General features: G+C 67.8%; 58 protein-coding genes and 1 pseudogene. 20 read left to right on the forward strand and 39 right to left on the reverse strand.

The genetic code is table 11. The annotated features are described in order from the left end of the window. Nucleotides 1-179: 179 nt before the first annotated feature. On the reverse strand, nt 180-575 hold the full coding sequence (locus QTI17_RS11080; RefSeq protein WP_286533119.1) for a hypothetical protein: 396 nt from the start codon (nt 573-575) through the stop codon (nt 180-182). Nucleotides 576-909: 334 nt separating this feature from the next. Here QTI17_RS11080 and QTI17_RS11085 point away from each other — a divergent pair, with 334 nt between their 5' ends. After that, nucleotides 910-1,446, forward strand: a complete 537-nt coding sequence (locus QTI17_RS11085; RefSeq protein WP_286529387.1) for a helix-turn-helix domain-containing protein — start codon at nt 910-912, stop codon at nt 1,444-1,446. Here QTI17_RS11085 and QTI17_RS11090 read toward each other — a convergent pair. Next, nucleotides 1,443-1,817, reverse strand: coding sequence for a response regulator transcription factor (locus QTI17_RS11090; RefSeq protein ID WP_286533120.1), 375 nt, complete (start codon nt 1,815-1,817; stop codon nt 1,443-1,445). The genes QTI17_RS11085 and QTI17_RS11090 overlap by 4 nt on opposite strands. 220 nt (nt 1,818-2,037) lie before the next feature. On the opposite strand from QTI17_RS11090, the gene QTI17_RS11095 reads away from it, so the two are divergent. Beyond that, nucleotides 2,038-4,029, forward strand: coding sequence for a sensor histidine kinase (locus QTI17_RS11095; RefSeq protein ID WP_286533121.1), 1,992 nt, complete (start codon nt 2,038-2,040; stop codon nt 4,027-4,029). Then, on the forward strand, nt 4,026-4,658 hold the full coding sequence (locus QTI17_RS11100) for a response regulator transcription factor (protein ID WP_286533122.1): 633 nt from the start codon (nt 4,026-4,028) through the stop codon (nt 4,656-4,658). The genes QTI17_RS11095 and QTI17_RS11100 overlap by 4 nt, the downstream gene beginning before the upstream one ends. Before the next feature lie 70 nt (nt 4,659-4,728). On the opposite strand, the gene QTI17_RS11105 is transcribed toward QTI17_RS11100, so the two are convergent. The 4 genes from QTI17_RS11105 to QTI17_RS11120 all read right to left on the reverse strand — a co-directional run bounded on the left by QTI17_RS11105 (nt 4,729) and on the right by QTI17_RS11120 (nt 8,929). Then, nucleotides 4,729-5,688, reverse strand: coding sequence for a SphA family protein (locus QTI17_RS11105; RefSeq protein ID WP_286533123.1), 960 nt, complete (start codon nt 5,686-5,688; stop codon nt 4,729-4,731). Nucleotides 5,689-5,757: 69 nt separating this feature from the next. After that, nucleotides 5,758-6,942: a formylglycine-generating enzyme family protein gene (locus QTI17_RS11110; protein WP_286533124.1), complete on the reverse strand. Its 1,185-nt coding sequence runs from the start codon at nt 6,940-6,942 to the stop codon at nt 5,758-5,760. Nucleotides 6,943-6,984: 42 nt separating this feature from the next. Continuing rightward, nucleotides 6,985-8,535, reverse strand: coding sequence for an arylsulfatase (locus QTI17_RS11115; protein ID WP_286533125.1), 1,551 nt, complete (start codon nt 8,533-8,535; stop codon nt 6,985-6,987). A gap of 25 nt (nt 8,536-8,560) precedes the next feature. Next, nucleotides 8,561-8,929, reverse strand: a complete 369-nt coding sequence (locus QTI17_RS11120; RefSeq protein WP_286533127.1) for a response regulator transcription factor — start codon at nt 8,927-8,929, stop codon at nt 8,561-8,563. Nucleotides 8,930-9,211: 282 nt separating this feature from the next. On the opposite strand from QTI17_RS11120, the gene QTI17_RS11125 reads away from it, so the two are divergent. The 3 genes from QTI17_RS11125 (at nt 9,212) to QTI17_RS11135 (ending at nt 11,224) form a co-directional block, all read left to right on the forward strand. Next, on the forward strand, nt 9,212-9,643 hold the full coding sequence (locus QTI17_RS11125; RefSeq protein ID WP_286533129.1) for a bacteriohemerythrin: 432 nt from the start codon (nt 9,212-9,214) through the stop codon (nt 9,641-9,643). A gap of 191 nt (nt 9,644-9,834) precedes the next feature. Beyond that, nucleotides 9,835-10,251, forward strand: a complete 417-nt coding sequence (locus QTI17_RS11130; RefSeq protein WP_286533130.1) for a carboxypeptidase regulatory-like domain-containing protein — start codon at nt 9,835-9,837, stop codon at nt 10,249-10,251. A 319-nt stretch (nt 10,252-10,570) separates the two neighbouring features. After that, nucleotides 10,571-11,224: an N-acyl homoserine lactonase family protein gene (locus QTI17_RS11135; RefSeq protein WP_286533131.1), complete on the forward strand. Its 654-nt coding sequence runs from the start codon at nt 10,571-10,573 to the stop codon at nt 11,222-11,224. Nucleotides 11,225-11,313: 89 nt separating this feature from the next. On the opposite strand, the gene QTI17_RS11140 is transcribed toward QTI17_RS11135, so the two are convergent. Beyond that, on the reverse strand, nt 11,314-11,709 hold the full coding sequence (locus tag QTI17_RS11140; RefSeq protein ID WP_286533133.1) for a tautomerase family protein: 396 nt from the start codon (nt 11,707-11,709) through the stop codon (nt 11,314-11,316). Nucleotides 11,710-12,046: 337 nt separating this feature from the next. Here QTI17_RS11140 and QTI17_RS11145 point away from each other — a divergent pair, with 337 nt between their 5' ends. Both QTI17_RS11145 and QTI17_RS11150 read left to right on the forward strand, forming a co-directional pair. Next, nucleotides 12,047-13,528 carry an arylsulfatase gene (locus QTI17_RS11145; protein ID WP_286533134.1) on the forward strand — a complete coding sequence of 494 codons (1,482 nt, stop codon included), beginning with the start codon at nt 12,047-12,049 and terminating at the stop codon, nt 13,526-13,528. Beyond that, nucleotides 13,488-14,792, forward strand: a complete 1,305-nt coding sequence (locus tag QTI17_RS11150; RefSeq protein WP_286533136.1) for a class I SAM-dependent methyltransferase — start codon at nt 13,488-13,490, stop codon at nt 14,790-14,792. Before QTI17_RS11145 ends, QTI17_RS11150 begins: the two co-directional genes overlap by 41 nt. On the opposite strand, the gene QTI17_RS11155 is transcribed toward QTI17_RS11150, so the two are convergent. The 3 genes from QTI17_RS11155 to QTI17_RS11165 form a co-directional block, all read right to left on the reverse strand. Then, complete coding sequence (locus tag QTI17_RS11155; RefSeq protein WP_286533137.1) at nt 14,773-15,996, reverse strand: NAD(P)H-dependent flavin oxidoreductase; 1,224 nt, start codon at nt 15,994-15,996, stop codon at nt 14,773-14,775. The genes QTI17_RS11150 and QTI17_RS11155 overlap by 20 nt on opposite strands. A gap of 6 nt (nt 15,997-16,002) precedes the next feature. After that, the gene (locus QTI17_RS11160) at nt 16,003-16,446 is read right to left on the reverse strand and encodes a universal stress protein (protein ID WP_286533138.1); all 444 of its coding nucleotides are present in this window, start codon (nt 16,444-16,446) and stop codon (nt 16,003-16,005) included. Nucleotides 16,447-16,511: 65 nt separating this feature from the next. Further along, complete coding sequence (locus tag QTI17_RS11165; RefSeq protein ID WP_286533139.1) at nt 16,512-17,132, reverse strand: hemerythrin domain-containing protein; 621 nt, start codon at nt 17,130-17,132, stop codon at nt 16,512-16,514. 163 nt (nt 17,133-17,295) lie between these two features. Between QTI17_RS11165 and QTI17_RS11170 the strand changes: the two genes are divergently transcribed. Together QTI17_RS11170 and QTI17_RS11175 are read left to right on the forward strand one after the other, a co-directional pair. Further along, entirely contained in the window at nt 17,296-17,778 is a 483-nt protein-coding gene (locus QTI17_RS11170) for a universal stress protein (RefSeq protein ID WP_286533140.1), read from the forward strand. Between the two features lie 57 nt (nt 17,779-17,835). Next, nucleotides 17,836-20,514 carry a bifunctional acetate--CoA ligase family protein/GNAT family N-acetyltransferase gene (locus QTI17_RS11175; protein ID WP_286533141.1) on the forward strand — a complete coding sequence of 893 codons (2,679 nt, stop codon included), beginning with the start codon at nt 17,836-17,838 and terminating at the stop codon, nt 20,512-20,514. Between the two features lie 18 nt (nt 20,515-20,532). On the opposite strand, the gene QTI17_RS11180 is transcribed toward QTI17_RS11175, so the two are convergent. Further along, nucleotides 20,533-21,243, reverse strand: a complete 711-nt coding sequence (locus QTI17_RS11180) for a sulfite exporter TauE/SafE family protein (protein ID WP_286533142.1) — start codon at nt 21,241-21,243, stop codon at nt 20,533-20,535. Between the two features lie 19 nt (nt 21,244-21,262). Further along, nucleotides 21,263-22,678, reverse strand: coding sequence for an oxygen-independent coproporphyrinogen III oxidase (hemN, locus tag QTI17_RS11185; RefSeq protein WP_286533810.1), 1,416 nt, complete (start codon nt 22,676-22,678; stop codon nt 21,263-21,265). Nucleotides 22,679-22,802: 124 nt separating this feature from the next. On the opposite strand from hemN, the gene fnr reads away from it, so the two are divergent. Then, entirely contained in the window at nt 22,803-23,519 is a 717-nt protein-coding gene (fnr, locus tag QTI17_RS11190) for a fumarate/nitrate reduction transcriptional regulator Fnr (RefSeq protein WP_286533143.1), read from the forward strand. Here fnr and QTI17_RS11195 read toward each other — a convergent pair. From QTI17_RS11195 to QTI17_RS11235, 9 genes are all read right to left on the reverse strand, one after another. After that, on the reverse strand, nt 23,500-23,745 hold the full coding sequence (locus tag QTI17_RS11195; protein WP_286533144.1) for a hypothetical protein: 246 nt from the start codon (nt 23,743-23,745) through the stop codon (nt 23,500-23,502). The genes fnr and QTI17_RS11195 overlap by 20 nt on opposite strands. Nucleotides 23,746-23,747: 2 nt before the next feature. Beyond that, nucleotides 23,748-24,032, reverse strand: coding sequence for a FixH family protein (locus QTI17_RS11200; RefSeq protein ID WP_286529318.1), 285 nt, complete (start codon nt 24,030-24,032; stop codon nt 23,748-23,750). Nucleotides 24,033-24,057: 25 nt separating this feature from the next. Continuing rightward, nucleotides 24,058-25,494, reverse strand: coding sequence for a cytochrome c oxidase accessory protein CcoG (gene ccoG, locus QTI17_RS11205; RefSeq protein WP_286533145.1), 1,437 nt, complete (start codon nt 25,492-25,494; stop codon nt 24,058-24,060). Nucleotides 25,495-25,528: 34 nt separating this feature from the next. Next, nucleotides 25,529-26,452 (reverse strand): cytochrome-c oxidase, cbb3-type subunit III, encoded by a 924-nt coding sequence (ccoP, locus tag QTI17_RS11210; protein WP_286533147.1) that lies wholly within the window; start codon nt 26,450-26,452, stop codon nt 25,529-25,531. Further along, complete coding sequence (locus tag QTI17_RS11215) at nt 26,449-26,595, reverse strand: cbb3-type cytochrome oxidase subunit 3 (protein WP_286529313.1); 147 nt, start codon at nt 26,593-26,595, stop codon at nt 26,449-26,451. Before QTI17_RS11215 ends, ccoP begins: the two co-directional genes overlap by 4 nt. Before the next feature lie 11 nt (nt 26,596-26,606). Then, nucleotides 26,607-27,230: a cytochrome-c oxidase, cbb3-type subunit II gene (ccoO, locus tag QTI17_RS11220; RefSeq protein ID WP_286533148.1), complete on the reverse strand. Its 624-nt coding sequence runs from the start codon at nt 27,228-27,230 to the stop codon at nt 26,607-26,609. A 10-nt stretch (nt 27,231-27,240) separates the two neighbouring features. Next, nucleotides 27,241-28,680 (reverse strand): cytochrome-c oxidase, cbb3-type subunit I, encoded by a 1,440-nt coding sequence (gene ccoN, locus QTI17_RS11225; RefSeq protein ID WP_286533149.1) that lies wholly within the window; start codon nt 28,678-28,680, stop codon nt 27,241-27,243. A 67-nt stretch (nt 28,681-28,747) separates the two neighbouring features. Further along, complete coding sequence (gene ccoS, locus QTI17_RS11230; protein WP_286529309.1) at nt 28,748-28,885, reverse strand: cbb3-type cytochrome oxidase assembly protein CcoS; 138 nt, start codon at nt 28,883-28,885, stop codon at nt 28,748-28,750. Next, on the reverse strand, nt 28,885-31,194 hold the full coding sequence (locus QTI17_RS11235; protein ID WP_286533150.1) for a heavy metal translocating P-type ATPase: 2,310 nt from the start codon (nt 31,192-31,194) through the stop codon (nt 28,885-28,887). Before QTI17_RS11235 ends, ccoS begins: the two co-directional genes overlap by 1 nt. A gap of 160 nt (nt 31,195-31,354) precedes the next feature. Between QTI17_RS11235 and azu the strand changes: the two genes are divergently transcribed. The 3 genes from azu (at nt 31,355) to QTI17_RS11250 (ending at nt 32,733) form a co-directional block, all read left to right on the forward strand. Next, complete coding sequence (gene azu / locus QTI17_RS11240) at nt 31,355-31,807, forward strand: azurin (RefSeq protein ID WP_286533151.1); 453 nt, start codon at nt 31,355-31,357, stop codon at nt 31,805-31,807. Nucleotides 31,808-31,881: 74 nt separating this feature from the next. Continuing rightward, complete coding sequence (locus QTI17_RS11245) at nt 31,882-32,373, forward strand: phasin family protein (RefSeq protein WP_286533153.1); 492 nt, start codon at nt 31,882-31,884, stop codon at nt 32,371-32,373. Nucleotides 32,374-32,490: 117 nt separating this feature from the next. Next, nucleotides 32,491-32,733 carry a hypothetical protein gene (locus QTI17_RS11250; protein ID WP_286529301.1) on the forward strand — a complete coding sequence of 81 codons (243 nt, stop codon included), beginning with the start codon at nt 32,491-32,493 and terminating at the stop codon, nt 32,731-32,733. Nucleotides 32,734-32,739: 6 nt separating this feature from the next. Here the strand turns inward: QTI17_RS11250 and QTI17_RS11255 are convergent, their stop codons facing one another. The 3 genes from QTI17_RS11255 to QTI17_RS11265 all read right to left on the reverse strand — a co-directional run bounded on the left by QTI17_RS11255 (nt 32,740) and on the right by QTI17_RS11265 (nt 34,207). After that, complete coding sequence (locus tag QTI17_RS11255) at nt 32,740-33,180, reverse strand: RcnB family protein (RefSeq protein WP_286533154.1); 441 nt, start codon at nt 33,178-33,180, stop codon at nt 32,740-32,742. A 109-nt stretch (nt 33,181-33,289) separates the two neighbouring features. Next, the gene (locus tag QTI17_RS11260; RefSeq protein ID WP_286533155.1) at nt 33,290-33,604 is read right to left on the reverse strand and encodes a hypothetical protein; all 315 of its coding nucleotides are present in this window, start codon (nt 33,602-33,604) and stop codon (nt 33,290-33,292) included. A gap of 27 nt (nt 33,605-33,631) precedes the next feature. Further along, nucleotides 33,632-34,207 (reverse strand): cob(I)yrinic acid a,c-diamide adenosyltransferase, encoded by a 576-nt coding sequence (locus QTI17_RS11265; protein WP_286533156.1) that lies wholly within the window; start codon nt 34,205-34,207, stop codon nt 33,632-33,634. 69 nt (nt 34,208-34,276) lie between these two features. Here QTI17_RS11265 and QTI17_RS11270 point away from each other — a divergent pair, with 69 nt between their 5' ends. Continuing rightward, a complete protein-coding gene (locus QTI17_RS11270; protein WP_286533157.1) occupies nt 34,277-35,701 on the forward strand; it encodes an FAD-binding oxidoreductase in 1,425 nt (474 codons plus the stop codon). Between the two features lie 163 nt (nt 35,702-35,864). Here the strand turns inward: QTI17_RS11270 and QTI17_RS11275 are convergent, their stop codons facing one another. The 10 genes and pseudogenes from QTI17_RS11275 to QTI17_RS35040 form a co-directional block, all read right to left on the reverse strand. Continuing rightward, the gene (locus tag QTI17_RS11275) at nt 35,865-36,767 is read right to left on the reverse strand and encodes a CsgG/HfaB family protein (protein ID WP_286533158.1); all 903 of its coding nucleotides are present in this window, start codon (nt 36,765-36,767) and stop codon (nt 35,865-35,867) included. 106 nt (nt 36,768-36,873) lie between these two features. Further along, a complete protein-coding gene (locus tag QTI17_RS11280; RefSeq protein ID WP_286529290.1) occupies nt 36,874-37,815 on the reverse strand; it encodes a ParB/RepB/Spo0J family partition protein in 942 nt (313 codons plus the stop codon). A 5-nt stretch (nt 37,816-37,820) separates the two neighbouring features. Next, the gene (locus tag QTI17_RS11285; RefSeq protein ID WP_286533159.1) at nt 37,821-38,363 is read right to left on the reverse strand and encodes an RBBP9/YdeN family alpha/beta hydrolase; all 543 of its coding nucleotides are present in this window, start codon (nt 38,361-38,363) and stop codon (nt 37,821-37,823) included. Further along, nucleotides 38,360-39,217, reverse strand: a complete 858-nt coding sequence (locus QTI17_RS11290; RefSeq protein WP_286533160.1) for a ParA family protein — start codon at nt 39,215-39,217, stop codon at nt 38,360-38,362. Before QTI17_RS11290 ends, QTI17_RS11285 begins: the two co-directional genes overlap by 4 nt. A 1-nt stretch (nt 39,218) precedes the next feature. Further along, nucleotides 39,219-39,833, reverse strand: coding sequence for a LysE family transporter (locus QTI17_RS11295; RefSeq protein WP_286529284.1), 615 nt, complete (start codon nt 39,831-39,833; stop codon nt 39,219-39,221). Between the two features lie 60 nt (nt 39,834-39,893). Next, nucleotides 39,894-40,532: a 16S rRNA (guanine(527)-N(7))-methyltransferase RsmG gene (rsmG, locus tag QTI17_RS11300; protein ID WP_286533161.1), complete on the reverse strand. Its 639-nt coding sequence runs from the start codon at nt 40,530-40,532 to the stop codon at nt 39,894-39,896. Beyond that, complete coding sequence (mnmG, locus tag QTI17_RS11305; RefSeq protein WP_286533162.1) at nt 40,529-42,478, reverse strand: tRNA uridine-5-carboxymethylaminomethyl(34) synthesis enzyme MnmG; 1,950 nt, start codon at nt 42,476-42,478, stop codon at nt 40,529-40,531. Before mnmG ends, rsmG begins: the two co-directional genes overlap by 4 nt. Before the next feature lie 160 nt (nt 42,479-42,638). Next, a complete protein-coding gene (locus tag QTI17_RS11310; RefSeq protein WP_286533163.1) occupies nt 42,639-43,547 on the reverse strand; it encodes a transglutaminase-like domain-containing protein in 909 nt (302 codons plus the stop codon). Between the two features lie 10 nt (nt 43,548-43,557). Further along, nucleotides 43,558-43,743 (reverse strand): DUF1328 family protein, encoded by a 186-nt coding sequence (locus QTI17_RS11315; RefSeq protein ID WP_286510477.1) that lies wholly within the window; start codon nt 43,741-43,743, stop codon nt 43,558-43,560. A 45-nt stretch (nt 43,744-43,788) separates the two neighbouring features. Next, nucleotides 43,789-43,860: pseudogene (locus QTI17_RS35040) on the reverse strand (twin-arginine translocation signal domain-containing protein); the annotation flags it as partial. A 75-nt stretch (nt 43,861-43,935) separates the two neighbouring features. Between QTI17_RS35040 and gstA the strand changes: the two are divergent. Then, complete coding sequence (gstA, locus tag QTI17_RS11320; protein WP_286533164.1) at nt 43,936-44,544, forward strand: glutathione transferase GstA; 609 nt, start codon at nt 43,936-43,938, stop codon at nt 44,542-44,544. A 12-nt stretch (nt 44,545-44,556) separates the two neighbouring features. Here the strand turns inward: gstA and QTI17_RS11325 are convergent, their stop codons facing one another. Beyond that, entirely contained in the window at nt 44,557-45,768 is a 1,212-nt protein-coding gene (locus QTI17_RS11325) for a YbfB/YjiJ family MFS transporter (protein WP_286533165.1), read from the reverse strand. Between the two features lie 125 nt (nt 45,769-45,893). Here QTI17_RS11325 and QTI17_RS11330 point away from each other — a divergent pair, with 125 nt between their 5' ends. Then, nucleotides 45,894-46,997 (forward strand): alkene reductase, encoded by a 1,104-nt coding sequence (locus tag QTI17_RS11330; protein WP_286533166.1) that lies wholly within the window; start codon nt 45,894-45,896, stop codon nt 46,995-46,997. Here the strand turns inward: QTI17_RS11330 and QTI17_RS11335 are convergent. Both QTI17_RS11335 and QTI17_RS11340 read right to left on the reverse strand, forming a co-directional pair. Then, nucleotides 46,979-48,370: a sensor histidine kinase gene (locus QTI17_RS11335; RefSeq protein ID WP_286533167.1), complete on the reverse strand. Its 1,392-nt coding sequence runs from the start codon at nt 48,368-48,370 to the stop codon at nt 46,979-46,981. The genes QTI17_RS11330 and QTI17_RS11335 overlap by 19 nt on opposite strands. Further along, nucleotides 48,367-49,056 (reverse strand): response regulator transcription factor, encoded by a 690-nt coding sequence (locus QTI17_RS11340; protein ID WP_286533168.1) that lies wholly within the window; start codon nt 49,054-49,056, stop codon nt 48,367-48,369. The genes QTI17_RS11335 and QTI17_RS11340 overlap by 4 nt, the downstream gene beginning before the upstream one ends. 120 nt (nt 49,057-49,176) lie before the next feature. Here QTI17_RS11340 and QTI17_RS11345 point away from each other — a divergent pair, with 120 nt between their 5' ends. Further along, entirely contained in the window at nt 49,177-49,371 is a 195-nt protein-coding gene (locus tag QTI17_RS11345) for a heavy-metal-associated domain-containing protein (RefSeq protein WP_286510471.1), read from the forward strand. A 28-nt stretch (nt 49,372-49,399) separates the two neighbouring features. Here QTI17_RS11345 and QTI17_RS11350 read toward each other — a convergent pair whose 3' ends face one another. Continuing rightward, the gene (locus QTI17_RS11350; RefSeq protein ID WP_286533169.1) at nt 49,400-50,410 is read right to left on the reverse strand and encodes a cupin-like domain-containing protein; all 1,011 of its coding nucleotides are present in this window, start codon (nt 50,408-50,410) and stop codon (nt 49,400-49,402) included. 153 nt (nt 50,411-50,563) lie between these two features. Here QTI17_RS11350 and creB point away from each other — a divergent pair, with 153 nt between their 5' ends. Both creB and creC read left to right on the forward strand, forming a co-directional pair. Continuing rightward, complete coding sequence (gene creB, locus QTI17_RS11355) at nt 50,564-51,313, forward strand: two-component system response regulator CreB (protein WP_286533170.1); 750 nt, start codon at nt 50,564-50,566, stop codon at nt 51,311-51,313. A gap of 94 nt (nt 51,314-51,407) precedes the next feature. Then, complete coding sequence (gene creC / locus QTI17_RS11360; RefSeq protein WP_286533176.1) at nt 51,408-52,847, forward strand: two-component system sensor histidine kinase CreC; 1,440 nt, start codon at nt 51,408-51,410, stop codon at nt 52,845-52,847. Here the strand turns inward: creC and QTI17_RS11365 are convergent. Further along, nucleotides 52,841-53,446, reverse strand: coding sequence for a hypothetical protein (locus tag QTI17_RS11365; RefSeq protein ID WP_286533178.1), 606 nt, complete (start codon nt 53,444-53,446; stop codon nt 52,841-52,843). The genes creC and QTI17_RS11365 overlap by 7 nt on opposite strands. Nucleotides 53,447-53,658: the final 212 nt, after the last annotated feature.

A 53,658-nucleotide genomic window follows, 5' to 3' on the forward strand; every position in this document is an offset into this window, starting at 1 on the left:
GGCCGTCTCCTGGCGCCGTAGCGCTGTCCAAGTGGTAGTCATCTCCATGCTCCTTAAAAGAGAACTGGAGCCGCTGTTTTACGCTTTCCTCCAGCCCTCCATAGCATCTGCTCAGCAGAAGTCCGAGGCAACGAGTCCGTCGGCCAACGCCTCTCGACACCCCACGCACGCGCCGCAGTTCACCTGAGCTTCCCACGCTCAAACTCATACAACAACGCCAACATGATCCGCCGCTGTTCCGCCGTCAGCGCATGAAACCGCTCAGCAAACGCCTTCCCACTGATCTCCCCATCCAACGTCTTGAGACTCTTTCGTTCGACCTGCGGATCTGGCCCATGCTGGAGCCAATGCGGCGACACATCGAGGAGCTTCGCGATCAATGCGATGCGATCCGCTCGCGGGACTGACTTCCCCGATGCCCAGTTGTGCGTGGTCTGTACGCTGAGCCCTGACGGGAAAGCCGGGGTCAGCGCCTCCGCGAGCGCCGTCGCGCCAAATTCCTTGAAGCCGCGCCTGGCCATTGCGACACGCAAGCGCTCGGAAAAGGATTCTGCTTCTTTGACTCGGGATCGCACCGAATGATTGTCACGAGCAGTTGATTTTTATCATTCCCACGTGAATAGTAACTTTCTCATGTATATGGTAAGGTGAGTTTGAATCCGTTGACGCTCAAGCAAACATCCGTGTGTTGGCGGACCGTCGAAGAGACTTGCCGATAGTGCTAATGGGAGGACATCAAATGCCTTGCAACCACAAGGCTCGGACAAGAACGCCCGAGCCATGAAAACCCCACAAGTCCCCTCCCCCTTCCCGACCGCGCGCCCCCGCAGGCTGTCGCCGTCGCTCTACCTGACGACGCCCAAGGCCAAGCCCACGCGCAGCGCACCTGCCGCCCTTGTCGGAACCCAGGTGAACCGCCTGCGCCGGGCTGCCGGCGTTTCGGCCCTGGAGCTCACAATGCGCTCCGGCGTCTCCCGCTCCATGCTCTCGCGCATCGAGAACGGCCAGGTATCGCCCTCCGTCGAGATGTTGGACCGGCTGGCAAACGGACTGGGCATTCCGCTTTCTCGCCTCTTCGCGGACCACCGCTGGCACGCCGACTTCAGCCATGTGCCCTCAGGCAAGGGCCTTCGGGTCGAACGCCTGGGCACCGTCGCGGACTACCGCTACGAGTTGCTCGGCCATGTGCTCTCGGGCAACCTGTTCGTCGAGCCCTACCTGGTCATGCTCGAAGCCGACGCCCAACCCCATGTGACCTTTCAGCATCCGGGCTTGAAGTTTCTCTATCTTCTGTCGGGCGACGTCACCTATCGCTATGGGCCGAGGCGCGTGAAGATGCGCGTCGGTGATTCGCTGCTCTTCGACGCCACCGCCATGCACGGTATCGAAGACCTCGGCACGCAGCCGGTGTCGTACCTCTCCGTCGTCTTCACCTTGCGCGGCTAGGAGGCGATCCGGCGAAGTGCCTCGTAGATGGCATCCAGCAGCTTGTTCGCCGGATAGGGCTTCTGCAAGAAGTCTACGGCGCCATCTCTGATGGCTTGGCCCGCCGTCGGAATGTCGACGCTACCGCTCATGAACACGATCGGCATATGGATGCCCATCTCGTGCAGCCGTTCCTGCAAAGCGCGACCATTCATTTGGCGCATGTACAGATCGAGCACCAGGCAACCACGCCAGGTAGAGTCGAAGGCGGTCAGGAATTCGACCGCAGAACTGAAGACCACGGCCACGAGCCCGGCCGCGCTGACGAGTTCATGAACAGAGTCGCGACAAGCAGCGTCGTCGTCGATGACAAACACGATGGGCTGATTCACTTCTTCCCCCTCAAAGGCCATGCTTCGACGACGCAGGCCTGGGCGCGCCGGTACCAGCCTCCCGGAGCATCATCCGCGCTGTGTGAGGCGCGACAATCCGGCCCTGGTGCAGGTGGCGACCTGTACCACGGTACAGGTCGCCACCCTCGTTCTGGCACTGCAGCGCGCGGCTTGGACGCCAAGGCGTTCCATTAATGGCCGCGCGCACTAACATCGTCGGATGCGTGAGATGGCTGGCTCCGGGGTGCGGCTGTTGGCGTTGGCAGCAGAATTGACGTGGGCGGGTCTCACGTCGCCGATGCTGCGCGCGCAGGCCATTCCTGAGCCCGTGCCTGTGGCGGAGAGCCCGTCCCAACCGCCTTGGAACGTCGTCACGCTGATCGGCGCCAATTTTCTGACCCCCTCAAACGTGACGATAGACGGCGCCATGCGAAAGGCATTGATGGCGCCCGGACGTCATCCCGTGAATCTGTTCAGCGAGGCGCTCGACGCCCAGCGCTTTCCGCTGTCAAGCATCGAGCAAGAGTTCGCAGCCCTGCTGGCCAAGAAATACGCGACCACCCACGTCGATGCGGTTGTCACCCTGGGATCTGCCGCTCTCGACTTCGCCGAGAAGCATCGCGACGAACTCTGGCCCGACGCTCGCATCCTTTTTCAGGTCGTGCCGCTCGAGAGCCTGGCCAACAGATCGCTCTCCCCGACGACAACGGGCATCCCGGTTCAATGGGATATCGCTGGCACGGTTGAGCTTGCCCTGTCGTTGCGCCCTGACACACGTCGTTTGGTCGTCATCCATGGATCCGGCGATTTCGACCGCTCTTCGGTGCACGTCACGAGAAGGCAACTGGAGGCATTTCAGAAGCGCCTGCATATCGAATACTGGACAGACGCTTCCATGGACCAGTTCTCGCGCCGAATCGAACAACTCAGCCCCGACGATGCGGTGCTCTACCTGTCCATCGCGCGGGATGCCGCTGGCCGCACATTCTTGCCGCGGGAAGCACTTGCGCAGCTCGCTTCGGTCTCGCGAGCGCCGATCTACGCGCCCTTCGACAGTTACATCGGCCATGGCATCGTCGCCGGCAGCCTCTACAGCTACGAGGCCCTGGGAACCCGTATGGCCGATCTGGTCCAGGAGGCACTGGCGGCGCCGACGACGCCGATTCCGTGGGCCACGATCACCAAGGCTTCGTGCGTGGCCGATGCACGTCAGCTGGAGCATTTCGGCATGAGCCAGGCCCGTCTGCCTTCCTACTGCGATGTTCGATTTGCGCCACCGAGCCTCTGGCGAGACTATCGTTGGTATGTTGTTGGCGCTGTCCTTGCAATCCTCGCGCAATCGGCGCTCATATTCGGGCTGGTGTTTCAGAGGCGTGCGCGCCGCACGGCTGAAGAGGAAGCGCGAAACCGCCGTTCGGAACTCATGCAAGCCTCTCGCCTGGCACTGGCCGGTGAGCTGACCGCCTCGATCGCGCACGAGATCAATCAACCTCTGGGCGCAATCCTCGCGAATGCCGGTGCCGCCGAAGCGCTGCTGCGCCGCGGCAAAGCGAGCAGCGATGAGCTGAGCTCGATCATCGCCGACATCAAGAAGGCGGATCTTCGTGCGAGCGAAGTCATACGGCGCGTGCGCGCGCTCGTGACAAGCCGGCAGAGCGATCTCAAGGCGGAGGCCATGGACAGCATCGTCGGCGACGTGCTCGCATTCCTCAGGGGTGAGGCCGAGCGCCGCGGAATCACGATCGAAGCGGCTCTCGATGCAGGACTTCCTCAGATGGAGGTGGACCGCGTTCAAGTGCAGCAGGCGATTGCCAATCTGTGTGTCAACGCCATGGATGCAATGGCTCAGACGCCGCAGGGAAGTCGACGTCTGGGGATACGCCTGGCAGCTTGCGGCGATGGGGGCATCGAGATCGTGGTGACCGACACGGGGCCGGGCGTTCCGCAGGATCAATTGCCCCGGCTGTTCGAATCGTTCTTCACGACGAAGGTTGAAGGCATGGGACTCGGACTGTCGATCTCACGGTCGATCGTCGAAGCGCATGACGGCACCTTGTCGGCCAGGAATCTCGATGCGGGTGGGGCGGAGTTCCGCATTCTGTTTCCCGCTTCGCGCAGGGTGACGAAGCCGCTGAAAGCGGCGGATGAGAGCCTGGCGGCATCTCCGTCAAGACCCCCGTCGGTCAAGACGCAAGGCACCGTGCGGCTATGAGCGGTGCTGTCGTGCATGTTGTGGACGATGACGAGCAGATGCGCGTCGCCCTCGCTCGCCTGCTTCGCGCGGAAGGCTACGAAGTGCGCTCCTACGAATCGGCAGGACATTTCTTGTTGACGCCGCCAGACGGCCGCCCTGGATGTGTGCTGCTGGATCTGCATCTGCCAGGGCCCAGCGGTCTCGACTTGCAGCAGGCCTTGCAGCAGCACGCGATCGCGCTACCGATCGTGTTCCTCACCGGACGCGGCGACATTGCCTCGAGCGTGCGAGCCATGAAGGCGGGGGCGGTGGACTTTCTGACCAAGCCGGTCGATCCGCACACGCTCTTGGTGGCCGTCGACACGGCGCTCGCCCGTGATCGCTCGCGGCGCGCATCACTCGAGCACGTGCAGGACTTCGCATCCCGTCTCGCGCGCCTGAGCGGTCGCGAGCGGTCGGTGTTCGACCAGGTGGTCATAGGCAAGCTCAACAAGCAGATCGGTGACACGCTCGGCATCAGCGAGCGCACCGTCAAGATGCATCGAGCACAGGTGATGGCAAAAATGGAGGTCGCTTCGATCGCCGAACTCGTGCACGCGGCCGAAATCTTGCGCAGTGTCGGCGCACCCCGTTCCAACGACGCGTGACCGGCATTGTCTGGTCGGACCTTCCCAGAGAGTTGCAGGTGATAGCGCCCGGCTCCCGAGGCCAGCCGCTTCAAAGCGGAATGCTGAGCGTCGCGAAGACGGCATAGCCCTCGATGCGATTTCTGGCCCAGAACTCCTTGTAGGCGCGGAGATTGAAATAGGCGGCTTGCTGGTTGAGCTTGAATGCGTAGCCCAGTTCAGGGCCGATCGCCGCGATTCGGGACTTGAAGGCGCCGACCCGGTCGCCGCTGCCGCTGTCGCCGGTCAGCTGGTAATAGACATAACCGGCAACGCCGACTTGCCAATTTGCCGACAGAAACTGCGACGCCGCCCAGTCCAGGTGCGAATCGATTCCGTTCTTGTAGTTCGTGTGCGTATTTTCCCAGTTGTAGGTGATGCCCAGCACGGCCGAAAACTCACGACCCGTGCTGTTGTTGAGGTAGGTGTACCCGGCGCCTCCATCGATTGCTGCATGGCCGATACCGATGTTCGACAGCCGTTTCGAGTCATACGCGCCCACTGGAATGTCGCCGGTGACGTAGGTCATCCAGTTGTCGTTGCCATGGGCCCAAGCCAGGCTCGCAAAGGGATAGAGATCGCTGCCGCCAGTCACGGAGTCGTTGTTGAAACGTGCGTGCGAGGGCTGGGTGAGCGACACGTCGGTCGACGTGCGGTTGTTGCCGGGGCCCCAGCCAAGCGCCACGTAGGGCCGGCCGCCGAGCACCTTGTCCTCGAACGCGTAGCCGGGCTGAAGAAATACCAGGGGCGCGATCGACTTCAAGCCCGCAGAGACCGTCTCGCCGGTCTGGAAGGTCCGGCTCTTGTCGGCACTGCCGTTGTAGTAGTAGGGCGAGACGACCAGCGACCACCCGGGAGTGGCCGGAACCGCTGCAAGACTCGCGAACTGACCGGAAAGCCAGAACGGAACGCCGCTCTGGTCCGCACGAGCAACGAGTGACAAGGACGCCAGGGACAGAGCGACCAGCAATGTCCCGACATCTCGGGTCTGACCGGCGGTGGATTTGTTCATCATCGAGCGCGGTCCTCCAAGAAGTCGTGGATCGGTCTGGGTACGACGGCCACTCAGCCGGCGAAGCGTTCAGGGGCCTGCTGCATCGCTGACCAGGCGAAAGCCGATGTGCGACATCGGATTCGCCGGATCCGCGCCGCGCCGCGCGCTCGGGCGATAGCTGAGGCAATAGCTTTCATTGCAGAGAAACGAACCGCCGCGCATCACGCGCTTGGGCGCCTGTGGCGGCGCGCCGCTGTCCTCGGGATCCCAACTCGACGCCGGTCCGCGCGGGCTGTCCACCACCTCGGTCGAACGCTGAAGGCGAAACGCGTCCGAGCGATACCAGTCCGCCGTCCACTGCCATGCGTTCCCCGTCATGTCGTACAAGCCGTAGCCGTTGGCAGGGAAACTTTGCACCGGGCTCGTCCCGACAAGGCCCGCGGCCTTGACGCTCATGATCGATCGCGCCCGTGGGACGACGGGAAAAGTACCACCGCGCCCTTGCCAGACGTTGACCAACGGACGCCCCTCGGGCTCGAAGTCGTCGCCCCAGGCGTAAGTGGCCTGCTCGAGGCCGCCGCGCGCGGCGAACTCCCACTCGGCCTCCGTCGGGAGCCGTTTGCCGGCCCACTTGGCATACGCCAGAGCATCTTCGTAGCTCACCTGAACCACCGGATGATCGCCCTTGCCGTCGATCGTGCTGCCGGGACCTTGCGGATGGCGCCAACTTGCATCTGGGACGTACTGCCACCATTGGCTCCAGTCGCGCAGATCCACCGGCTTGTCGGTCCCGACGAAGACCATCGCGCCCGGCACCATGGCCGATGGCGGCGGTCGCGGTGTCCCGGGGGGAAGTTGTGCTGCAAGGTCTTCCCAGCGTGGCGTCTGCTCGGCCGTCGTCACGTAGCCGGTAGCCGCGACGAAGGCGGCGAACTGCGCATTCGTCACGTGTGTCTCGTCCATCCAGAAGCCGCGCACGCGGACGTGGTGAGCGGGGCGCTCGTTCGGCTGCGACAGGCGACTGTCGCTGCCCATCAGGAATTCGCCACCGGGAACCCATGCCATGCCGCGCAATCCACGCACGTCATCGCCGCGAACGACCTTGGGGTGCGGCACCTGGAGCGCGGACTTTTGTTGAGTTCGCGGCCAAAGGCTCGACGCAGCACCGTAGCCGGCGAGGGTAGTCACCACCGCGATGCCGAGCGCGGAAGCCACGAACATGCGCCGGCGGGTATTGGATCGACTCGGGTCGGGATTGCGGTGCTTCGGCATGCGACTTGGCTCCTGGCTCGGCCCCAAGGCGAAGTGGTGAGGTCACCCGCCGTGCTGTGTAAATTGGGTGATGTTGGGCGCGGGCGGATTCGGGTACTTCTTCACCGATTCCAGATAGCGCTGCACCTCCTGCAGCGCGGGTCCGGCGGTCCATCCGAACAGCCCACCGATGTTGAGATCCTCGTGCGGGTCCATCTCGATGTTGTAGACCTTGGGATAACCGGCCAAGGGGGCGCTTGCCGACGCCGTGGCTCCCACGCGCTGCGAACCGGTGCCCGTCGGATACATGTCCGTGAAATACACGCGCCATTGCTTCCAGCGCGCGGCCAGCAGATCCCCGCCGGCGAAGCTCAGCAGACCTTCGCGTTTGCCGGTCTCGCTTTTCCCCAGCAGCACCTCGATCTGGTCGACCCCGTCGATCGGGCGATCGCTCGGCACCTTGGCGCCTGCAACGCCGGCGAAAGTCGGGAAGAAGTCCATGATCGAGAACATCGCGCTGGAAGTGCTGCCCGGCTTGATCTTGCCCGGCCAGCGGATGAAGCAGAAGGTGCGGATCGACCCCTCGGTCACTTCGCCGAGCTCGCCTCGGAACGGTCCCGGGCTCCCGACATCGGGCGTTCCTTGATCGCCAAATGCGCTCGCGAGGTGTGCCCATGGTCCATTGTCCGAGGCGAACACGAGCAGCGTGTTGTCGTCGACGCCGAGCTGTTTCAGCGCATCAAGAATCTGGCCGACGTGGAAGTCGCCTTCCATGATCTTGTCACCGTACTGGCCGATGCGCGACTTGCCCTTGAACTCGCTGGATGGAAGGTTCGGCGCATGGCCCATCGAGAAGGGCAGATAAAGGAAGAACGGCTTGCCCGCTGCTGTCTGCCGCTTCATGAAGTCGATCGATTTCGCGACAAGCTCGTTGTCGATCTCCGCCCTGACTTCTCGCGTGAACGGCTTGACGTTGCGCAGCGAACCGCCTGCCACGCCCTCGACGATCTGAGGCCCGCGGGCCAGCAAAGCCTCGTGCGGCAAGGGGATCGAATGGGTCAGCTCGATGGTGTCGACGTAGGTGGCCGAATCCCAGGATGTGTCAGGCGGAATGCCATAGAACTCGTCAAAGCCGTGCGCCGTCGGCAGGCTCTGCGGCTCCTTGCCGAGGTGCCATTTACCGAAGATTGCGGTCGCATAGCCCGCGCTCTTGAAGAGGTCACCCATCGTGACGGCCCGCGCCGAGAGGGTGTTCTGACTGCCGGGAACGATGATCAGGGACAGGCCGTTCCGGATCGAATACTGGCCCGTCATCAGCGCGGCACGCGAGGGCGTGCAGGCCGGCTCGACCAGATATTGCGTCAGGCGCAGGCCCTCTCGGGCAAGCTGGTCGATGCGCGGAGTCGGAGCTCCGCGCAACTCGCCGCCGCCATAGGGGCCCAAGTCGCCGTAGCCGACGTTGTCGGCCAGGATGAAGACGACGTTGGGTTTCCTGTCCGCTGCCACAGCAGCGTCCATCCATACGAATGTTGTGCTGATCGCCGTCAGGCCGGCCACCAGAATGGTGAACGCGCGGTTCACCCGCTTTGCGACAATTCCGTCATGCAGACTCATTGCAAGCTCCCACGTTGTAACTTCATCATTGTTCGATGGCTCGAGTGACCTTTTCGATCAGCGCCTCTCCGAGAAAAGGCTTCACGATGCAATGCATGCCGAGCCCCCACAGGCGCCGCACGTGCACGTCCTCGTGCGCTGTGGTGAAGATCGTCGGAACCGCGCAGTTGTCAGACAGCAGCCGCTTGTGGAGCTCTATGCCCGACATGCCCGGAAGTCGGATATCAAGCACCAGACACTGAGCACGCGACACCGCGCCACTGTCGAGGAAGGCTTCCGCGCTGGCGAACAGCTCGGTCAGGAATCCTTCCGTCTCCAAGACTCGACGGATCGCGTGTCGCATGTCTTCGTCGTCCTCGATGATCGCCACGATGGGCGAGGGCTTGCGCAACATGACGCCTTACCCTTTGGTGGTCCCGCTTGACTGAGATCGATCGCCACATTGCACGACGTCAATGATCCGCGTCACGCGCAATGCAGCAATAGGAACGTGGTACAGGTACCGACCTGTACCTGAGTACAGGTCGCCTCACAGCGGTCACGCCGGCCAGGATCCGTGGCGACCTCGCCTGCCAGGCCTTCGCTCGCGGCCTGCCGCAATGCTTGTCGCAGGTCAATGAGCCCCGCGCGTGGGAGGGCTAGCCTTGTGTCTTTCCTTTCAATGCGGAGAAGACACATGGCATCGCTTTCGCTCGATTTGCCCTTCATGGACCGGGCGCACGAGCAGTTCACGGCCCTGCTGAAGCGCGTCGACGAAGCCGGCGACGCCGAGCTGTCGGCCGCCTGGCAGCGGGTCGTCGACCTGGCTGCCCAGACCTTCGCGCGCGAGGACGAGTGGATGCAGGCCACCCGCTTTTCCTGCCGCAAGGACCACACGCTGCAGCACCGGGTGGTGCTGGAGGTCATGCGCGAAGGCATCGTGCAGGCCCGGGAGGGCCAGCTGCTGCAGGTGCGGCAGATGGCCTGGCAGTTCCGCGACTGGTATCTCAAGCACGTGCAGTCGATGGATGCGGCGCTGGCGCTGCATCTGCGGGGGGCGCGGTTCGAGCCGGCGAATTGGGGGGATGAGGGTGGGCGTGGAGAGGCGCGGGTGCGGGTGTCCAGTTGAGGACGGGTGGCTCGCAGCGGATGTCGCAGATGGGCCCACTGGATTCACACGATTTTCTCCAAAGCCGTCACAAAGCAGCGCTCGTCGGGTCGGTGAGCTGAATAACTTTCCGTGGCCGATTTGTCTCCGTCCGCTTGACATCCCCCTTTGGCAAACTGAAGATGGCCGCCCCTCAACGAGCGGAGCACACCATGCATCGCTTTCCATCGATTCTTGGTTGCAGCGCCATCGTCCTGGCCGTTACTGCACCTTGGACGGCACAGGCCCAATCCGCCATCCCGCCAATGCAGGCACAAGGCGACGTGAAGTATGTCTGTGGCGGAATCGGCTCGAGGCAGTCAACCGCATTTCGCGGCGCGATGAGAGATCACACACTTTCGCTGATGTTTGTGAACACGCGCGGCGAGTTCCTGGCCGCGGTCGCGGTCACGGTCAAGAACGATGCAGGCACGGGCGTGCTTTCAATTCCCTCCTCGGGCGGACCAATTTGCCTTATCGACCTGGCGCCTGGTCGATACACGGTTACAGCGGAGCCCCAGGGGAAAGCGGCACAGACCCGCATGGTCGGGGTCGGAAGAGGTAGTAGCTCGCTTGAGTTCAGGTTTTAGATCCGCCCCAGTGGCGTTGCAAGAGAGGTCCTTTCTCGCGCTCGAACGCGGGCGCAGTCGCGCTGCATGGGGCTTGATCAGGAAGAACGGAATCACGGCGCAGTGACCGTCGTGAAAGGAACACCATGATGTCTGGCAAGCGTCTCGGCCTGATGCTGGCCGTCCTCGCGGCGGTTCTTTCACTGTTGCAGGCATGTTCGCAGCCCATCGTTTCGCAAGCGCCGGAGTCCGGCGTGCAGCGTCTCTACATCCTGAACTGTGGCGAAGGCGTCGCGGGGACATCTCCCGGTGGTCACCGGGCGTCAACGTGGGCAAGTCGATGCCATTCGCCGGAAGCTGCTATCTCATCAAGCACGCGCAGGGCTGGATGCTTTGGGACACGGGCCTCGCCGACTCGGTCGCGGCCATGCCCGAGGGCTTGCGACCCTCGGACCCGCGCGCGATCACCTGGCGCCTGCCGAAGACGCTCGCAGCGCAGATCGATGAACTCGGATTGAAGCCGTCGAACATCAAATACGTCGCGGTGTCTCATAGCCACCCCGATCACATCGGCAATGTCGACATGTTCCGGAACTCGATGCTGATGGTGCAAAAAGCCGAATACGACTCCCCGGGCGGAAGCTCCCTTCGGTCCCGACCCAATGCGACAGTGACCACGATCGAAGGCGACCGCGACGTGTTCGGCGACGGCAGCGTCATCATCATCTCGACACCCGGGCACACCGGGGGGCACCAATCGCTGCTCGTCAAGCTGCCCCGCACCGGCGCCGTCCTGCTGTCCGGTGATGCTGTCCACTTCAAGGAGAACTGGGACAACAGACGCGTCCCATCGATCAATTTCAACGCGGAGCAGACCGCCGCCTCTATGCAGCGGCTCGCGAACATCATGGCCAGTGACAAGGCCCAGCTCTGGATCAACCACGACAAGGCGCAGCGCGACGGACAGAAGCTGTCGCCCGCGTTCTACGAGTAGGCGGAGCGGACGGGGTCACTGCTGGCATATTCCAAAAACGTTCCAGTCTTTGGCTGGTCGACCGTTCCCGGTCGCTCCTCTTCGCCGTCTCACGCCTCGCCGGGTTTCCAATCCGGGCTGTAACCGCCAAGCGCCGGGTGGTACATCTCGTCCCCGTCGTGCTGAGTGAACTCGACGTTGAGCCGGTTCTCCTGCAGGCCGAGAATGTCGATGCAGTGCTGGCAGAGGGCCTTTGCTACTTGCATTCGCAGCTCGGCGGGCCGCCCTCGGCGGATGTCCAGCATGAGCATCGAGACGGGAGTCGGCTCGTCTCCCACTTCTGGAATGCGCCACACCCCGCCCTCGCCCAGCTCACGGATGGCGACGCTGATTCGCCGAATGTCCACGGACATCATGCGCGCGTAGGTCTCACTCATCGCCGCAGCCAACCGCTTCTTGTCGCCTGTGGAATAGCTGCAGGTCACGTCCAACTGAAGGTACGGCATATGAACTCCATCGAAGCACGATTCTCGGCGGCGTTGAATAGGATCCTGTCGCGAAGCGCGCCGCCGCGATCATCGGTTCCGCGATCTTCCTGGTCATCTCGGCCGCATCAGGATGTTCGGCTTCGTTGCGGTGGCAATCGGTGCTCCTTCGAGGGTTGGCTGGCGCGCAATCTCCGACATCATCCGCCGCGATGGCCCGCGGCGGAATTGCACCTTGGTGCAGCGCAGCGCCTGGCTGCGCGTGTTGGCGCGGGGCCCCATGAAGAATATGCTACGCCCGCGGGGTCCCGCGTCGCGTTCGCTGAATCCTGTGGTCCATCAACCGAAAGGAGCCTGAATGACAACCAAGCAACCCAACATCCTGATCCTCTGGGGCGACGACATCGGCATTTCGAACATCAGCCACAACAGCCGGGGCCTGATGGGCTATCGGACCCCCAACATCGATCGCATTGCAGAGGAAGGGGTGACATTCACCGACTACTACTCGCAGCAGAGTTGTACGGCAGGCCGTGCCTGCTTCATATGCGGCCAGAACCCGATCCGCACCGGCCTGACCAAGGTCGGGATGCCGGGCGCCACCGTCGGCCTGCAGAAAGAGGACCCGACCATCGCCGAATTGCTGAAGCCGCTCGGCTATGCCACGGGCCAGTTCGGCAAGAACCATCTCGGCGACCGCGACGAGTTCCTGCCGACCATGCATGGTTTCGACGAATTCTTCGGCAATCTCTATCACCTGAACGCCGAGGAAGAACCCGAGCTCCCCGACTACCCGAAGGATCCCGAGTTCAAGAAGCAGTTCGGTCCACGCGGCGTGCTGCACTGCATCGCCGACGGCAAGGGCGGGCAGACGATCAAGGACACCGGCCCGCTGACCAAGAAGCGCATGGAAACCATCGACGAGGAGATCACCGACAGTGCGATCGCCTGGATGGAAAAACAGGCGAAGGCGGATCAGCCCTTCTTCCTTTGGTACAACTCGACAGCGATGCACTTCCGCACGCATGTCGCCGAGAAGAACCTCGGCAAGAGCGGACAGGACCCCTACAGCGATCGCATGGTCGTCCACGACGAGCAGATCGGGCAGATGCTCGCCAAGCTCGACGAACTGGGCATTGCCGACAACACGATCGTCATGTACTCCACCGACAACGGCCCGGAGAACGACACCTGGCCCGACGGCGCCACCACCCCGTTTCGGGGCCAGAAGGACTCCAACTGGGAGGGCGGCTGGCGCGTGCCGTGCTTCATGCGCTGGCCGGGCAAGATCAAGGCCGGCTCGGTGCTGAACGGCATCGTCTCGCACATCGACATGTTCCCGACCTTGCTCGCGGCCGCCGGCAATCCGGATGTGAAGCAGCAATTGCTCGACGGCTGCACGGTCGACGGCAAGAAGTTCAACGTCCATCTCGACGGCTACAACCAGATCCCCTACCTGACCGGCGCGGTGAAAGAGAGCCCGCGAAATGCCATCGTGTACTTCAGCGATGACGGCGAGGTGATCGCGGTGCGGGTTGGCGACTACAAGTTCCACCTGGCCGTGCAACGCGCGAATACGATGCGGCAGTGGGCCGAGCCGTTCGTGAAGCTTCGGCTGCCGTACATCATGAACCTGCGCCGCGACCCTTACGAGCGGGCCGAATTCAATTCGAACACCTACCTGGACTGGATGGTCGACCACGTGCCGCAGATGTACCTCATGCAGGCGGTCATTGCGGAGCAGGTCGCCGACTTCGCCAAATTCCCGCCTCGGCAGAAGCCGGCCTCGTTCAACCTGGATGCGGTGTTGGCGCAGGTGGCGGGACACGGCCATTCCTGAGCTCCGCGAGGCGCACGGGGTGGACGTCGAACGGGTGGCGCGGGAGGTGAGCGCGTTCTACGAACGCCATCCCTACCCGCCTCCGGTCGACGACCTGGAGCCCTACCGAAAACTGTGGACCGATGACCGGCGGCGCGCCGATGCCCATCTCTACTGGCCGCAGGCCGCTTATCGGGACGATCGGACCCTGCTGGTGGTCGGATGCGGCACTTCGCAGGCGGCGAGGCACGCGCTGCGCTGGCCGCGGGCGAAAGTCGTCGGGATCGATGTCAGCTTGACGAGCATCGAGAGCACCGAACGCCTCAAGCACAAGTACGGCCTGGACAATCTCGAGTTGCTCCAGCTTCCGGTGGAGCGCGCAGCCGAACTCCGGCGCAGCTTCGACCACATCGTCTGCACCGGCGTGCTGCACCACCTGCCTGACCCCGACGCGGGCCTGAGGGCCCTGCACGGCGTGCTGGCGCCCGACGGCGCCATGCAGCTCATGGTCTACGCGCCCTATGGCCGTGCCGGTGTGTACCTGTTGCAGGACTACTGCCGACGGCTCGGGATCGGGGCGACGGCACAAGAGATCAAGGCGCTCGCGCAGAGCCTTCAGGCCATCCCGCCGGATCATCCGCTGATGCCGGTGCTGCGCAATTCGCCGGACTTCGGCAACGAAGCGGCGCTGGCCGATGCGCTTCTTCATCCCTGCGACCGGGCCTATTCGGTCCCGCAGCTGATGCACTTCATCGAGGCTGGCGGCTTCCGGTTCGGGCGCTGGATCGAGCAGGCCGCCTACCTGCCGCAATGCGGCGTGCTGGCGTCGACGCCCCATCACGCCCTGCTCGCCCGACTCCCGCCGCCGGAGCAGTATGCCGCCGTGGAACTCTTCCGGGGATCGATGATTCGCCACAGTGCCGTGGTCTACCGAAACGATCGACCCGATCATGAGCCGATCAGCTTCCAGGGCGAAGCGTGGCTCGACTACGTGCCGGTCCGTGTCCCGGACTCGATCATGGTGGAGGAGCGATTGCCGCCCGGCGCCGCAGCGGTGCTGATCAACCGGCATCACACCTACACCGATTTGTATCTGCCGATCAACCTGCATCAGAAGCAGCTGGTCGATGCGATCGATGGCAAGAGGTCCATCGGCGAGATGGTGTCAGGAAGCGCGCTTCGCAACGTCGCGCGCGTCCTGTTCGAGGGGCTCTGGTGGTACGACCAGGTGGTGTTCGACGCATCGCGCGCCCGAAATCAAGCTTTCAGTTTCCCGCGGGCATGAGTCCGCCCAGCAGCCAGCGCATCAGGTCCTGCACCGGCCGGATCTGGTTGCCGAAGGGCAGCCGCCCCGCGCCGCGGAAGAACAGCCCCTGCCCGGTGCGGCCCGCCAGCGCGTGGCCCAGCATCTTGTCGATGCAGAACTTGCCCCAGCCCGGCGTGCCGTCGCGCAGCCCGCAGTGCGCCAGGCAATCGAAGCGCATGGTGCAGGCTGTTTCACGGTGGACCTTGGCCATCAGCCGCGGCTCCAGCCGCAGATACTTGTCGAGCCAGGGCGTGCGCACCGCGCGCGCCGGCAGGCCCGCGACACTGGTGAACTCGACCAGGTCCTCGGGCGCGGCATCGGCCAGCACGCGCTTGAAGGCCGGGTCGGCATCGCATTCGGTGGTCACCGCGAAGGCGGTGCCGAGCTGCACCGCCGAGGCGCCGAGCGACTGCAGCCGGCGGATGTCATCCAGGTTCTCGACGCCGCCGGCCGCGATCAGCGGAATGCGGCCCTCGATGCCCGCGGTCCTGAAGAAGGCCTGCACCTGCGGCAGCACGACGTCGAACTCGAAGCGCGGGTCGTTCAGGTCGCCGACCCTGGCAGCGCCGAGGTGGCCGCCCGCCAGCCGCGGATGCTCGATCACGATGGCATCGGGCAGGCGGCCCTTCTTCTCCCACTTGCGCACCACCAGCTGAACGCCGCGCGCATCCGACAGGATCGGGATCAGCGCCACGCCGGGGTGCTCACGCGCCAGGTCGGGCAGGTCGAGCGGCAGCCCGGCACCGACCACCAGCGCATCGGCGCCGCAGGCCATCGCATGCCGCACCTGCGCCTCGTAGGCGGTGAGCGCCTTCATGACATTGACCGCGACCAGGCCGCGGCCGCCGGCGAGCTGCCGGGCCTTCTTGATCTCGCGGCCCAGCGCCTCGAGGTTGGCGGCGTCGATGCGCGCACCGGCATCGGGCTCGGCCTCGATGTTGGCGGTCCGGGCCCACAGGTCCGGGTGCAGGCGGCGCAGGTCGACCGACGACACGGTGCCGATGCCGCCCAGGCCGGCCACGGTGCCGGCCAGCCGCCCGGCCGACACCCCGACGCCCATGCCGCCCTGCACCACCGGCAGCAGCTCGCGGCCCGCCAGCGTCCAGCGCCGCAGGCCGGAGGCGCTGGCCAGCGCCCCGAGTCGCCCGGCGGCGACCTGTACTTGATCGGAAACCTCGCTCATCCGGCGCTATCGGAGCACCAGCACCGGCAGGGTGGAATGGGTCAGCACGTGCTGGGTCTCGCTGCCGATCAGCATCCGGCCGAGGCCCTTGCGGCCGTGCGAGGCCATCACGATCAGGTCGCAGGCCTGGTTGCCGGCTGCGGCAATGATCGATTCGGCGACCTGGGTCGAATGGGCCACCAGCGGATGGCAGGAGACGCCGCGCCCGCGGGCCCGCTCGCCGATGGCAGCCACCAGGGCCTGTGCGTTCTCCTGGCGCTGCTTGTCGATGGTCGCGCTTTCCACCGACTCACGCACCGTCGAGCCATCCATGTAGCTCTTGGGCGGCCGGCGCGCCACCGTGAAGACGACCAGTTCGGCGCCGTGATGCCGCGCCAGTTCGATGGCACTCTCGACCGCCTTTTCGGACAGCGGGGAACCATCGGTGGCGACCAGGATTTTCTTGAACATGATGGAGGTCTCCGGTTGAAGGCCTCCAGTCTCGGCCAGCCGCGGCCCGCCCGGATTGACAGGGATCAAGCTTGCATCGCGTGCCGCTGCGGCGTGCCGGGAGTCAGCGCGGGGCCGAGGCCGATCGGTGCCGGCACGGCATTGACGATGCGGGTGTAGAGCGCGCGGTAGGTGTCGTCGGGTTCGTGGCCGGTGAAGGGATCGCGATGGGCGCCGAAGGCGGCGTCGAGATCGCGCCAGTCGTCTTCGGTGAGCACGCGCTCGGCCAGCGGCAGGATTTCCTTCTCCTCCTGCGCCATGTGGGCCAGGTAGAAGTCGGTGTAGCGCGCGATCGCTCGCTCGAAAGGCTCGCGGTGCGCCTCGCCGAGCATCTCGTAGACCAGCAGGGCATGTTCGACTTCACGGATGTTGCGCTCGCCGAGCGCATGGTCCCGGTCCAGGTGGTCGAGCAGTTCGCGCGACAGCGGCGTGCGGGCGCGCAGCTTGGGAAACAGCAGCTCGGTCTCGTGGCGGTGATGGCGCTGCTCGGGAAACTGGTCGACATAGAACAGCATCGCCCGCAAGGCCGAGAAGTCGGGCGTGCTCTGCTGTCTTCGATGGACATCGAGCAGCAGGAGGATCGAGCGCAGCATCGCCGAAAGGGCCGCGTGCTCGTCGCGGATGATGCGGGTGGTGGCGTGTGTCATTTTCGAGTCTCCGGAGTGGAGTCCCCAGCTTTCCACGGCCGGCGCCACGCGGCCTTGCCCCAGATCAACAAGACGCCGTGTCGCCCCGTGTTGCCAACGGTCAACACGGCGGCCTGCGCTGGCCGGATACTGGCGGCATCTCAAGCTTCGGCAGGAGCGCGCCATGTACCAACGGATCCTCGTCCCCCTCGACGGCAGCGCGACATCGAAGCAGGGCCTCGACGAAGCGATACGGCTCGCTGCCAAGACCCACGGGCGGCTGCGGCTGGTGCACGTGGTCAACTCGCAGTCGATGGCCATGGCGATGGGCCTTGCCGCCGGCCCGGTCGGCGACTGTTTCGAGGTGCTCGCGCGCAACGGCCGGCAGATCCTGGACGACGGCCAGGCCGCGGCCGCCGCGGCGGGCGTCGAGGCCGAGACGCTGCTGCATGACGGCGCGTCGAACCCGGTCCCTGAACTGATCGCCGCCGACGCCGGCCGATGGCCCGCCGACCTGATCGTGATCGGCACCCATGGCCGCCGCGGCGTCGAGCGCTTCGTGGGGGGCAGCTGCGCCGAGTACCTGCTGCGCTGCACGCCGGTGCCGGTGCTGCTGGTGCGGGCGCCGGCCGACGGCGACGCGCACGCGCACCGTCACGCCCATTGACAGGGGCCCCGAGGGTGCGCGCATGATGCGGGCCCCCGGTTCATCCGCAGAGGCGCCATGAGCATCCGCCACTTCGACCGACTGCTTTTGCCGCGATCCGTCGCCGTGCTCGGTGCCTCGCACCGGCCCGGCGCGATCGGCACCCGCGTCTGGCAGCACCTGCGCGCGGGCGGTTTTGCCGGCCCGGTCTACCCGGTCAACCTCAAGCATGCGCGGCTCGACGGCCTGCCCGTCTTCGCGCGGGTGGCCGACCTGCCCGCGGCGCCGGACCTGGCCCTGATCTGCACGCCGGCGCGCACGGTGGCGCGGCTGGTGGCCGAACTCGGGGCGGCCGGTTGCCGGGCCGCGGTGATCGTCGGCACCGGGTTGAGCGCCGCCGAGCAGCATGCCGCGCTCGACGCCGCCCGGCCGCACCTGCTGCGCCTGCTGGGCCCGGACTCGCTCGGCGTCCTGAGCCCGCACATCGGCCTCCGTGCCGGCCTGGCCCACGTCGCCGCACGGCCGGGCGAGCTGGCGTTCATCTCACAGTCAGGCGCGGTGGCCAGCGCGATGCTGGACTGGGCCGCCAGCCGGGGCATCGGCCTGTCGCACCTGGTGGCGCTGGGCGAGCACTGCGACGTCGATGCCGGCGACCTGCTCGACCGGTTCGCGAGCGACGGCCGCACCCGCGCCATCCTGCTCTATGTCGAATCGATCGCCTCGCCGCGCAAGTTCATGTCGGCCGCGCGCGCCGCGGCGCGCAACAAGCCGGTGATCGTCGTCAAGGCCGGCCGCGCGGGCCAGGGCCTGCGTGCCGCCGCCTCGCACTCCGGCGCCCTGGCCGGCTCCGACATCGTCCATGACGCGGCCATCCGCCGCGCCGGCATGCTGCGGGTGGACACGCTGCAGGAGCTGTTCATGGCGGCGGCGACGCTGGCGCGGTTCCGCCTCAACCGCAGCGAGGCTCTGACCATCCTCGGCAACGGCGGCGGCGCCGGCGTGATGGCGGCCGACGCCGCCGCCCGCGCCGGGATCCGGCTGGCCGAGCCCGGTGCCGCGCTGCTCGAGCAGCTCGGCCGTGCCTTGCCGCCGGAGGCTTCCTGCGCCAACCCGATCGACATCCTCGGCGACGCGCCGGCGGCGCGCTATGCCGCGGCGCTGTCGGCGCTGCTGGCGGACCCCGCGAGCGGCGCCGTGCTGTTCATCCACGCCCCGACGGTGGCCGAGCGCAGCGACGAGATCGCCCGCGCCTGCGCGCCGCTGGTCCGCGCCAACGACCCGCGCGTGATGGGCTGCTGGCTCGGCGATGCCGACATGGCGCCGGCACGCCAGCTGTTCGAGGCGGCCGGCATTCCCGACTACCCGACGCCCGAAGACGCCGTGCGCGCCTTCGGCATGCTGCAGACCTACCGCAGCAACCAGGCGCTGTTGATGGAGGCGCCCAGCGCCAGCGAGAACCCGGCGCCCGATGTGCCGGCGGCGCAGCGGCTGCTGGAAGCAGCCGCCGCCGACGGCCGCGAATGGCTGGCCGAACACGAGGCCAAGGCGGTGCTGCAGGCCTACGGCGTGCCGGTGGTGCGCACGCGGATGGTCCCGGCGTCGGCCGCAGGCCTGCTGGACGCGGCCCGCGAGCTCGGCTATCCGGTAGTGCTCAAGATCGTGTCGCGCGATGTCGCCCACAAGACCGATGTCGGCGGCGTCAGGCTGGACCTGCGCGACCCGGCCGCGCTTGAACAGGCCGTGGGCGAGATGCGGCAGGCGCTGGCCACCCTGCAGCCCGGCGCGCGCATCGACGGCTTCACCGTGCAGCCGATGGCGCACCGCCCGCACGCGCAGGAGGTGATCGTCGGGGCCAGCATCGACGCGGTCTTCGGCCCGGTCATCCTCTGCGGCGGCGGCGGCATCGCGGTCGAGGTGACGGCCGATGTCGCGGTCGCGCTGCCGCCGCTCAACCGCAGCCTGGCGCGCGAGCTGGTCTCGCGCACCCGCGTGTCGCGGCTGCTGGCCGGCTACCGCGACCACCCGCCGGCCGATCTCGATGCCCTGCACGACGTGCTGATCGCGGTGTCGCAGATGCTGGCCGACCTGCCGCAGCTGGCCGAGCTCGACATCAATCCGCTGTGGGTCGACGAGCACGGCGCGCTGGCGCTCGACGCCCGGCTGCGGGTCGCGGCCGGCCGGGTGGCCGGCGCCGCCAACTTCGCGATCCGGCCCTATCCCACGCAGTGGGTCCGCCAGGCCGAGTGGAACGGCCGTCCGATCACGATCCGGCCGATCCGCCCGGAGGACGAAGGCCAGCACCGGCGCTTCCTGCGAAGGCTCACCCCCGAGGACGTGCGCATGCGGCTCTTCCAGGCGCGCAGCGAACTGCCGCGCAGCGAACTGGCCCGGCTGGCCCAGATCGACTACGACCGCGAAATGGCCTTCATCGCCGAGGCCACGGCGGCGGACGGCCAGCCCGAGACGCTCGGCGTCGCCCGCACCGTCTGCGACCCCGACAACGTCGAAGCAGAGTTCGCGCTGCTTGTGCGCTCCGACCTCAAGGGCGGCGGCCTCGGCCGGATGCTGTTCGAGCAGCTGATCGCGCACGCCCGCAGCCGCGGCACCCGGCGCCTGGTCGGCATGATTCTGCGCGAGAACACCCGCATGCTGAAGCTGTCGCGGGCGCTGGGCTTCGAGCGCGTGCCCAGCCTGGAGGATTCCGCCGACGTGTTGCACGTGGCCCTGAACCTGGAACCGCCGCCGCCCGCCGCCTGAGCGGCACGGGCCCCTCGCTCAGCGGCACCAGGCCTCGACCTGGTGCGCGAGGTCGAGCCAGAGCGCCTGCAGCGCCACCGCCGCGAGCATCGCGCCCGCCAGCCGCGTGCCCCACTGCTGCGACAGGATGCCGGCGCCCGACCGCAGGCGCTGCCACAGCCAGGGCGCCAGCAGCAGCGACAGCGCGCTGCCGGCCGCGAACAGCGCCATGACGGCCGCGCCTTCGAGCACGCCGTTGCCCAGGGCCGCCAGCATTAGCGCCGAGTACAGCAGGCCGCAGGGCAGCGCGACCCAGAGCGCGCCGGCCGCCAGCACGCCGAAGGGGCTGCGGGTCATGGGCTGCAGCCGCGCCGACGCCCAGCGCCCGAAGCGGTGCGCCCAGGCGGGCTGCCGGCCCGAGGCGGCCAGCAGCAGGCCCCACGCCAGCACGAACACATGCAGCAGCAGCCAGGCCGGGCGCAGCGCGCCGACCTGCTGGCCCGCCAGCGCCAGGCCCTGGGCAGCGGCGGCCGCCACCGCCCCGGCGGCCGCATAGCCGGCCACCCGGCCCACGTGGAACAAGGCGCCCGCCGGCAGCGAGCGGCCCGGGGACTGCAGCGCGGCGACGCCGCCCGCCGGTGCCCGCACGATGCGGATCACGCCGGCGCAGGCCGCGCCGCACATCGCGACGCAGTGCGGCCCGCCGGCCAGCCCCATCACGAATGCGGTGGCGAGCAGGGCGGACTGCATGGGGGAGCGTGCGGGCTCATCACACGATGCGCGAGAAGCGCGTGCGGTTGCGGTCAGCCTGCAGGTAGCGGTCGAACACCATGGCGATGGCGCGGACGAAGAACCAGCCCAGCGGCGTGACCTCGAGGTGGCGATCGCCGACCACCACCAGGCCCTGCGCCTCGAGCGGCGCCAGCGCTTCGAGCTCGGCCGCGAAGCAGCGCTCGAAATCGACCAGGTGGGCCGAGCCGATGGTCTCGAAATCGACCCGGCCCTGGCACATGATCGCCATGATCACGGTGCGCCGCAGCACGTCGTCGCGGGTCAGCGCCAGGCCGCGCACCACCGGCAGCCGGCCCTGGTCGAGCAGGTCGTAGTACTCCTCGAGCGTCTTGGCGTTCTGGCTGTAGGTGGCGCCGACCCGGCCGATCGCCGACACGCCCAGCGCCACCAGGTCGCAGTCCGGCTGGGTGCTGTAGCCCTGGAAGTTGCGGTGCAGCCGGCCCTGCCGCTTGGCCACCGCCAGCGCGTCGCCGGGCAGCGCGAAATGGTCCATGCCGATGTAGACGTAGCCGGCCTCGGTGAACGCGGCGATAGAGCGCGACAGCATCTCGACCTTGGCCGCCGCATCGGGCAACGCCTCGGTCGCGATGCGGCGCTGGGCCTTGAAGCGCTCGGGCAGGTGGGCATAGGCATAGAGCGCGATGCGGTCGGGCCGCAGCGCGCAGACCTGGGCCAGCGTGCGGTCGAAGGAGGCCGCGCTCTGGCGCGGCAGCCCGTAGATCAGGTCGACGTTGACCGAATCGAAGCCCAGCCCGCGGGCCGTCGCCATCAGGTCGAACACCTGCCCGGCCGGCTGGATCCGGTGCACCGCCTTCTGCACGTCGGGGTCGAAATCCTGGACGCCGAAGCTCAGCCGGTTGAAGCCCAGCGCGGCCAGGGTCACCAGGCGTTCGCGGTCGACGGTGCGCGGGTCGATCTCGATCGAATGCTCGCCGTCCGGCGACAAGGTGAAGGCCTCGCGCAGCATGCCCATCAGCGTCCGCAGGCCGGCATCGTCGAGAAAGGTCGGCGTGCCGCCGCCGAGATGCAGCTGGCGGACCACGGCGCCGCGGCCGAGCCGCTCGACCTGCAGAGCGATCTCGCGCGCCAGGTAGTCCAGGTACTCGCGCCCCTTGCTCTTGTGGCGGGTCACGATCTTGTTGCAGGCGCAGTAGTAGCAGAGCGATTCGCAGAACGGGATATGCACGTAGAGCGACAGCGCCCGCGCGCTGGCGCCGGTGCTGCCGCGCTGTTCGAGCGTCTGGGCATAGTCCTCGGCCGTGAAGGCGTCGACGAAGCGGTCCGCGGTCGGGTAGGAGGTGTAGCGCGGCCCGGCGCAGTCGAACCGCTGCAGCACGGACGGCGCGGGCACCACGATGGGCGGCGTGAGGGCTGGAGCGGAGACGGGAGGCATCGCGGACGCAGGCATGGGCTTCGGTGTGTCACTATGCCGCCGTCGCGATCCGCAAACCTTGACCTGCATCAAGCATCCGGCCCACCCCCCCACGGACAATCCCCGCATGACCCCGACTGCATCAATGAAGCCCGAAAATATCAAGGTCGCCTGTTCCAACTGCAACCTGCGCGAGCTGTGCATGCCGGTCGGACTGGCGCCCGGGGAGCTGCAGCGCCTCGACGACCTGGTCGCCACGCGGCGCAAGATCAAGCGGCGCGAGACGCTGTTTCGCAATGGCGAGCCCTTCACCTCGCTCTATGCGATCCGCACCGGGGTCTTCAAGACCCGGGTCACCAGCGAGGACGGGCGCGACCAGGTCACGGGCTTCCAGATGGCCGGCGAGATCATCGGCCTCGACGGCATCGTCAACGACCAGCACACCTGCGACGCCGTCGCCCTCGAAGACTCCGAGGTCTGCGTGATGCCCTTCGAGCGCATCGAGGAACTGTCGCGCGAGGTGACGGCGCTGCAGCGCCACGTGCACCAGATCATGAGCCGCGAGATCGTCCGCGAGCATGGCGTGATGCTGCTGCTCGGCAGCATGCGGGCCGAGGAGCGGCTGGCGGCCTTCCTGCTGAACCTGGTGCAGCGGCTGCATGCGCGCGGCTTCTCGCGCTCCGAGCTGGTGCTGCGCATGACGCGCGAGGAAATCGGCAGCTACCTCGGCCTCAAGCTCGAGACCGTGAGCCGGACGATGTCGAAGTTCGCGGCCGACGGCATGGTCGAGGTCGAGCAGCGCAACGTGCGCATCCTCGATCCCGAGGCGCTGCGCCGCATCGTCAATCCGCCGGGCTGTTGAGCTCGGCCGCCGGCCGGGCCAGCAGCAGCGTCAAGGCGCCCGCCGCCGTGGCCAGCAGCCAGAAGGCAAAGAACCCGGCCGTGTAGACCGCCTGGCGAGAGGCGCCCAACGCCTCGCCGCGCCAGTTGAGGTCGCCCGGATCGACCAGTGCGAACACCAGCACCTCGAGCGCGCAGGCCAGCAGGAATGCCGGCCAGAGTATCCACATCCAGCGTTGCGCCTGCATGTTCAGCGCCTCGGCGACGGCACGTCGGCGCTCGGGGTGGCCGCGTGGTTGCGCCCGGCCACCGCCGGCATGAGCTTCTTGTCGGCCAGCGTGCGGTTGATCTCCACGCCCTTGCGGTAGTAGTCCTCGTCGACCACCGGGTCGGGCGTGCGCAGGGCCAGCCACAAGGTGGCGAAACTCGCGATCACCACCAGGCCCGGCCCGCCGATCACCATCCACACCAGCCCGAAGCGCCACCAGGGTGGACAGGGACGCGTCGCTTCGTCATGGCTGCTCTTGTCGGTCATCTTCTGCCTCCTTGGGGCCTGGATTTCATCGCGGGACCAGGAACACGGCCTTCTCGGACACGCTGCCCTGGCCGCCCTCCGCTCGAACGTCGAAATACACCTTGTGGGAACCGGCCGTCGCCGCACCGTAGGGCAGCTGCAGCCGCACCGCCACCCAGCGCGACTGCGCCGGCGCGACCTCGACCACCGGCTCCGAGGACACGTGCAGACCCTCGAGGCCGCTGGCTTCGATCCGGTAGCGCTGCACCTGCTCGGTGGCGTTCATGATCTGAAGGCGGTAGACGTTCTCGAGCTGGCCGCCGTCGACGATGCGGGCCAGCGAGGCGCGGTCGCGCACCACGTCGACCTTCAGCGGCGTGCGCGTCACCAGGCTCGCCAGCAGGCCGATGCACAGCGCGCCGAGCACCGCGGTGTAGACCAGCACCCGCGGCCGCAGAACGCGGCGCAGCACCTGGCGCGGCGTCCAGCGCCCGGCCATGCTGTTCTGCGTGGCGTAGCGGATCAGGCCGCGCGGGGTCGACATCTTGTCCATCACGATGTTGCAGGCATCGACGCACAGGCCGCAGCCGATGCATTCGTACTGCAGCCCCTGGCGGATGTCGATGCCGGTCGGGCAGACCTGGACGCACAGCTTGCAGTCGATGCAATGGCCGAACTCCGATGCGGCAGCGGCCGCCCGACCCTTGGCCGGCACGCCACGCGGTTCGCCGCGTGCCGTGTCGTAGCTCACGATGAGCGTGTCGCGGTCGAACATCGCGCTCTGGAAGCGCGCATAGGGGCACATGTACTTGCACACCTGCTCGCGCATGAAGCCAGCGTTGCCGTAGGTGGCGAAGCCGTAGAACAGCACCCAGAAGACTTCCCAGGAGCCCATCCGGGTCTGCAGGAATTCCATGGCCAGTTCGCGGATCGGCGTGAAGTAGCCGACGAAGGTGAAGCCGGTCCACAGGCCGATCGATATCCAGACCACGTGCTTGAACCACTTCTTGACCAGCTTCTCGGCCGAGAAATCGCCGCTGTCGAGCCGCATGCGCGCGATGCGGCTGCCCTCGATCTTCTCCTCGACCCACATGAAAATCTCGGTGTAGACCGTCTGCGGGCAGGCGTAGCCGCACCACAGGCGCCCCGCCACGGCAGTGAACAGGAACAGCGACAGCGCCGAGACCACCAGCAGCCCGGTCAGGTAGATCAGGTCCTGCGGATAGAGCACCAGCCCGAACAGGAAGAAGCGCCGCGCGCCGAGGTCGAACAGCACCGCCTGGCGCTGGCCCCACTCGAGCCAGGGCAGGCCGCAGAAGACCCCCTGCGTCGCGAACACCAGGGCCCAGCGCCAGCGGGCGAAATAGCCGCTGACGCTGCGCGGATAGATCTTCTTGTGGGCCGCGTAGAGCCCGACGTCCTCCTCGGCCGCCGCGATCGGGATCACGGTGCGCGGCTTCTGTGGCGTCGTCTGCTCGGTCATGGAAACGCTCATGGACAAGACTCGGGCGGCAGCCTCATTGCCCCGCGACGGTGGCCGCCTTGTTGTTCGACAGGCCCCAGACATAGGCGGTCAGCACGTGGATCTGCGCCTCGGTCAGGCGGCCCTGCTGCGCCGGCATCTGGTTGGTCTTGCCGCCGTTGATCATCGCGATGATCGCTTCCTGACCATAGCCGTGCAGCCAGATCTTGTCGGCCAGGTTCGGCGCGCCCACCGCCGGGTTGCCGACGCCGCCGATGCCGTGGCAGGCCGCGCACGCCGTGAACTTGCTCTTGCCGAGTCCGGCGCGCACCGAATCGTGCGGGCTGTCAGACAGGCTCAGCACGTAGTTGGCGAGGTTCTTGACGTCCTCGGCCGATCCGACCGCCTCGGCCATCGGCGGCATCGTGCCGATGCGGCCGAGCGCGATGGTCTCGTGGATCTTCTCGGGCGTGCCGCCATGCAGCCAGTCGCCATCGGTGAGGTTCGGGAAGCCCTTGCTGCCGCGCGCATCCGAGCCGTGACACTGGGCGCAGTTGTTCAGGAACAAGCGCTCGCCGACGGCCATGGCGCCGGCGTCGGAGGCGAGCTTCTCGACCGGCTGCGCGGTGTAGGCGGCGTACACCGGGGCCAGCTCGGCGTTGGCCTTCTCCACCGCCTTCTCGTACTCGCCCTGGGTGCTCCAGGCCAGGGTGCCGCGGTAGCTGCCCAGCCCTGGGAACACCACCAGGTAGCCGATGCCGAACACGATGGTCAGCACGAACAGGCCCATCCACCAGCGCGGCATCGGGTTGTTCATCTCGCGCAGGTCCTCGTCCCAGACATGGCCGGTGGTGTTGTCGGCGTTCGAAGGGCCGCGGAAGCGGGCCGTCAGCCACAGCAGCAGCGCGCAGGCCAGGATGCCGCCGAGCGCGATCGCGGTGACGAAGTGCGACCAGAAGGCGTTGACGAAGTCGCTCACGACGGGTCCTCCTCGAACGGCAGGCGTGCCGCCTCTTCGAAGGCCTGCGCGTTGCGGCGCGAATACGCCCAGACCAGGATGCCGATGAAGGTCGCGAACGAGACCAGCGTGGCGGCGATTCGCAGGGTGGTGATGTTGTCCATCGCGGTTGTCCTCACTTGAGTGCCAGGCCGAGCGACTGCAGATAGGCGACCACGGCGTCCATCTCGGTCTTGCCCTTGACCGCGGCCGGCCCGGCCGAGATCTGCTCGTCGGTGTAGGGCACGCCGACCCGGCGCAGCGCCGTCATGTGGGCGGCCGACTCGGCGCCGTCGAGCGGCGCCTTCTCGAGCCAGGTGTAGGCCGGCATGTTCGACTCCGGCACCACGTCGCGCGGGTTGTTGAGGTGGATGCGGTGCCACTCGTCGCTGTACTTGCCGCCCACCCGGTGCAGGTCGGGGCCGGTGCGCTTGCTGCCCCACTGGAACGGGTGGTCGTAGACGAACTCGCCGGCCACCGAATAGTGGCCATAGCGCAGCGTCTCGGCGCGGAACGGCCGGATCATCTGCGAGTGGCAGTTGTAGCAACCCTCGCGCACGTAGATGTCGCGGCCCGCGAGTTGCAGCGGTGTCAGCGGCTCGACGCCGGCGACCGCCTCGGTGGTCGACTTCTGGAAGAACAGCGGCACGATCTCGACCAGGCCGCCGACCGCGATCACCAGCAGGATCAGCACGATCATCAGGAAGTTGTTGGTCTCGATCTTCTGGTGCGAGAAGCCCGGGGGAATGTTCGAACTCATGGGAGTGTCCTCAGGCGTGGGCCATGGCGGGCTGCGGGATCGGTGCGGGCTTGCTGAAGCCCGAGATCACCGTCATCCAGACGTTCCAGGCCATCACCAGCATGCCGCTCAGGTACAGCACGCCGCCGAGCACGCGCACCACGTAGTAGGGATAGGTGGCCTTCACGCTTTCGACGAAGGTGTAGGTCAGCGTGCCGTCGGGGTTGACCGCGCGCCACATCAGGCCCTGCATCACGCCGGCGATCCACATCGCGGCGATGTAGAGCACGATGCCGATGGTCGCCATCCAGAAGTGCAGCTCGATCGCCTTCACGCTGAACATCTCGGTGCGGCCGTACACGCGCGGGATGAGGTAGTACAGCGAGCCCATCGAGATCAGGCCGACCCAGCCGAGCGCGCCCGAGTGCACGTGGCCGACGGTCCAGTCCGTGTAATGCGAGAGCGCGTTGACGGTCTTGATCGACATCATCGGACCCTCGAAGGTCGACATGCCGTAGAACGACAGCGAGACGATCAGGAAGCGCAGGATCGGGTCGGTGCGCAGCTTGTGCCAGGCGCCCGACAGCGTCATCACGCCGTTGATCATGCCGCCCCAGCTCGGCGCCAGCAGGATCAGCGAGAACACCATGCCGATCGACTGGGTCCAGTCGGGCAGCGCCGTGTAGTGCAGGTGGTGCGGGCCGGCCCACATGTAGGTGAAGATCAGGGCCCAGAAGTGCACGATCGACAGCCGGTACGAATACACCGGGCGGCCGGCCTGCTTCGGCACGTAGTAGTACATCATCCCGAGGAAGCCCGCGGTCAGGAAGAAGCCGACGGCGTTGTGGCCGTACCACCATTGGACCATCGCATCCTGCACGCCGGCGTAGGCCGAGTAGCTCTTCATCGCACCGGCCGGGATGGCCGCGCTGTTGACGATGTGCAGCAGCGCCACCGCGATGATGAAGGCGCCGTAGAACCAGTTGGCGACGTAGATGTGGCGCACCTTGCGAACGCCGATGGTGCCGAAGAAGACGATCGCGTAGGCCACCCAGACGACCGCGATCAGGATGTCGATCGGCCATTCGAGCTCGGCGTATTCCTTGCCGCTGGTGTAGCCCAGCGGCAGGCTGATGGCCGCCGCCACGATCACCGCCTGCCAGCCCCAGAACACGAACGAGGCCAGCGCCGGCGCGAACAGCCGGACCTGGCAGGTGCGCTGCACGACATGGAAGCTGGTGGCCATGAGCGCACAGCCGCCGAAGGCGAAGATCACCGCGTTGGTGTGCAGCGGGCGCAGTCGCCCGTAGCTGAGCCACGGGATGCCGAAGTTGAGGTCGGGCCAGGCCAGCTGCGAGGCGATGACCACCCCCACCAGCATGCCCACCACTCCCCAGACGACGGACATGAGAGCGAATTGCCGCACGACCGTATCGCTGTAGACAGGCGCGGAAGAACTCGGAGCTTGCATCGCAGAGCCTTGTTGTATGGAACGGGCCCAGTGTCCGGTTGGGGGCCGCCAGCCGGCTTGATGCAAATCAATCGTTGCGCAGAATGCGCTCGCCTTCGCCCTCGACGTCGTCGAATTGGCCACGGTCCACCGCCCACCAGAGGCCGGCGAGGATGATCAGCACCAGCACCACCGAGAACGGGATGAGCAGGAACAGGATGTCCATCAGGCCGCCCCCGCGCGCAGCGGCCGGCCGGCCAGCCGCGCCGCGTTCAGCACCACGGCCAGCGAGCTCGCGGCCATGCCCAGCCCCGCGAGCCACGGCGGCAGCCAGCCGACGATCGCCAACGGCACGCAGACCGCGTTGTAGCCGGCCGCCCACCAGAGGTTCTGCCGCACCACGCGCAGGGTGCGACGCGCCTGCGCGATGGCGCCGGGAATGACATCGAGCGTGGCGCCGAGGACCACGAAGTCGGCGTTGGCGCGCGCCAGCGGCACCGCGCGTCCGAACGCGAACGAGGCATGCGCATGCGCGAGCACCGGCCCGTCGTTGAGTCCGTCGCCCACCATCGCGACCGCGCGGCCCTGCGCCTGCAGGTCCTTCATGCGGGCCAGCTTGTCCTCGGGCGTGCAGTCGCCGAGCACCAGCGCGATGCCGGCGCGCTGCGCCACCTCGCGCGCCGCGGCGCCGCTGTCGCCCGACAGCAGCCACACCGCCTGGCCCTGCGCCTCCAGCGCCGACACGGTGGCCGCGGCGTCCTCGCGCAGGTCTTCTGCCAACACGAAGCTCGCGACCCAGCCCTGGTCGTCGCTGAGATGGACCTGTGCCGCCTGCACCGCCAGCGGCGTGACGCCGCAGAATGCGGCCGAGCCCAGGCGCAGGCGCCGCCCGGCACCGCCGCCGCGGCGGTTCAGCGTGCCCTCCAGGCCCTCGCCGGCATGCTCGACGAGCTGCACCGGGGCCCAGTCCGGCGCCAGACGGTGCTGGTCGTTCCAGGCCTGCACCAGCGCGCGCGACGCCGGGTGCAGGGACTGCGCCGCCAGCGCGGCCGCGAGTTCCACCGCATCGCCCGGCCGCACGCCCTGGCGGCTGTAGACCCGGTCCAGCCGCGGCGTGTCGCGGGTCAGGGTGCCGGTCTTGTCGAACACCACTGTGTCGACCGCGGCCAGCGACTCCAGCGCCTGCAGGTTGCGAACCAGCACCCCGCCGCGCGCCAGGGTGCCGGCGCTCGCCAGCATCGCGGCCGGCGTGGCCAGCGACAGCGCGCAGGGGCAGGTGACGATCAACACCGCCACCGCGACCATCAAGGCCTTGCCCGGGTCCACGTGCCACCACCACGCGGCGGCCCCGGCCGCGGCCGCCAGCACCGCGAGCAGGAAGGGCCGCGCCGCGCGATCGGCCAGGCGCGCGAGCCGTGGCTTCTGCAGCGAGGCGTTCTCCATCAGGGCGACGATCTGGGCGAACCGGGTGTCGGGCCCGAGCGCCTCGACCCGGACCTCGACCACCGCGCCGACGTTGTGGCTGCCCGCCAGCACCCGGGCGCCGCAAGGGCGCGCGACCGGCCGCGACTCGCCGGTGATCAGTGCCTCGTCGGCCGAGGTGTCGCCCGCGACCACGCGGCCATCGGCCGGGAAGGCTTCGCCCGGCAGCACGCGCAGCATGTCGCCGACCGCCAGCCGCCGCACCGCGACGCGCTCGAACTCGCCGTCGGCACGGCGCCGCAGCACGCTGTTGGGCAGCCGGTTCATCAGGGCATCGAGCGCCCCGGCGGTGCGGTCGCGCAGCCGCGACTCGAGCCAGCGGCCGGTCAGCAGGAAGAACACGAACATGGTCAGCGAATCGACATAGAGTTCGTGGCCCAGCGGCCCCTCGGGATCGAAGGTGGCCGCGGTGCTGACGACGAAAGTGATCGCCATGCCGAGCGCCACCGGCAGGTCCATGCCGATGCGGCGCTGCCGCAGGTCGCGCCAGGCGCTGCGAAAGAAGGGGGTGCAGCAGAACAGCACGACCGGCAGGGTGAGCACCCACGAGGCCCAGCGCAGCAGCTGCGCGGCATCGGGCGACATGTCGCCGGGCCGGGCGATGTAGGCCGGGTAGGCGTACATCATGACCTGCATCATGCAGAAGCCGGCCACCAGCCAGCGCCAGAGCGCGAGCCGCGATTCCCGCGCGCGACGCGCACTCGCCAGCATGTCGCCGGCCGGCACCAGCCGGTAGCCGGCGGCGGCGCAGGCCTCGAACCAGCGCGATGGCTTGACCTTGGCGGGCGACCAGACCACCCGGGCGCGGCGGCTGGCCGCATTGACCTCGGCCGAGACCACGCCCGGCACCTGCATCAGCGCCGCCTCGACCGTGAACGCGCAGGCCGCGCAGTGCATGCCCTCGACCGCGACCTGCGACTCCCAGCGCGCCGCGGCATCGCCGGGCGCGAGCGAACGACCGAATCCCGGCCATTCCGCCGGATCGTCCAGCAGCGACCAGGCCGGCTGCGAAGCGGCAGGCAAGCCAGGAGCGAGGGAGAGCACGGCTTCCATCCCCCGAGGCTAGCGGTCGCGGCGCGGCGCGACTTGACCTGGATCAAAGGCTGTCGCCGCGGCCTTGATCCAGGTCACGCGACCTCGGCGGCGAGTCATCACAATCGGGTCGTCGACGCGCACCATCGCGCGCGCCATATTTTTCTGGAGAACCTCCCCCATGCTTCGCCATCGTCTCGCCGCCCTCGCCGTGCTGGCCTTCGCCTCCGTCCCCGCCCTCGCCGCCGACTGCACCGTCGAGATCGAAGGCAACGACGCGATGCAGTTCAACAAGCCCGCCATCGAGGTCAGCCAGTCCTGCAAGGAGTTCACTGTCAAGCTCAAGCACAGCGGCAAGATGCCCAAGCAGGCCATGGGCCACAACTGGGTGCTGGCCAAGACCGCCGACGTGCAGGCGATCGCCGCCGACGGCATCGCCGCGGGCCTGCCCCAGAACTACGTCAAGGCCGGCGACGCCCGCGTCGTGGCCCACACCAAGATCGTCGGCGGCGGCGAGAGCGACAGCGTGAGCTTCGCCCCGGCCAAGCTGGCCGCCGACGGCAGCTACACCTACTTCTGTTCCTTCCCCGGCCATTCCACGCTGATGAAGGGGACGCTCAAGCTGGTCAAGTGAGCGAAGGGCTTTCATGAAACGCCCTTCTGGGCGTATCGTGGCGACCCCAACCTTCAAATCCGGAGACACCGCACATGGCCACCAGCAAGTCGAGCACCACCGCCGCGAAGAAGACGCGTTCGACCGGCATCCCCACGCCGGCCGACGTCCAGGAAGCCTTCGTCAAGCCGCTCAAGGGCATGGCGGAGCGACTGCAGAACCTGCCGCTGGCGGGCGCCGCGGGGGCGATCGTCGAGAGCGGGCGCAAGGACCTGCAGGCGCTGGTCAAGGCCAACGAGAAGTCCTACGAGGGGCTGCAGGCCGTGGTGCAGCGCCAGACCGAGATGCTCAAGACCTCGATCGAGGAATGGCAGGGGACCATGAAGGGGCTCTCGGCCAAGGACCCGCGCGAGGGCTTCGCCAAGCTCGACGCCATGGGCAAGGCGGCCTTCAAGCAGGCGCTGGACGACATCCGCGAGCTGTCCGAAATGGCGGCCAAGTCGCAGTCCGACGCCTTCGAGGTGGTGCGCGAGCGCATCCGCTCGAACGTCGACGAGGTCAGCAAGCTGTTGCAGCCGCGCAAGTAACACCGCCCCGCGGGGCTCGATCTGCATTGTCCTGCGCAATAACGAGAAATAGGTCCGTGACTGGCGCCGCAGGAAGCGTACATTGGTGCGATTCCTCAGCGATTGGAACGAACCAGCATGGCATCGAATTCTCAGACGCGCATTTCGGAACGGGCCGCCAACGAGGCCGCAGCGCGCGAGCGGCTGCGGCAGGCCCTGCCCGCCACGGTCGACCATCTGCAGAACCATCAGGCAGACCGGATCGACGACAACGACATCGATGCCTACGTGCGGCTCAACTGGCTCGAATGGCACGGCGGCGGGCTGCGGCTCACGATCACCGGGCGCAATGTCTGCGCCCAGCTCACGCCAACCGCCTGAGCCCGGTCACTGGCCGATGACGATCTGGGCGATCAGCCCCGTCGCCACTGCGGCCAGCACGAAGTCGCCACCCACTCCCATCCACTGGTAGCCGCGCGGCGGCGGCTGCAGCCGGTGCCCGCGCCAGTCGTTCACGACATACTGGCGGCCGCGGTACTCGCTCGGCATGCGCCCGCCGCGGCGCCATTCGGCGTGCGGATTGGGATACGCGCGATGATCGAATCGGTCCGGACCCGGACGGTAGGCGCCTCGGTAGTCGGGACGGTAGTCGGGACCGGGACGGTAGTCGGGACGGTAGTCGGGACGGGCGTCGGCGCGATAGCCGGGCTGTGCCCGGTCATTGCGGTCGGGTCCGCGATCGAAGCGCGAATCCTGCGCGAAGGCGCTTCCCGCCATGCACATCGCGAGCGCTGCGGCGGCAGCTGCCATGCTCTTGGACTTGATCATTGTCGGAACTCCTTCTGCGTTGATGAGGAGTCCAGTGTGGAAGCCGCAGGTGTCGCGCTTGGCGCTCGCATGTACGCGCCACGTGAAGCAAGGTAAAGCCGGGTCGGATTCAGGGCGAGTTGCCTTGAGGCCCGACGGCCGGCGCGGCCGGCTTGTGGCTGCCGGCGGGCGTGATCTTGCGGCCCAGGGCCTCGCCCCAGCGGCGCACCGGCGCGCTGGCGCGTTCGGCCGTGTGGTCGACGCCTTGCCGGGTCGCATGGGCGCCGCGCTCGATGCCACGGCCCGCGGCGTCGCTGCCGCGCTCGATGCCGTTCAGCACCTTGCTCTCGGCGCCTTGCGCGCACAGCGGCAGCACCGCGATGGCGCCCAGCAAGGCCAGGGTGGCGCCTGCGGTGCGCGTACGGGATTTGCTCGTCAGTGACATGGGTTCGATCTCCTTTTCGGCTCGCATTCAATCCTGGGGCTCGGCCGCGGCGCGCGCCATGCGTTCGCTCTTCCAGTAGACGTCGTCGCCGCCATCGACCCGGTTGAGCACGCGCGCGAGCACGAACAGCAGGTCGCTCAGGCGGTTGAGGTAGTGGCGCAGCGCGGCGTTGATCTCCTGCTGTGCGCCCAGCGCCACCACCGCGCGTTCGGCGCGCCGGGCGACGGTGCGGCAGACATGGGCCAGCGAGGCGGCGCGGGTGCCAGCGGGCAGGATGAATTCAGCCAGCCGCGGCAGGGTCGCGTTGTGCTCGGCCAGCGCATTGTCGAGCTGCAGCAGGGCCTCGGCCTTGAGCAGCGTGTAGCCCGGCATCGACAGCTCGCCGCCGAGGTTGAACAGCTGGTGCTGCACGTCGACCAGCAATTCGCGCACCGCGGCCGGCATCGGCTCGCAGAGCAGCACGCCGATCTGCGAATTGAGCTCGTCGACGTCGCCCATCGCGTGCACGCGCAGGTGGTCCTTGGGGACGCGGGTGTTGTCGCCGAGGCCGGTGCTGCCGTCGTCGCCGGTGCGCGTCGCGATCTGTGTCAGGCGGTTGCCCATGGGTGTGGTCTCTGGTGCGGGTTGAAGGAGCGGTTCGTAGAATGTTAGACCCTTCAGGAGACCGCCCCGATGAATGCGCCCACCGCCCCCTCCCATCTCACGCCCGAGATCGCGCTGCGCGCGGTGCCCGACGCCCTCATCGAGTCGCTGAAGGCCCGCTTCGGCGAGCGCTGCTCGACCGCGCTGGCGGTGCGCACCCAGCACGGCCGCGACGAGTCCTCCTTCGACGCCCCGCCGCCCTCGGCCGTGGTCTTCGCCGAGAGCACGCAGGACGTGGCCGACGCCGTCGCGCTGGCCAGCGCGCACAGCGTGCCGGTCATCCCGTTCGGCGTCGGCTCCTCGCTCGAAGGCCACCTGCTGGCGGTGCAGGGCGGCATCAGCATCGACGTCAGCCGCATGAATCGCGTGCTGTCGATCAACGCCGACGACCTCACGGTGACCGTGCAGCCCGGCGTCACGCGCAAGCAGCTCAACGACGAGATCAAGAGCACCGGCCTCTTCTTCCCGATCGACCCTGGCGCCGATGCCTCGATCGGCGGCATGGCGGCCACCCGCGCCAGCGGCACCAACGCGGTCCGCTACGGCACCATGCGCGAGAACGTGCTGGCGCTCGAGGTCGTCACGGCCAGCGGCGAAGTGATCCGCACCGGGACCCGGGCCAAGAAGTCCTCGGCCGGCTACGACCTGACCCGGCTCATCGTCGGCAGCGAGGGCACGCTCGGCGTGATCACCGAAGTCACCTTGCGCATCTACCCGCTGCCCGAGGCGGTGTCGGCCGCGATCTGCTCGTTCCCGAGCATCGAGGCGGCGGTGCGCACCACCATCGAGATCATCCAGCTCGGCGTGCCGATCGCGCGGGTCGAGCTGATCGACGTCAACACGGTGCGCATGGTGAACGCCTACGCCAAGCTCGGCCTGCGCGAGGAGCCGATGCTGCTGATGGAGTTCCACGGCTCGCCGGCCGGCGTCAAGGAACAGGCCGAGACGGTGCAGGAACTCGCCAGCGGCCACGGCGGCAAGGCCTTCGAGTGGGCCAGCACGCCCGAGGAGCGAACCCGCCTCTGGACCGCGCGCCACAACAGCTACTTCGCGGCGGTGCAGTCGCGCCCCGGCTGCCGCGTGATCTCGACCGACACCTGCGTGCCGATCTCGCGGCTGGCCGACTGCCTGCTCGAGTCGGTGGCCGAGGCCGATGCCAGCGGCATCCCCTACTTCCTAGTCGGCCATGTCGGCGACGGCAACTTCCACTTCGGCTACCTGCTCGACCCCAACCTGCCCGAGGAGCGCGTGACCGCCGAGAAGCTCAACCATGCGCTGGTCTCGCGCGCCCTGGCGCTCGAGGGCACCTGCACCGGCGAGCACGGCGTCGGGCTGCACAAGATGGACTTCCTGGTGACCGAAGCGGGTGCCGGCGCGATCGACATGATGCGCACCATCAAGCGCGCGCTCGACCCGAAGAACATCATGAATCCGGGGAAGATCTTTAACTTGTGAGACCTTGCGGGACAGACCAAGAAACTGCGCAGCAGTTTTTGCTCTGTCCTCAACTGATCAAGCCCTTCTTCAGATCAAGCCCTTCTCGAAATCAAGCCCCCCATGAAAAACCCCGGCCGCTCTGGCAAGCGGCCGGGGTTTTTTCGCACCCTGAGCGTCGCCCTTATTTCTGCGTGCTGCTGCCGCGGCGAGCCGGTGCGGGTTGCGGCGCCGAGGTCTGCGATGGCGGCGCCGCGCCATCCACGCCGAGCCGGCCGCCACCGCCCAGCCCCTGGCCCTGCACCGTCTGCGCCTTGTAGTTGCGCAGCGAGATGACCATCTGGTTGAACGCGTCCATGAAGGCGGCGCTGATCACCTTGCCCTGGGCCGTGTTGGTGTAGCCGCCCAGCGCGCCGCCGGCGCTGCCGCCGAACACCGAGCCGAAGGCGCCGAAGTCGGTCTTCGAGGCGCTGCCCTCCGACGCCGCGACCTGCACCCCCGACCGGTTGTCGATCAAGGTCAGCATCGCGCTGGCCTCCTTGGTCTGCATGCTGCCGCCGACCGCGGACAGCACGCCGCTGTAGCGACCGCCGACCAGGCCGCCCAGCGCGCCGCCCATGCCGCCCGCGTTCTGGTTGCTGAAGACGATCTCGGGCGACATGCCGTAGTCGGAGGCCACCATCTGGCCGCCGCCGAAGTTGCTGCCCTGACGCATCTCACCCGATTGCGACAACTGGCGCTCGCGCGACATGGCGTTCATGCCGGCCGCGCCGCGCTCGACCACCACGAAGCAGTTCGACTGCTGGATCAGCAGCCGCAGCAGGTTGGACGTCGGCGGCAGCTTGTACTCGTTGCGCAGAATCGTGTACCAGCCGGCCGACTGGTTCTCGATCAGCGACACCGTGCCCAGCGGCGAGGCGCATTTCTCGAGCGCGCTGCTGGTGTTGGCGCTGGCACTGCCCGCAGCGCTGCCGGTGGCCACCGTCTTGGCGCTCTGGCTGCCCATCTGCATGTCGGTGGTTTCGCAGCCCGCGAGCAGCATCGCAGCCGCGGCCATGGCGGCCCATGGTGATATGCGTTGTCCCATGTGATTCCCCTCTTAGAACTTTTGATTTAAAAGTTGTAGCGGGAGCATAGGACGGGTAACTGGTTGAAATCAATTCAACCAGAAGCAAGGGACGCCGGGCGGCGAGCTAGGCCGTTTGGCGGATGCGGTCGATGAGGCCGTTGAGCGCGTCGAGCGAGCCGAAGTGGATCGCCAGTTCGCCGCTCTCCTCCACCTTGCCGCCGCGCCGGGTGCGCTTCTTGATGCGGACTTCGACTTCGGCCGCCAGCAGGTCGGCCAGCTCCTCCTCGACCCGAAGCAGGTCGCGCGACTTCTCGGCGGCGCCGCGCCGGGGCGACGGCGAGAGACTGAACTCGGCCGCCAGTTTCTTGACCAGCGCTTCGGCTTCGCGCACCGACATCTTCTTGGCCGCGATCTGGTTGGCCGCGGTGATCTGCGTGCCCTTGTCGAGCGACAGCAGCGCGCGCGCATGCCCCATGTCGATGTCGCCGGCCATCAGCATGGCCTGGGCGGGCTCGGCCAGGTTGAGCAGGCGCAGCAGGTTGCTGGCCGCACTGCGCGAACGCCCCACGGCCTGTGCGGCGGACTCGTGAGTAAGCCCAAACTCTTGCACCAGCCTTTGCAGGCCTTGGGCCTCTTCGAGCGGATTGAGGTCTTCGCGCTGGATGTTCTCGATCAGCGACATGGCGGCGGCCGCCTCGTCGGGCACGTCGCGTACCAGTACCGGCACGCTTTCCAGGCCGGCCAGCCCGGCGGCACGGAAGCGCCGCTCGCCCGCGATGATCTCGAACTCGGCCTTCTTCTCGCGCGCCGCATCGCTGTCGAGCCGGCGCACCAGGATCGGCTGCATGATGCCCTGCGCCTTGATGCTCTCGGCCAGCTCGTAGAGCGCGCCCTCGTCCATCCGCGTGCGGGGCTGGTAGACGCCAGGCACCATCTGGTCGAGCTGCAAGGTGGTCGGATTCGGTACCACCGAGTCGTCGTTGACCGCGGTGTCCGAACCGTTGAAGGTCGGGCCCAGCAGGGCCTCGAGGCCGCGGCCGAGGCCCTTTGGTTTTTTGGTGGCCATGGAGGTCATTGGTCTTTCAGTAGTTGGTTCAGCAGTGCGCGGCCTTCGGGCCAGTCGCCCAGGCCGGATTCGCCGTTGATGTGGCCGCGGGCGCCGGCATCGACGAAGCGTGCGCCCCAGTCGCGCGCCATCTGGCGCGAACGCGCGGCCTCGCAGTACGGGTCGTCCTGGCCGGCGATCATGAGCGAAGGAAATGGCAGCGGCTGGCGCACGATCGGCGCCCAGCCGGGAATCATCTGGCGCAGGTCGTCGCGTTCCAGGTCGCCGGGCGCCACCAGCAACGCGGCCCGCACCTTGGCCGTATGGCCCGAGTGCGCGGCCCAGGCGGCCACCAGGATGCAGCCCAGGCTGTGCGCGACCAGCACCACTGGACCCGGGGCGGCCAGCACCTCTTCTTCGAGCCGGGCGCTCCAGTCGCCCCGCAGCGGCCGCATCCAGTCGTGCTGCTCGACCCGGTGATCGCCATGGAGCGCTTCCCAGCGGCTCTGCCAGTGGGCCTCGTCGCTGTTCTGCCAGCCGGGCAGCAGCAGGATCCTGGGGGCGGTCAAAGGCTGTCCGGCAGTTGGACCGCCACCGGCGGTGCGTCCATCGGGGCGGGCACGGGCGGGCTTGCGGCCTCCGATGCCATCGCGCTGGCCGGCGGCATCTTGTCCACCAACTCCTGGGCAAAGGCGACGAAGGCCAGGCTGCCCTTGGCCGGCGGATCGAAGACCACGCCTGGCAGGCCGTAGCTCGGCGCTTCGGCCAGGCGCACGTTGCGCGGGATCACGGTGTCGAACACCTTGTCCCCGAAATGCGCCTTCAATTGCTCGCTCACCTGCTGCTGCAGGGTGATGCGCGGATCGAACATCACCCGCAGCAAGCCGATGATCTGAAGGTTCTTGTTGAGGTTCGCGTGCACCTGCTTGATCGTGTTGACCAGGTCGGTCAGCCCCTCGAGCGCGAAGTACTCGCACTGCATCGGCACGATCACGCCGTGGGCGGCACACAGTCCGTTGAGGGTGAGCAGGCTGAGGCTCGGCGGGCAATCGATCAGGATGTAGTCGTATTCGGCCCCGACCGCGGCCAGGGCGGTGCGCAGGCGTTTCTCGCGCCGGTCGAGCGCCACCATCTCGACCTCGGCACCGGCCAGCTCGCGGTTGGCGCCGAGGATGTCGTAGCCGCAGGCTTCGGACCGAACCCGGGCCTCGGCGACCGACGCCGATTCGAGCAGCACGTCGTACACCGTGGTCTCCAGCTGGCGCTTGTCGACACCCGAGCCCATGGTGGCGTTGCCCTGCGGATCGAGGTCGATCATCAGGACCCGCTGCCCGACCTTGGCCAAGCCGGCCGCCAGGTTCACCGTGGTCGTGGTCTTGCCGACGCCGCCCTTCTGGTTCGCTATGCAGAAAATCTTTGCCATGTCAGCGAGAGATGGCCAGTTTGAAGCCGAAGGCGATCAGGAACACGCCCGCCAACTTGCCCAGTGCACCCGAAACCTTGGGATTGGCGCGCAGGCGCTCGGCCAGGAAATAGGTCAGCAAGGTCACGATCAGTCCGTACATGAAGGTCAGGAAAGCGATCGTGGCGGCCATCGCCCCGAAGGTGGCCAGGCCTTGGTGGCGGCTGGGATCGATGAAGAGCGGGAAGAAGGCCATGTAGAAGACGATGGCCTTGGGATTCAGCAAGGTGATGGTCACGGCCTGCTGGAAGTACTGCCTCGGCCGTATGTTCAGGATCGGGGCCGCGCCGGGCTTGGCCCGGATCATCTTCAGGCCCAGCCAGGCCAGGTAACCGGCGCCGAGCCATTGGACGGCACTGAATGCGGCCGGATAGGCGGTCAACAGTGCGGCGACGCCGGCCACGGCGGCCCACATCAGCACCTGGTCGCCCGCGATCACCCCGAAAGTGGCGGCCAAGCCGCCGCGGATGCCGCCTTTGCCCGTCGACGTGATCAGCGCGAGGTTGCCAGGCCCGGGAATCGCGAGAAATAGAACGATGGCCGCGACGAACGCGCCGTAATCAGCGATGCCGAACATGCAAAGTACCTCAATGGGGAGTGCGTCGAGTCTAAGCGAGGTCGACGCGCGGAGCGTCGATCAGACGCCGGGTTTTCGCATCCAGACGATGCAACGCTCGGCGTCCAGCCCCGGAACCGTGAGTTGTTCCACGTGAAACACCTCACAGCTGGCCGGAAGCTGGGCGATTTCGTCATCCGGCGCCCTGCCCTTCATGGCCATCCACTTGCCGTGCGGCGCCAGCAGGTGTTGCGAGCCCGAGACAAAATCCGCCAGCGAGGCGAATGCGCGAGAGCTGATCAGCTCATAGCTGCCTTGCAGCGCCTCTACCCGGGCGTGCAGCCCGCGCAGATTCTTCAACCGGAGCTCCGACGCCACCTGCTGGACGAAGGCCGCCTTCTTGGCCACGGCATCGAGGCAAGTGACCTGGACGTCGTCGCGCAGGATGGCGATGACCACCCCGGGCAGCCCCGCGCCGGCGCCAACGTCCAGCAAATTCGCGGCGCCTGGACACTCGCGACGCAACGGTGCGATCACGGACAGGCTGTCGAGCAGATGGTGCGTCAGCACCGTCGCCGGATCGCGCAGCGCGGTCAGGTTGTAGACCTTGTTCCACTTGAGGATCAGTGCGCCGTAGGCCAGCAGGCGCTCGCATTGAACGTCGGTCAGCGCCAGGCCCAGCGCGGCCGAGCCTTCGCGCAGCAGTTGCTCCTGGCTCATTCGGCGGCCGGGATTTCTGCTTCGAGCGTGTCGCGGGCGAACGCCTGGTGCCCGCCCTTTCGAAGATGGATCATCAGCAGCGAGATGGCTGCCGGCGTGACACCGGAAATGCGCGAGGCCATGCCCAGCGTCTCGGGCCGGTGCTTGGCCAGCTTCTGCCGCACCTCGAAGCTCAGCGCCTTGACCTGGCCGTAATCGAAGGTCTCGGGCAGCTTGAGGTTCTCGAAATGAGCGGCGCGCTCGACCTCGTCATGCTGGCGGTCGATGTAGCCCGAATACTTGGCCGCAATCTCGATCTGCTCGATTTCGACCGCACCCGGAGCCTCGGGTGCGCTGTACTTTCCGCCGTCCAGCGACATCAGCGAGGCGTAGCTGACGTTCGGGCGGCGCAGCAGGTCGCCGAGGTTGTATTCGTGGTCGATCGCCTTGCCCAGCACCCGCTCCGACTCGGCAGCCGGCAGGTTCCGCGGATTGACCCAGATCGAACGCAGCCGCTCTGTTTCACGTGAAACAACGTCGCGCTTGCGGGAGAAGGCGTCCCAGCGCGCATCGTCGACCAGGCCAAGCTTGCGACCCGCCTCGGTCAGGCGCATGTCGGCGTTGTCCTCGCGCAGCTGCAACCGGAATTCGGCCCGGCTCGTGAACATGCGATAGGGCTCGGTCACGCCCTTGGTGATCAGGTCGTCGACCAGGACGCCCAGGTAGGCCTCGTCGCGCCGCGGCAGCCACGCGGCTTCGCCCCGGCATTGCAGGGCCGCATTGATGCCCGCGAACAGCCCCTGGGCTGCCGCTTCTTCATAGCCCGTCGTGCCGTTGATCTGCCCAGCGAAGAACAAGCCCTGGATCGCGCGCGTCTCGAAATTGCTCTTGAGTTCGCGGGGATCGAAATAGTCGTATTCGATGGCGTAGCCGGGACGCAGGATGTGCGCGTTCTCGAGGCCCGCCATCGAGCGCACCAGCTGGTACTGGATGTCGAAGGGCAGGCTGGTCGAGATCCCGTTGGGGTAGAACTCGTGGGTGGTCAGCCCTTCGGGTTCGAGGAAGATCTGGTGGCTCTCCTTGTCGGCGAAGCGGTTGATCTTGTCCTCCACGCTCGGGCAATAACGCGGGCCGATGCCGTCGATCTTGCCCGTGAACATCGGGCTGCGATCGAATCCCGAACGGATGATGTCGTGGGTACGGGCGTTGGTGTTGGTGATCCAGCAAGGCACCTGCTGCGGATGCATCTCCGCCCGGCCCATGAAGCTGAACACCGGCATCGGGCCGGCGCCGCCCGGCATCCCGTCCCCGGGCTGTTCGGTGCACTTCGAGAAATCGATGGTCCGGCCATCGAGCCGCGGCGGCGTGCCGGTCTTCAGGCGCCCCTGGGGCAGCTTGAGTTCCTTGAGCCGGGCCGACAGGCTGACCGCCGGCGGGTCCCCTGCCCGGCCAGCCTGGTAGTTGTCGAGACCCACATGGATGCGCCCGTCCAGGAAGGTGCCCGCCGTGAGCACCACCGCCCGCGCCCGGAAGGCGATGCCCACCTGCGTGATGGCGCCCACAACCCGATCGCCCTCGATCATGAGGTCGTCGACCGCCTGCTGAAACAACGACAGATTCGGCTGGTTCTCGAGCCGGCGGCGAATCGCCGCCTTGTACAGGATGCGATCGGCCTGCGCCCGGGTCGCCCGAACCGCGGGCCCCTTGCTCGAATTGAGGATCCGGAACTGGATTCCGCCTTCGTCCGTCGCGATCCCCATCGCGCCGCCGAGTGCGTCGACTTCCTTCACGAGATGCCCCTTGCCGATGCCGCCGATCGAGGGGTTGCAGCTCATCTGGCCCAGGGTCTCGATGTTGTGGGTCAGCAGCAAGGTGCGAGCGCCCATGCGGGCGGAGGCCAGCGCGGCTTCAGTGCCGGCATGGCCGCCGCCGACGACGATCACATCGAATTCTTCGGGGTACAGCATGGGATGGGGCGCACCACGCGTGCGCGCTCGGGAAGGGGCGGTGATTTTAATCGCCGACGCACTTCCGTGCAGTCGTGAGGGTAAGGCGGTCGTCCCGATGCCTGGCGCCGATGGCCACCGGCATTGGATCCGATGCTATCATTTTGATAGCATCTGGAACTCAATCGATGGCGCTGACCTCGTGCGCCGACGCCAGTTCCTGCGTCGGCAGCGCCACCGGCTTTTCGATGCCCACGATCTGACCGCTCGGACGCGGCTCGACCGGCGCAGCCTGGCGCTCATCCTGAAGTTCGTGCACGCTCAGCGTCTTGGCCGTCATGGTCACGGGGCCGAAGAGGGTGCAGAAAGCCACATCCTTGGCATCCCGCCCGGTGCCGACGCGCACCAGCCGGTCGACCGGCGCCATCCGCGTCGCATCGAACAGCACCCATTGCCCGCCCAGCCAGGCCTCGAACACCGCATGGAAGTCCTGCGGCGGCTCGTCGAACCAGACATAGCCCACCACCAGCCGGGCCGGGATGTTCAGCGCCCGGCAGAAGGTGATGCCGAGATGGGCAAAGTCGCGGCAAACCCCGGCACGCTGGACGAAGACCTCGCGCGCCGTGGTGGTCGAGTCGCTGCTGCCCGGCTCGTAGGTGATGCTGTCGTGGATCCAGTCCACGATCGCCTGCACGCGCCCGATGCCCGGCGGCAGGTCGCCGAACAGCTGGAGCGCACAGCGCGACATCAGGTCCGACTCGCAGTAGCGGCTCGGCATGAGGTAGTGGAGGATCTCGTTCGGCACCTCGTTGACCGGCACTTCCGCCAGGTCGGTCGGGACCTCCGCCCAGGCGCGCTGCACGTGGGCCTTGTAGCGGATCCTGAGCGGCCCGGGCGCCGCATCGAAGCGCACGAAGCGGTTGCCGCTGCCTTCGTCGCAGAAGGCCTGCAGCGGCACCGCGGGCTCGATGACCAGGTCTTCGCTGATCAGCGCCTGCGCGCCGCTGCGCGCGGCCTCGATGTTGAACAGCAGGTGCGAAGGTGCGGCGACCTCGTATTCGAGCAGCGCATCGATGTGGGAGAAGTGCATGGGCAGGCGCTCAGTCCAGGGCTTTCTTCACCGCGCCCACGCCGAGGGCGGCCAGCACGAGGAAGACGACCGCGAGCACCAGGAACAGCCCGAACAGCACCTTGGCGATGCCGGCCGCGCCGGCCGCCACGCCGCCGAACCCCAGGGCACCGGCGATCAACGAGATGACGGCGAAGACAATGGCGTACTTCAACATGAGTGGACTCCTTGAACGACGGACCCCGTCGCGGTGCCCGCAAGCTTAGGAACCCGCGCGCGAAGGCCCCATAGTCGCGGCGCCCAAGGCACCGTAGGACAAAAACGCGCGCCGTGAAACCGCTTAGCATCGCTGTCGCGTCGTCAAGAACGCGTCAAAAACGCATTTCGCCTATTCACTGGAGTTTTTCGAATGAAGCTGTACTACTCGCCGGGCGCCTGCTCGCTGTCGCCCCACATCGCCCTGCGCGAAGCGGGCCTCGCCTTCGAACCGGTTCTCGCCAGCACCAAAAGCCACAAGCTGCAGGATGGCACCGACTACTACGGCATCAACCCGCTGGGCTACGTGCCGATGCTCGAACTCGACGACGGCACCCGCCTGCGCGAAGGCCCGGCCATCTTGCAGTACATCGCCGACCTGGCGCCGACCAAAAACCTGGCGCCGGCCAACGGCACGATGCCGCGCTACCGGCTGCAGGAATGGCTGACCTTCATCGGCACCGAGATCCACAAGAGCTTCTCGCCGCTGTTCAATCCGGGCATGCCTGAAGAAGGCAAGGCCATCTCCAAGACCAAGCTGCGCTCGCGCTATGAATGGCTCGACAGCCAGCTGGCCGACAAGGACTACCTGATGGGCGACACCTTCAGCGTCGCCGACGGCTACCTGTTCGCGGTCACCAACTGGGCCAAGCCCACCGGCGTCGACATCGCCGACCTGCCGAAGCTCAGCGCCTGGCACGCGCGGGTCGCCGCCCGCCCCGCGGTCCAGGAAGCCTTGAAGGCAGAAGGCCTCACAAAGTAATCCGTTGAGGCCTCAAGCGGGCCGTTGACGCCACGCCAGCAAGGCGCCGGCCCACAATGCGAGGGCCGACGCGACCAGGCCGCCGGCGAGGCCGCCGCGGCCGTCGGAGATCCAGCCGGTCACGGTCGGGCCGACGATCTGGCCGAGCGCGAAGACGATCGTGAACGCGCTGATGCCGGCCGCCCATTGCGCGGCCGGCAGGTTGTGCCGCACCAGCGCCGTCGTCGACGCCACGACCGACAGGAAGACGGCACCGAACATCAGGCCCGAGGCCAGCGTCACGGGCCAGGCCGGACTGAGCACCGGCAGCAGGGTCGCCACCCCGAGCAGCGCGTTCAGCAGTGCCTGCGGGCCGCCGCCGCGGAAGCGGTCGAGCAGGCCGGCCCACAGGCGGGCCGACGCCACGCAGGCGACGCCCAGCAAGGCGTAGAACAGCGTGATGTCGCCGGGGCTCGCGCCCTGCTCGCGCAGCAGCGCGATGACGAAGGTCATGTAGCCGATGTAGCCGGCACCGAACAGCGCATAGCCCGCCAACGCCCAGCCGAAGCGCCGGATCGGCCAGGCCGGCCGGCCCGCCGCGGGCGCCGGTGTCGGCGCTGCGGCAACGGCACCCTCCCCCGGCAACGCGCGCACCGCGAACGCCAGCACCGCGGTGGCCGCGACGCTGGCCAGCGCCAGCGCCCACCAGGCCCAGGCCCAGCCATGCGGTGCCCCGGCCGCGGCCTGCAGCACCGCGGGCACCAGCAGCGCCGACAGCGTGATGCCGAAGCCGGTGCCGCCGTAGTAGAGCCCCAGCAACAAGCCCGCGCGCGACGGCTGCGCGCTGCCGAGCCGGGCCGCGAGCAGGCCGCCTGAAACGAACACCCAGGCACTGGCCAGGCCGGCCAGCAGGCGCTGCAGCAAGAGCGCCGGCGCCGAAACGACGAAGCCGCTGGCCGCCATGAAGAGACTGGCCGCGACCGCACCGCCGACCAGCAGCCGCACCGCGCCGAAGCGCCGCATCAGCGCCGGCGTCAGCAGCGCACCCAGCAGGTAGCCGGCGGCATTGGCGGTGTTCATGCCGCCGGCCAGTGCATAGCTCCATCCCAGGTCCGCGCGCATCGGTGGCAGCAGCAGGCCATAGGCGAAGCGGGTGATGCCGAGCGAGACGGCTGCCCCCAGCGACAGCGCCAATGCGAGACGGAGTGCTTGGGCGGGCGTGAGCGAGGCGGGCGTCGAAGGCATGCGGATCCGCCCATTCTGCGGCAGTGACTAGCACCAACAGGACAACCGTGCGACAGCAGGGTTGCGATTCGGGGTTTACCCTTGCGCGTTCTCTTCCCTCATCTTCAACAACAGGCACTCCGTTCATGTCCTCTCTCTTCGATCCCGTCCAGGCAGGCGATCTGGCGCTCGACAACCGCATCGTGATGGCGCCGCTGACGCGCAACCGGGCCCCCAATGCCGTGCCGCGCGACATCACCGCCACCTACTATGCGCAGCGCGCCTCCGCCGGCCTGCTGATCACCGAAGCCACCGCGATCAGCCAGCAAGGCCAGGGCTACGCCGACGTGCCGGGCCTCTACGGCACCGACCAGCTCGACGCCTGGAAGCGCGTCACCGATGCGGTGCACGCCGAGGGCGGCAAGATCGTGGTCCAGCTGTGGCACGTCGGGCGCGTCTCGCACACCGAGCTGCAGCCCGACAACGGCCAGCCGGTCGCCCCCTCCGCGATCACCGCCAAGACCAAGACCGTGCTGATCAAGGACGGCGTGCCGACCTTCGTCGAGACCTCCGAGCCGCGCGCACTCGATGCGGCCGAGCTGCCCGGCATCGTGCACGCCTATGCCGCCGCGGCGCGCAATGCGGTCGAGACCGCCGGCTTCGACGGTGTCGAGATCCATGGCGCCAACGGCTACCTGCTCGACCAGTTCCTGAAGACCGGCAGCAACCAGCGAAGCGACGACTACGGCGGCAGCATCCCCAACCGCGCCCGCCTGCTGCTGGAGGCCACGCGCGCGGTGGTCGACGCGGTGGGTGGTGGCCGCACCGGCATCCGCCTGTCGCCGGTGACGCCGGCCAACGACGTCCACGACGCCGACCCGCAACCGCTGTTCGACTACGTGGTCCGCCAGCTGGCACCGCTCGGCCTGGCCTACATCCACGTCATCGAGGGCGCCACCGGTGGCCCGCGCGAACTGGACGACCGGCCCTTCGACTACGAGGCGCTGAAGGCCGCCTACCGCGCGGCCGGCGGCAAGGGCGCCTGGATGGTCAACAACGGCTATGACAAGCCGCTGGCCGAAGAAGCGCTCAAGGAAGGCGACGACCTGGTCGCCTTCGGCCGGCCCTTCATCTCGAACCCGGACCTGGTGCGTCGCTTGCGCGAAGGGGCGCCGCTGAATCCGTGGGACAAGAACACCTTTTACGGCGGCGGCGAAGCCGGCTACACCGACTACCCGGCCCTGGCCTGAACGGCCGCCTGCGCGTCGGCGGCGAAAGCCACGCTGACGCGCAGCCCGCCCTCGTCGGAGGCCCTTGCGAAGCTCAGCTCGGCGCCGAGCAGCTTCGCGTAGCGGGCCACGATCGCCAGGCCCAGCCCGGCGCCCTGGCCGAGTTTCTGGCCCGCCGGGCCCTGTGCCCAGCGCTGCAGCAGGTCGGGCTGGGCATCGGGCGCGATGCCCGGGCCGTCATCGACCACGCTCAGCGTGCGGCCCGACAGTTCCACGGTGATGGTATGGCCGCCGTAGCGCAGCGCGTTGTCGATCAGGTTGTCGAGGATGCCCTCGACCAGCGCCGCATTGGCAGCCACCGTGACCCCTTCCTCGAGTCCGAGACCGCCGAGATCGACGCCCTGGGCATCGGCGCGCGCCAGGTGCCGCAGCACCGCCTGCTGCCCCAGCTGGTCCAGCCGCAGGGGCTCGCGCTGCAGCCGGGTATGGCCCTCGTCCGCCAGCGCCAGCGCCAGCAGCTGGTCGACCAGGTGGCTGGCCCGTACCTGGCTGGCGAGGATCTGCTGCAGCTGTTCGCGCCAGGCCGCCGGATCGCGCTGCGCCAGGCCGTAGTCGGCCAGTGCACGGATGCCCGCCAGGGGCGTGCGCAGCTCGTGCGCGACATTGCCCGCGAACTCGCGCTGCGCGGAGGCGCTGCGTGCCAGACGCTCGAACAGCGCGTTGAGCGTGTCGCCGAGCTGCTCGAGCTCGCGCGAACTGCGAGCCACCGGCACCGGCGCCAGGTCATGGGCATCGCGGCGCTCCAGCGTGCGCCGCAGGTCGCCCAGCGGGTGCAGCTCGCGATCGATGCCGCGCCAGATCCAGGCCGCCAGCAGCGCCAGCAGCACCAGTTGAGGCGCCAGCGAATACGCCAGCAGCTTCTCGACCAGCGAGGCGCGCCCGCGCGTGGTCTGCGCGATGACGACCCGATAGGCGAGCGGCTCTTCCTGGTTGAGCACCACCGCCCGCAACGCCTGGCCCTGGTAGTCGATGCGCGAGAAGCGGTGGCGTGCGCCGTCCTGCGGCGCCGGCGCACGGAGGCCGGCGTCGCCGGCCAGCAGCGAGCCATCGGGCCGCAGCACCGCGAAGTAGACCGTCTCCGCCTGGTCGAACAGCAGGTTGTTCATCTCGCGCGGCGACAGCAGAAGCTCGACGCCGCGCTCGCCGGCCCGCACGTTGGCCGACACCGAATAGGCGTCGTCCAGCATCGCGCGGTCGAAGGCCTGCTCGGCGAAATAGCTGGCGACGACCAGCGCCACCGCGGTGCCCAGCAGCCATGTCAGGCCCAGCGGCAGCAGCACGCGACGCAGCACCCGCGCGATGAGCGAGGGCGCGGCCGCCGCGCCGCCGCTCACGTCTCGGCTTCCATCAGGTAGCCGATGCCGCGCAGCGTGCGAATGGCGGCACCGCTGGCGACCAGCTTCTTGCGCAGCCGAGAAATGAAGGCCTCGAGCGCGTTGTCGCCGAGCGATTCGTCGAAGGTCGAGAGCTTGTCGGACAGCTCGCGCTTGCTGACCGTGCGCCCGGGCGGGCTCATCAGCTCCCACAGCACCTCGAACTCGCGCGCCGGCAGGTCCAGCGGCACGCCCCCGACGGCGAAGCGGCGCGCCCGCCGGTCGAGACGCAGCTGTCCGAGCAGCGCGATGTCCTCGGTGCCCTGGGCCCGGCGCACCAGCGCCCGCAGCCGGGCTTCGACCTCCGCCAGGTCGAAGGGCTTGCCGAGGTAGTCGTCGGCACCGGCGTCCAGGCCGGCGATGCGCTCGTCGGTGCGGTCGCGGGCGGTCAACACCAGAACCGGGGTGCGGTCGCCGCGGGCCCGCGCCTGGCGCAAGGCCGCAAGGCCGCTCGCGAGGCCGCTGGTCGGGCTGGAGGTCGCCGGCAGGTTCAGGTCGAGCAGCACGGCATCGAAGGTCTGCACCCGCCACAGGTGGTCGGCGTCCTCTACGTTGGCCGCCACGTCGACGCGGTGGCCCGCGTCACCCAGGCTGCGCAGCATCACGCCGCGCAGGACCTCATCGTCTTCGACCAGAAGGATTCGCATGGGTGGGTTAGTGAAGTGAAAAAACTTGCTGTTTGTACCGCAGGAAGCGCCCCCTCACTGGACATTGACATGGGGGAAAGGTTCAAACTCGCGCTTCAACCACATGAAGGAGCCATCACGATGAGCCAGAAGTTCCAGGTCACGGGCATGAGTTGCGGCCACTGCGCCGGCGTGGTGCAGAACGCGGTCCAGACGATCGATCCCAGCGCGCAGGTCACGGTCGACCTCGAGACCGGGCATGTCGACGTCGTCAGCCAGCACCCTCGGCAGGACATCATCGTCGCGATCGAGAACGCCGGCTACCGGGCGCAGTAGCCCGGCGGCCGTCCCGGCCCGGGAATGCTCAGGAGGTCGGGATGCGGATGCGCAGCTGTCGCCGGGACGGGTCCGGCGCCGCCTCGGCGGTCAGCGGTGCGAGCTTGGCCGGCAGCACCAGGGCCCGCGCCAGGGCGGGCGATTCCTTCTGGAAGCGCTCGAGCCGGGTCAGGATCCGGTCGATGCGCGCCAGCTGGCCGCCCAGCCGGGCACCGGCTTCCGGCGACTTCTTCGCCTCCTCGGCGGCCACCTCGTCCTGGAAGCCCTGCCAGTTCGACGGGTCCAGCATGTTGGTGCAGACCGAGATCGAGGTCGACAGCGCCCGCGCGGCATGCCACCAGCGCGCCGGCACGAAGATCATGTCCCCGGGCTTGAGCACGGTCCGGTAGAGCGTCGCCTTGGCGAGCAGCGGAAAACGCTCGCGGTTCTGCATCACCGGGTCGTCGACGGTCGAATGATTGGGGAACGCCACCCGCGGATACAGATAGGGCGTGTCGGTGGGCGGAAAAACCACGAATTCCTTGTCGCCATAGATCTGGGTGATCTGGGCGTGGGCGTTCTCGCCGTCGAAATGCATCACCGGAAACTTGCTGCCGACACCGCCGATCAGCAATTTCAGGTAGCCGTCCGGGCGGCGCCATTTCTCCGGCATCAGCGGGCTAGAGAAGCGGCGCGGGAAGGCGAACTTGTTCTGCGGCACCACGTCCGGCAGCAGTTCCGGCAACACTTCGTGCAGGAACGAGCGGTACATGTAGGGGCCGGGGTTCTCCGCGCTGGAGGCGATCACCTCGTCGATGAAGCGGTCGAAGGGCATGTTCCGCTCGTAGCCGATGGCGACCGGCTTGCTGCCGAAGCGCTGCTTGAAGTACTCCGGCGTCCAGGTGCGCATGGCCGCCCAGCCCTTGCCGACATTCGAGATCACGACCGGCCGGTTCCCGTGCATGTAGCGGGCGAGGAAGTCGTCGTAACTCAGCGAATTGCCATCCACCCGCTCGATCGGCAGCCAGGGCGCAGCCGTGCGCCCGCGGCTGGCAGTCACCGGCGGAGCAGCAGAAGCAGAATCTGTGAGATTTTGTACTTGCATACTTACATACTACAAAAAGTGAGTGCGGTTGCATAGTGTTCGTTCGTCATACGGCCAAACTTCAGAGACCAGCGCCGCACCGGCGCCCCGGCTGGCTACCATCGCCGCATGCTCTCCAACCCGCGGATCCTGATCGCCGAAGACGAGTCCGGCATCGCCGACACCCTGCAGTACGTACTGCGCACCGACGGCTTCGTCCCGGTCTGGTGCGCCACGGCCGCCCAGGCCATCGCGCAATTCACGGCCGAGCCGCCGGCGCTCGCGATCCTCGACGTCGGACTGCCCGACATGAACGGCTTCGAGCTGTTCAAGCGGCTGCAGGCCCTGCCCGGCGGGGCGCAGGTGCCGATGCTGTTCCTGACCGCACGCAGCGACGAGATCGACCGCGTGGTCGGCCTGGAACTCGGCGCCGACGACTACATCGCCAAGCCCTTTTCGCCGCGCGAGCTGGTGGCGCGGGTGCGGACGATCCTGCGCCGCAGCGGCCGCGGCGCCCAGGGAGTGCCGGCGGCGGCCACCTCCCCGGCGCCGGCCCCCGCCCCGGCCGCGCCCGCGACGCCGTTCGCGCTCGACCTCGAACGCATGCAGATCCGCTACTACGGCCGCCTGCTCGAACTCTCGCGCTACGAGTACGGCGTGCTGCGGCTGCTGGTGCAGCGGCCCGGGCGGGTCTACACCCGCGACGACCTGCTGCGGCTGGTCTGGGACGAGGCCAGCGACAGCTTCGACCGCACCGTGGATGCGCACGTGAAGACGCTGCGCGCCAAGCTCAAGGCGATCGCGCCCGAGGTCGATCCGATCCGCACGCTGCGCGGCACCGGCTATGCGCTGAACGAAGAACTGCCGCCTGCTCCATGAGTACCAGGCCGGCGCCGGGCCGCTCCCAAGGCGGCCTGCGGCCCCCTCGGGGGGCAGCGACCCACACGCAGTGGGGGAGCGTGGGGGCCATGCCGTGACCAGCCGGACCCGCATCTTTCTCGGCATCCTGCTGATCTACACGGCAGGCATCGCCTTCCTGCTCTACCGCGTGGTGATCGACATCGACCCGCGCTATCGCGAGTCGGCGGAAGAATCGCTGGTCGAGGCCTCGCAGCTGATGGCCAGCCTGGTCGAGCAGGACGTGATCGCCGGGGCGATCAATACCGCGCGGCTCGAGCCCCTGTTCCGCTCGGTCTATGCGCGCCAGTTCTCGGCCCAGATCTACAACCTGCACAAGCGCCACGTGGAACTGCGGATGTACGTGACCGACCGCAACGGCCGGGTGCTGTTCGATTCGCAGGGCCGCAACCTGGGCGCCGACTTCTCGCGCTGGAGCGACGTCAGCCGCTCGCTGGCGGGCACCTACGGCGCGCGCACCACGCGCGACATCGCCGGCGATCCGCTGAGCTCGGTGATGTACGTGGGCGCGCCGGTGCGCTGGGGCAGCGAGATCGTCGGTGTGGTCAGCGTCGGCAAGCCGGTGCAGAGCTTCGGCCAGTTCGTCGAGGACGCGCGGGCCCGCACGCTGTGGGTCGGCGTCGGCTCGGCGCTGGCCCTGCTGATGGGCGCGGTCATCGTCTCGATCTGGCTGGTGCGTCCCTTCGGGCTGATCTCGGACTACGTCGGCTGGCTGCGCGCCCAGCGCAGCCTGAGCCTGGGCCGCATGCTGCGCCGGGCCGCCGACACGCTGCGCAGCGGCCTGGGCGAGATGCGCGACGCCTTCACCGGCCGCAACTACGTGGCCGACTACGTGCAGACCTTCACGCACGAGATCAAGAGCCCGCTGTCGGCCATCCGCGGCGCCGCCGAGCTGATCCAGGAGCCGTCGATGCCGCAGGCCGAGCGTGAGCGCTTCCTCGGCAACATTGCGCACGAAACCCAGCGCATCCAGGAGATCGTCGACCGCATGATGGAGCTCACAGCCCTCGAGACCCGGCGTGCACTGGACCGCAGCGAGCCGGTGGCGCTGGGGCCCCTGCTGCGCGAGGTGGCTGCCGGTGCCCAGGCCGCGGCCGCGCGGCGCGAAGTGCGCGTGCAGGTCGCGATCCATGCCGAGGCCAGCGTCGAAGGCGACCCCTTCCTGCTGCGCCGCGCGATCAGCAACCTGCTCGACAACGCCATCGACTTTTCGCCCGCGGGCGCCGAGGTGCTGCTGGCGCTGGAAGCCAGTTCGCGCCGGGCCACCGTCAGCGTGCGCGACCGCGGTCCGGGCATCCCGGACTATGCGAAGGACAAGGTCTTCGAGAAGTTCTACTCGCTCGCCCGGCCCCACAGCCAGAAGAAGAGCACCGGGCTCGGGCTGGCCTTCGTGAAAGAGATCGCGGCCCTGCATCGCGGCCGGGTCGAACTCGCGAACGCGCCGCGCGGCGGCGCGCTGGCGACGCTCACGCTGCCGCTGCTGTCACTTCACTGACCGGTGAGCGCCGCGTAGGCCTTGCGGGTCTCGGCGCTCACGGCGTCGAGCACCTGCGCGTGGGAGGTCTTGTGGCGTGCCAACAGCCGCGCCGAGGCCACCGCCTTCGACTTGCAATACCAATGGCAGCTGTGCTGCATCAGGAACAGTTCGGCCGACATCATGTAGGCCTTGGCCTTCGGCGAGCGCTGCGCTTCGTTGCGCATCACGCCGGCGATTCCGCGGGCATGGATCGCGAAGGCCTGGCGCAGGTCGAAGGTCGCGGCCGGCAGCAGCTGCGCAACGAAGGGCAGCGCCAGCGGCAGCTTGCTGACCCGCGCCTCGCTCTCGCCGACCTGCGCGAATTCGGCCGCGAAGCTGTCGAACTGCGCCGACAGCTTGGCCTCGGTGCTGTCGAGCAGGCCCCAGATCTGGGCCCGGCGGTCGGGATCGTCCTCGCCGAGACAGCGCAGGTAGCCTTCGGTGAGGTTCTCCATCAGCTTCTCGATCTGGTAGTGGCCGAGGTGGCTGCCCAGCAGCGCGATGCGCCGGCGCTGCTGCTGCGAGTTGACGAGGTAGGCGCCGATGACGATCAGGGTCACCAGGGTGAGAGTTTCCATCGGCCCCGAGTGTAGGGGGCGCGGCCAGGGCCTGTTCACACTACTTCCGGGGTCGCGAAGGTATGCCAGGGCGGGCCAATCAAGGCGCGCGACGCCGCATGTGCGTTGGCACATGCAAGGAGCGCAACGCCGAGTGGCCCGCCCTGGCATACCTTCCCTTCGGGTTGCCGAGCAAAGGGGCCGTCTGCGGCGTTGCCCGCGCTTGCAAGGCG

Source organism: Variovorax sp. J31P179, assembly GCF_030316985.1.
In the GTDB taxonomy this organism is placed as follows: Bacteria; Pseudomonadota; Gammaproteobacteria; order Burkholderiales; family Burkholderiaceae_C; genus Variovorax; species Variovorax ginsengisoli_B.

Bases quoted from the DNA above. Each gene is read 5' to 3' on its own strand.
- QTI17_RS11250 (WP_286529301.1), top strand. From the start codon at position 32,491: ATGGCATCGAATTCTCAGACGCGCATTTCGGAACGGGCCGCCAACGAG.
- ccoS (WP_286529309.1), bottom strand. From the start codon at position 28,885: ATGGACATCCTGTTCCTGCTCATCCCGTTCTCGGTGGTGCTGGTGCTG.
- QTI17_RS11340 (WP_286533168.1), bottom strand. From the start codon at position 49,056: ATGCGAATCCTTCTGGTCGAAGACGATGAGGTCCTGCGCGGCGTGATG.
- QTI17_RS11100 (WP_286533122.1), top strand. From the start codon at position 4,026: ATGAGCGGTGCTGTCGTGCATGTTGTGGACGATGACGAGCAGATGCGC.
- QTI17_RS11215 (WP_286529313.1), bottom strand. From the start codon at position 26,595: ATGGACAACATCACCACCCTGCGAATCGCCGCCACGCTGGTCTCGTTC.
- QTI17_RS11260 (WP_286533155.1), bottom strand. From the start codon at position 33,604: ATGTCACTGACGAGCAAATCCCGTACGCGCACCGCAGGCGCCACCCTG.
- QTI17_RS11115 (WP_286533125.1), bottom strand. From the start codon at position 8,535: ATGAGTCTGCATGACGGAATTGTCGCAAAGCGGGTGAACCGCGCGTTC.
- QTI17_RS11295 (WP_286529284.1), bottom strand. From the start codon at position 39,833: ATGTTCGGCATCGCTGATTACGGCGCGTTCGTCGCGGCCATCGTTCTA.
- creB (WP_286533170.1), top strand. From the start codon at position 50,564: ATGCTCTCCAACCCGCGGATCCTGATCGCCGAAGACGAGTCCGGCATC.
- QTI17_RS11120 (WP_286533127.1), bottom strand. From the start codon at position 8,929: ATGTTGCGCAAGCCCTCGCCCATCGTGGCGATCATCGAGGACGACGAA.
- QTI17_RS11325 (WP_286533165.1), bottom strand. From the start codon at position 45,768: ATGCCTTCGACGCCCGCCTCGCTCACGCCCGCCCAAGCACTCCGTCTC.
- QTI17_RS11140 (WP_286533133.1), bottom strand. From the start codon at position 11,709: ATGCCGTACCTTCAGTTGGACGTGACCTGCAGCTATTCCACAGGCGAC.
- QTI17_RS11255 (WP_286533154.1), bottom strand. From the start codon at position 33,180: ATGATCAAGTCCAAGAGCATGGCAGCTGCCGCCGCAGCGCTCGCGATG.
- QTI17_RS11365 (WP_286533178.1), bottom strand. From the start codon at position 53,446: ATGGAAACTCTCACCCTGGTGACCCTGATCGTCATCGGCGCCTACCTC.
- gstA (WP_286533164.1), top strand. From the start codon at position 43,936: ATGAAGCTGTACTACTCGCCGGGCGCCTGCTCGCTGTCGCCCCACATC.
- QTI17_RS11270 (WP_286533157.1), top strand. From the start codon at position 34,277: ATGAATGCGCCCACCGCCCCCTCCCATCTCACGCCCGAGATCGCGCTG.
- ccoN (WP_286533149.1), bottom strand. From the start codon at position 28,680: ATGCAAGCTCCGAGTTCTTCCGCGCCTGTCTACAGCGATACGGTCGTG.
- QTI17_RS11290 (WP_286533160.1), bottom strand. From the start codon at position 39,217: ATGGCAAAGATTTTCTGCATAGCGAACCAGAAGGGCGGCGTCGGCAAG.
- hemN (WP_286533810.1), bottom strand. From the start codon at position 22,678: ATGCCTCCCGTCTCCGCTCCAGCCCTCACGCCGCCCATCGTGGTGCCC.
- ccoG (WP_286533145.1), bottom strand. From the start codon at position 25,494: ATGACCGAGCAGACGACGCCACAGAAGCCGCGCACCGTGATCCCGATC.
- QTI17_RS11315 (WP_286510477.1), bottom strand. From the start codon at position 43,743: ATGTTGAAGTACGCCATTGTCTTCGCCGTCATCTCGTTGATCGCCGGT.
- QTI17_RS11095 (WP_286533121.1), top strand. From the start codon at position 2,038: ATGCGTGAGATGGCTGGCTCCGGGGTGCGGCTGTTGGCGTTGGCAGCA.
- QTI17_RS11275 (WP_286533158.1), bottom strand. From the start codon at position 36,767: ATGGGACAACGCATATCACCATGGGCCGCCATGGCCGCGGCTGCGATG.
- rsmG (WP_286533161.1), bottom strand. From the start codon at position 40,532: ATGAGCCAGGAGCAACTGCTGCGCGAAGGCTCGGCCGCGCTGGGCCTG.
- QTI17_RS11345 (WP_286510471.1), top strand. From the start codon at position 49,177: ATGAGCCAGAAGTTCCAGGTCACGGGCATGAGTTGCGGCCACTGCGCC.
- QTI17_RS11160 (WP_286533138.1), bottom strand. From the start codon at position 16,446: ATGTTCAAGAAAATCCTGGTCGCCACCGATGGTTCCCCGCTGTCCGAA.
- azu (WP_286533151.1), top strand. From the start codon at position 31,355: ATGCTTCGCCATCGTCTCGCCGCCCTCGCCGTGCTGGCCTTCGCCTCC.
- QTI17_RS11195 (WP_286533144.1), bottom strand. From the start codon at position 23,745: ATGCAGGCGCAACGCTGGATGTGGATACTCTGGCCGGCATTCCTGCTG.
- mnmG (WP_286533162.1), bottom strand. From the start codon at position 42,478: ATGCTGTACCCCGAAGAATTCGATGTGATCGTCGTCGGCGGCGGCCAT.
- QTI17_RS11265 (WP_286533156.1), bottom strand. From the start codon at position 34,207: ATGGGCAACCGCCTGACACAGATCGCGACGCGCACCGGCGACGACGGC.
- QTI17_RS11310 (WP_286533163.1), bottom strand. From the start codon at position 43,547: ATGCACTTCTCCCACATCGATGCGCTGCTCGAATACGAGGTCGCCGCA.
- QTI17_RS11280 (WP_286529290.1), bottom strand. From the start codon at position 37,815: ATGGCCACCAAAAAACCAAAGGGCCTCGGCCGCGGCCTCGAGGCCCTG.
- QTI17_RS11125 (WP_286533129.1), top strand. From the start codon at position 9,212: ATGGCATCGCTTTCGCTCGATTTGCCCTTCATGGACCGGGCGCACGAG.
- QTI17_RS11105 (WP_286533123.1), bottom strand. From the start codon at position 5,688: ATGAACAAATCCACCGCCGGTCAGACCCGAGATGTCGGGACATTGCTG.
- QTI17_RS11170 (WP_286533140.1), top strand. From the start codon at position 17,296: ATGTACCAACGGATCCTCGTCCCCCTCGACGGCAGCGCGACATCGAAG.
- QTI17_RS11145 (WP_286533134.1), top strand. From the start codon at position 12,047: ATGACAACCAAGCAACCCAACATCCTGATCCTCTGGGGCGACGACATC.
- QTI17_RS11200 (WP_286529318.1), bottom strand. From the start codon at position 24,032: ATGACCGACAAGAGCAGCCATGACGAAGCGACGCGTCCCTGTCCACCC.
- QTI17_RS11135 (WP_286533131.1), top strand. From the start codon at position 10,571: ATGCCATTCGCCGGAAGCTGCTATCTCATCAAGCACGCGCAGGGCTGG.
- QTI17_RS11180 (WP_286533142.1), bottom strand. From the start codon at position 21,243: ATGCAGTCCGCCCTGCTCGCCACCGCATTCGTGATGGGGCTGGCCGGC.
- QTI17_RS11245 (WP_286533153.1), top strand. From the start codon at position 31,882: ATGGCCACCAGCAAGTCGAGCACCACCGCCGCGAAGAAGACGCGTTCG.
- QTI17_RS11130 (WP_286533130.1), top strand. From the start codon at position 9,835: ATGCATCGCTTTCCATCGATTCTTGGTTGCAGCGCCATCGTCCTGGCC.
- QTI17_RS11235 (WP_286533150.1), bottom strand. From the start codon at position 31,194: ATGGAAGCCGTGCTCTCCCTCGCTCCTGGCTTGCCTGCCGCTTCGCAG.
- QTI17_RS11175 (WP_286533141.1), top strand. From the start codon at position 17,836: ATGAGCATCCGCCACTTCGACCGACTGCTTTTGCCGCGATCCGTCGCC.
- QTI17_RS11110 (WP_286533124.1), bottom strand. From the start codon at position 6,942: ATGCCGAAGCACCGCAATCCCGACCCGAGTCGATCCAATACCCGCCGG.
- QTI17_RS11330 (WP_286533166.1), top strand. From the start codon at position 45,894: ATGTCCTCTCTCTTCGATCCCGTCCAGGCAGGCGATCTGGCGCTCGAC.
- QTI17_RS11155 (WP_286533137.1), bottom strand. From the start codon at position 15,996: ATGAGCGAGGTTTCCGATCAAGTACAGGTCGCCGCCGGGCGACTCGGG.
- ccoO (WP_286533148.1), bottom strand. From the start codon at position 27,230: ATGAGTTCGAACATTCCCCCGGGCTTCTCGCACCAGAAGATCGAGACC.
- QTI17_RS11150 (WP_286533136.1), top strand. From the start codon at position 13,488: ATGCGGTGTTGGCGCAGGTGGCGGGACACGGCCATTCCTGAGCTCCGC.
- fnr (WP_286533143.1), top strand. From the start codon at position 22,803: ATGAAGCCCGAAAATATCAAGGTCGCCTGTTCCAACTGCAACCTGCGC.
- QTI17_RS11165 (WP_286533139.1), bottom strand. From the start codon at position 17,132: ATGACACACGCCACCACCCGCATCATCCGCGACGAGCACGCGGCCCTT.